We start from the raw sequence: 53,315 nt of genomic DNA on the forward strand, positions 1-53,315 counted from the left end.
GGTGGCTCTCCCTTTGGTGATCACCCCGCGTGGCCCACACCCACCCCGACGCCGCCCCCGGCCCCCGGGGGGGGGGCCCCCCCCTGCCCCGCCCGCCCCCCACTATCCGGGGGGGGGGGCCAGGGCTCGACCCCCCACCCTGCCAGATCCACCAGATCCACCAGTTCCACCAGTTCCACCAGATCCGCCAGGTCCACCCGACGCAGCACCGACGCACAATCTCAGGAGACCCTCGATGCGCAGAATGCGCCTCACGGCAGCCATGGTCGCCGCCGCAGCGGTGTCCGGCACGCTGGCTCTCGCGAGCCCGGCGTCCGCCGACCCCACCCCCGCCGGGACCTTCCGCCAGCTTGTCGGCGTGGGTTCCGACACCACCCAGGACGTGCTCAACGCCCTCGCCGGTGACACCGTCAACGGCAAGAGCTACGCCGACACCGCCGTGAAGGCGGGCGACGCGGGCATCGCCTCGTACGACGCGATCCCCTCCGGCTCCGCCACCACCACCATCCAGACCCGCTCGGGCGGCCCGTCCTTCCTGCGCCCCAACGGCTCCGGCAAGGGCAAGCTCGCCCTCAGCGAGTCGCTGACCGGTGACAAGTTCCCCAGCAGCGACGGCGTCGTCATCAAGGGCCAGGTCGACTTCGCCCGCTCCTCCGGCGGCCCGAGCGTCTCCGGTACCGCCCTCACCTACGTCCCGTTCGCCCGGGACGCGGTCGGCGTCGCGGTCCGCGGCTCGGGTATCGACACGCTGACGGTCGACCAGCTGCACGACATCTACGCCAGCGGCGGGACGCCCACGGTGAACGGCCACGTCGTGCACCCGGTCATCCCGCAGGCCGACTCCGGCACCCGCAAGTTCTTCCTCGCGGCGATCGGCCTCAACGAGCTCACGGTCTCCCCGAACATCCCGACCGTCCAGGAGAACCAGGCGAACGCCGCGCTCACCCAGGACGGCGCGCTGGTGCCCTTCTCCGTGGGCAGCTGGATCGCCCAGAACAACGGCATCGCGCCCGACTACAGCACGACCGCCGTCGCCGCCGGCGCGCACCTGGCCGGCATCCAGCTGCCCGGCGACACGGGCGCCACCAGCCCGGTGACCACGGTGAACGGCAAGCTCACCCCGGTCAGCGGCTACTTCGAGAACGCCACCTTCGGCCGCGACGTCTACAACGTCGTCCCGAGTCGCGCGATCGACCCCACCAGCGTCTTCTTCGACAAGGCGCTGTACGACGTCTTCGTCACCAGCGGCACCCACGAGGCGGCCCTCGCCTCAGACACCGCCGAGAAGGTCATCGCCGACTTCGGCTTCCTGAACGAGTCGTACAACGGCTCGGTCAACCCCGCCAAGCACGCCAAGCTCGGCGGCCTGGAGGAGTCCGGCGTCGACACCGCGACACCGTCTGCACCCGCCCTGAAGGCCACGCCCGGCGACGCGAGCCTCAAGCTGAGCTGGACCGCCCCCACCCCCGCCCCCGCGCTCCCGGTCACCGACTACCGCGTCACGCTGACCGGTTCGGACGGCGCTGTCGTGGCCGTCAAGGACGTCCCGGCCACCACCACGACGTACAGCTTCACCGGCCTGGCCCTCGGCACCTACACCGCCTCGGTCTCCGCCGCCAACCTCAACGGCAGCGGCAACGCGGCCTCCTGGACCGGCGCCGTCAAGTACACCAGCGCCGTGAAGGCCACCGCCGCCACGACCGCGTACGGCAGGACCCCGAAGGTCGCCGTCACCGTCACCGGCTCGCACGGCGTCGTCCCGAGCGGCAAGGTGACCGTCAAGGACGGCACCACCACGCTCGGCACCGGCACCCTGGACAGCTCCGGCAAGGTCACCATCGGCCTGTCCAACCACCTCAAGGTCGCCACGCACACCCTGTCGGTGTCCTACGGCGGCAGCACCAAGCTCAACGCCTCCTCCACGAGCGCCAAGCTGACGATCACCAAGGCGACCCCGTCGGTCGGCTCCACCGCGCCCACGTCGATCAGCCACACCGGCCGCGCCAAGGTCGGCGTGAAGGTCACCGCGACCGGCACCACGCCGACCGGCACGGTCCGTGTCTACGAGGGCTCCCGGGTGATCGCCACCGGCACGCTGAGCGGCGGCAAGGTGACCATCACCCTGCCCAAGCTGAGCCGTGGCAAGCACACCCTGCACGTGTTCTACGCGGGCTCCTCGACGGTGTACTCGAAGAACGGCGTGAGCTTCACCATCAAGTCCACCTGACGCACGACCCGTCGGGGAGGCCGCGACGGCGGTCTCCCCGACGGCCCCACCAGTGAAGCCATACCAGTGAAGCCATGGAAGGAGACGCGTCGCCGTGACGGTCGCCGTACAGACCACGCTCACCACGCCCGTGCCGCGGCTGGGAGTTCGGGGAGTCACCGCCGTCCGGCACCTCGCCCGGGGCGGTCTGCTCACCCTGGCCGCCCTGCTGCTCGGCCTCACCGCGCAGCTGCTGCTCGTCAGCGGCATTCAGGAACGAGCCGCGCAGCACGCCTCGTACGACGCGCTGCGCACCCAACTCGCCCTCGGCACCGCCCCGGTGGCCCAGACCGACCAGCAGGGCAGACTGCTCGCGCCCGGCACCCCGGTCGCCCTCATCGACATCCCAGCCGTCCACGTCCACCAGGTCGTCCTGGAGGGCACCGACTCCGCCGTCCTCACCGACGGCCCCGGCCACCGCCGGGACACCCCGCTGCCCGGACAGTCCGGCACCAGCGTGCTGATGGGCCGCGCGGCCGCCTACGGGGGTCCCTTCGGCCGTCTCGACCAGCTCGCCGCGGGCGACACGTTCACCGTGACCACCGGCCAGGGCAAGGCGAAGTACCAGGTCCTCGGCGTACGACGGGCCGGCGACCCGGCGCCCGCCGCCGTGGCCTCCGGCAAGGGCCGCCTGGTCCTCGTCACGGCCACCGGCCCGCACTTCATGCCCGGCGGAGTGCTGCGCGTCGACGCCGACCTGATCTCCACCCCCGCCCAGACCCCGGCGGCCGTCATCCGCTCCGGCACGCTCCCGGAGTCCGAACAGCCCCTCGCGCACCCCTCCGGCGTGCCGTGGCCGCTGGTCATGTGGCTCCAGGCGCTCGTGGCCGCCGCCGTCGCCGCGGTGTGGACCTGGCACCGCTGGGGCCGGCACCAGACGTGGATCGTGTTCGCCCCGGTCGTCGCGGTGCTCGGCCTCCAGGTCGCCGTCCGCACCACCGAACTGCTGCCGAACCTGATGTGAACCCTGTGAACCTTCCCGAGACCCACGATCACCACGAGGTGCCCGACGTGACCGATGCGACCGCTTCCCTCGATACGACGGCGACCGACACCGTCGTCCTGCCGCCCGTCGCGCCCGTCGCGTCCGTCAGGACCGCGATGGGGGCCGCGATGGGGGCCGTCGCTCCCGCGACTCTCGAAGCCCGCGCCGTCTCGGCCTGGTTCGGCAGCCACCAGGTGCTGCAACAGGTCTCCCTCACGATGCCCGCCGGGCAGGTCACCGCCCTGATCGGCCCCTCCGGCTGCGGCAAGTCGACCTTCCTGCGCACGCTCAACCGGATGCACGAGCTGATCCCCACGGCCGCGATGGGCGGCGAGGTGCTCTTCGACGGCGAGGACATCTACGCCCCCGAGCGCCGCCTGACCGACGCCCGCCGCAGGATCGGCATGGTCTTCCAGAAGCCCAACCCGTTCCCCGCCATGTCGATCTACGACAACGTGGTGGCGGGTCTGCGCCTGACGGGCACTCGCGTCGGCCGTCGCGAGAAGGACGAGCTGGTCGAGGAGAGCCTGACCAGGGCCGGCCTGTGGAAGGAGGTACGGGACCGACTCCGCCAGCCCGGCGGCGCGCTCTCCGGCGGCCAGCAGCAACGCCTGTGCATCGCCCGCGCCCTGGCCGTACGTCCCCAGGTGCTGCTGATGGACGAACCGTGCTCGGCGCTCGACCCCACGTCCACCCGCCGGGTCGAGGAGACCATCCACGAACTCGCGGGCGAGGTGACCGTCGTGATCGTCACTCACAACATGCAGCAGGCGGCCCGCGTCTCCCAGCAGTGCGCGTTCTTCCTCGCCGAGCAGGGCACCCCCGGCGGCATCGTCGAACACGGTCCCACCGAACACATCTTCGGCACCCCTGAGGATCAGCGCACAGCGGACTATGTGGCGGGCCGCTTCGGCTGACATCCTCGGCTTCCGTGATGATCAGACGACGTACCCTCCTGACCGCGCTCGCGACCACCCCCGTCCTGAGTGGCGTCGCGGTGACCACGACCGCCCCGCCCGCGGCAGCAGCCGAACCCGCCTCGAACACGGCCCTCTACGCGGACCCCACATGGACCGAGGGCGTCCACTGGGGCCGCCGCTCCAGACGCCACCTGATCGACGACCAGAGCACGACCGGCCGCGCCCCCTTCCTCCGCTCCACGGTCATCGCCCCGCACGGCGGCGGCATCGAAGGGGGCACCTCGGAACTCTGCCTGGCGATAGCCGGTTACCACCCCGCCGACCTCGCACCCACCCCGGTGGTCGGCCCGGTGCACGACTTCTGGATGTTCGAGGGCCTGATGAGCGGCGGAAACGGGGCGCTGCACGTCACCTCCACCCACTGCGACGACACGATCGCCCGCTCCCTGTGCGCGGGCAGCCTGAACGCGCTGTCCCTGCACGGGTGCAGCCCCGAGCAGGCGGGCCTGGAGTCCGGCGCCAAGGCGGTCCTGATCGGCGGCCTCAACCCGACCTTCCGGCAGTACTTGCTGGAGGAGTTCACCGCAGTCGGCATCCGCGCGGTGACGGCGTCCGGCGAGGAGGAGATCGCCGGTATCTCCCCGGACAACATCTGCAACCGCACCCTCCTCGGCATGGGCGCCCAGCTGGAGATGACCACGGCCCTGCGTGCCTCGATGTTCGCCGCCGGCAAGAACACGGTCGCCGACCGCGCCACCAACCTCCTCCCGTCCTTCTGGACCTTCACTGCCGCGACCCGCAGGGCGATCGACCGGGTGGAGGCGGGACAGACGGTGTTGTGAGCCAGCCGTGCCGAGCGTGCGTTGTTAGGATCACCAGTGCGAATACGGGAGTTGACGGACTGACGCGACGGGGGTCGGCGTGGGAGACCGTACGGGCCATCAGGGCAGCCCAAGAGATCTGCGAGTCTCCCACGAGGACCTGACGAAGCTAGCTGACGACCTCGACGACATGCAGGACCACTTGGACCAGCAGGTCAAGCGCATGGACTCGATCGTCGACCGCATCGAGGCGGGCTGGCGGGGCCCGGCGGCGACGGCGTACCGCGAGTTCCACCGGGCCGCAGCCGAGGACGCCGTACGCATTCGCGATGTGATGAAGCATCTGGAGCAGGCCGTGCGGCTGAGCCGCGACGGCTTCACGGAGCAGGAACTGGCCGTGGTCGAGCAGATGCGCCAGATTCGGGTGGACGTGGGCAGCGAGGTCGACCGGCTCTCCACGCCGAACCCGGACGCCGTGTCGGCGACCCCAGCCGCGCGCCCGAGCAGCGGCCTCGACGCCCTCTGACCTCCCACAGACCACGAAGCACTTTTCACGTACCGGGGGAAACATGCAGCCTGGAGATGCCGCCGACGACCACATAGCCGTCTCCTTCACCACCCTTCACGACCTCGCCGTCGAACTGGAGGACATCCTCAAGAAGCTCAACGGCAAACTGGAAGACCTGTACGACCGGGCCGTCCCTGTTGTCCTCTCCTGGGAAGGCGAGGCCCGTGAGGTCTTCGTGGAGAAGCTCGACGAGTGGGACCACTCCGCCCAGGACCTCCAGGCCGCACAGAAGTGGCTGCACGAATACGTCACGACGGGCCACGCCAACTATGCGGCAGCGCACCGGGCGGTGCTGCGGGGCTGGGGGGCAGTCTGATGGCCACTCCCACCCCCGAGCCCAGCGCCTCGGCCAGCCCCTCTGCCGGTGACACCCATCCCGCTCCGGAGCCCACCGACCACGAGCCCGAGCCGAGTCCCGGCACATCCCCGGACCCCCATTACAAGCCTCCGCCCCCACCACCGACCGGCCATGACGGCCGCCCCTCGGACGCCCGCCGCGCGTGGGAACGTGAGCAACTCAGACAGCCCGCACCCAAGAGTGGGGGCGGTTTCGACGTGAAGACCACGCACGTCTACTACACGTCCGCGTTGATCCGTGACGAACAGTTCACCTTTCACAAGGCGGCCACGGGGCTCGTGGACGACGTGCACCGTCGGCAGGCGGCTGGAAAGGGCAGCGGTGCCGACGACTTCTCCGACGCGTACGACGAGGTGGCCGAGGCATTCCTGGACGTGTGGGCCAAGGCTGTCGGCAGCATCGGGGGCGTCTCGCTCGGTCTGACCAACACCGCGAACAACTACGCGGCCGCCGACTGGCACTCACGCGGAGTACAGGGGCCGCCCCCTCGCAGGGACGCCCCGATCGGCGTCGGCGAGGTCTTGTACGGTCCGGTGGCCTCTATCAAATGGACGGGCACCGGCGACGGCACGGACACCGCCTTCTGGGCCGGAATCGGTGAAGTGCCCGACCTGCTAGCAGGTTTGATCAAGCCGGCCGTTGAGGACGGGTTGAGGCTCGGCAAGACCCACGAGATCACCCCGGGAGCCGAGACCGGCGATCTGCGCGACATCGGAAACGCCTGGGAAGCCGCGGGGAAGTCGGCGCAGAAGTCCGCCGATCACTTCACCGAATGCATCGAGTATCTGACCGACGGCAGCAACAGTGACTGGCAGAGCGCCATGAACGGCTTCTGCCAGTCGATCTGGGGTACCACGGCGTGGGGCGGGCGCCGGGACACCGACAACAACGCCGTACCCCCGAGCCAGCCAGGGGGCCGGGACTGGCGTACCAACTTCAAGGAGAATCCCTCCGCACGCCGCCCCATCATCGAGGTCCTCAAGAAGACCGGCGACGATATGAAGAAGGCGTTCCACGATGTGGCGGACGCCGCCGACAAGTGCCGGAAGACCACCGAACACCTGGCGACAGAGGCGACGAAGGCGACGGTCAGGGACCTAGTCCCGGATGGCTTCGACTGGGAGGAGTTCACCAAGATGGCGGCCGTGCTCACCGTCGTGGAGATCACCGCCGTCTTCCGCTCCCACATGGACAAGTCAGGAGCCGACGCTGCGGTCGAGGCCTGCCACAAGGCGTTCCATGACGGGGCGGAGCAGCTCCGCAAACTCCTCCCGGAGCTCATGGAGGCCTGCCGCAGTGCTCCCACCTACGAGGCGGAAGAGGCACGCGCGGAAGCCTTCGGCGCGCGGTCCTTGAATGAATTCAAGCCCGAGCACAAGTGGTCCACTCCGGGGGATGCGGACCGCGGGGTCTACAAAGTGGACCTGGCCTCCACAGAGTGGCTGGAGAACTCCCACACCGTCAGCAAGCACGTCGGCCTCGACGACGATCAGTTGGCGCAGCGCCTGCGGGACGATCTGAAGAAGCCACCACGGCCTGGGACGGAGTGGGAGTACGGACAGCCCAAGGTGGCGACGGCCTCTTCATTCAAGGATCTGGAGTCGGCGCAGAAGATGACGCAGTACAACATCGACCAGAACTCGAACACGATCAAGCAGTGGCTTGAGAAGCCTCCGAAGCCCGGGGAGCGCATGGAAATCCGCGTTGACGAGACTCCGTACGGCACGACGGGAAGAAGTATCGCCAAGGAGCACATCAAGACCGATCCGTTCCCCTCGTCACACGCGGAAAACGTCTCAGGGGTGGAGACTCGCCTTATCTACAATGACAAGCTTGATCCGAAGTTCACCGTCATGACGTCCATGCCGGTCAAGAAGAGCCAGGAATCCTGAATGGCAATTACGAGCCAGGATATGATCGAGTATTTTCGCCTCGAAGGAGCAAGAAACCTTCTCAAGCTATACGGGCGCTATCAGGATAATATCCCGGACGACGCTTCAGAGTGGAGGAAGGAGCTCTTTCCAGTCGTTCGTGGAATTTGGAACTCGGAAATGGATGGCGGTAGAAATCGGTACGAGATCGGAGCGCAACTCCGCACCGCTGCCGATTTGTTTGAAATTCATCCAGATGGCTCGCATCACGCCTTGAAGAATTTTCCCACGGGGCACCCCAAGGAGCGTACGGCTGCCATTTTTCGGGAAATCGCCGACTATGTGGAACAGTGGGCTTCCCCGCTGGACAGGGAAGCTATCAGTAATACCCCGATAACCGCTCGAGAACTGATCATGCGCTTCCCGCGTCTGAGTAATATCCTGCCCCTTTATTTCGGGCAGGATGGTGCGGCCGTCAGTGACGACATGCAGGACGCGAGTACGGAGGAAGGTATCCGCATGTACATCGACGAGACACACCCCGGATGCCCGTGGAATCTTCCGGCCGCTGTAGCCGAATGCCACGAAGCTCTGGCGATTTTCCACACGGAGGATCAACTGGACAGATTCTTCTGCGGGGCTGGAATTCATGGCGGTTCGGGTAGCGACGACTTCACCGACTTCCTCCCCCTCTTCGCCCGCCTCTGCAGCGAGCACATGAGAGAGTTCCACTCACCGATGTGGGAACCCAGGTAAATTCACGACGAGGGACAATCGGCACACCATGCGTACCCGTTCCGCCACCTACCCCGACCGCGAGACCGCCCAATGGGCCACCCAGCAGGTCGTCACCGCCAACGAGCAGCTCATCCACCGCTGGCTCGCCCAGGCCACCCGCCCCCGTCTGACGATCGAGGCGTCGTGGCCCTCGCGGACCGAGCCGGTCGGCCGGGTGCTGATTCAGGCGATGATGCTGGCGGGCCGTGAGCCCGTGGACGTACGCGCGGCCCGCGTGGTGCTCAAGCGCGACGCGACGCGCCCCCATGGCTTTGTCGTCCAGGCCACGTTTCCCGTCTATCTGTAGAGCCCGTAGAGCCCGTAGAGACCAGTAGAGGCTGATCACCGTGCCCCTGAGCCCCCTAGAACACGACCGCCGCTACGGCGAACTGGACCAGGTGATCCGCGCCTACGCCGGGCAGTCCGCCGACGACACCGCGGACAAGCCCAGCCAGGCCCTGACCGCCTACCTCCGCCACACCTGGCACACTCGCCCCTGGGCACTGGCCACGGCGGAGGCCGAGCTGAGGGAGTACGCCCGTAATCCGCCGGGCCGGCTCCGCCTTCGCCTCGGGGAGTTCTATGCGATCCCGGACGTCGGGCTTCCCGAGTCGGACATCCAGGAGTGGCTGTTCTGCCTCGCCGACCACATCAAGCACAGCGTCGAGACCGGCGAGGCCCCGCCCCCGGCCACCCCCGCCACCCACTGGGAATGGCACGCCCGCTTCCCCGAACTCGCCCAACTCCTCGGCGGCTGGTTCTCCCAGGACATGCCGGACGAGTTCGACGACCACGACGCCGCCGTCGACGACTACGCGGCCGGCACCCACCCCCAGCTGGTCGCCCGCGTGGTCGGCGAACTGCGCGAACTCCTCGCCCTGGACCTGGACGAGCCCGACTACGCCCTGGCCGTCGCCGAACTGGGCATGGAGGTCGACCCGCCGGCTCCCTACAGCCCCAGTGGCTGGCTAGCCCTCGTCGCCGAACGGCTCGCGGCGCCGCGAGCGGACTACGGGCCGGACGCCGGTCAGTGAGTCGCGCGGCTCGTTCGCTGCCCCACGTGCACCGCGAACGCCGCCCAGGCAGACGGGGCGACCACGACCATGGGCCCGTCCACGTCCTTTGAGTCACGGAGGGCGACGGTGCCGGGTATGTTGCGGGCGACTTCGACGCACTCTTGGCCGGCATCGCCGCCGCTGTAGCTGGACTTGACGAACGCGAAATCGAACTCGGTCACCGGGGCTACATCTCCTTGCGAATGGCTTCGATGAGGTCGAGGGCGTTGCGTTCCGCCAGCCCGATCCGCGCGATGCGGTCGAAGATCCGGCCGTGCCGGGCGGCATCCTCCTCGCTTTCCAACCAGAGCGTAGAAGACGGTACGTCCATATGTACGACGTCCAGCGCGCCAAGCTCGGCAAACGAGACGACGCTGAACGACCCGGTCATGCCCGGGTTCGCCCCTGCCAGCCAGGGGACCACCTGCACCTTCACCGTATTCATGTGCGCGAAGTCGAGTAGTTGCCCCAGTTGCTCCCTCATCACCTCGCGACCGCCCACGAGTTGGCGCAGCGCCCCCTCGTGGAGTACGACCCAGAGTTCTAAGGGTCGTTCCGACCGCAGTCGCGCCTGACGGGCAAGCCTCGCCTCAACGAATGGCTCGATCTCGCTCGGGTCCTCCCACGAACCGGCTCCGACGGCCACCGCCCGCGCATAGTCGGGGGTCTGCAACAGGCCGGGGATGAAGGCGAGTTGCCAGGTTCGGATGCTGGTGGCGATGTCCTCCAGGGCGACGTACTCCACCATGGCGGGAAGCTGTGGGTACTGGTTCCACCAGCCGTGGGCCTTGCGTCTCTCGCGATCCGTGCGGGCCAGGGTCAGCAGCCTCCCGATCGCCGGCTCGCCGGTCTCGCCGTACAGATGGCACAACGCACGGATGTCCGGGTCGCGGATCGGCACCAACCCGCGCTCCATCTTGGCGACCTTGGCCACCGACGCCGACAGCGCCTCGGCCGCGTGCGCCTGACGCAACCCGTGCGCCTCGCGCATACGCAACAGCTCGCCGCCCAGTCGTCGCGCCAGCACGGTCGACACGGACACGCCGCGATCAGGGCTTCTGCCTGCCATCTCGCGCTCCCTCCAGCCGAGTTGGTCACAGTCTGTGCCGTCGGCGCACTGTGAGCAAGGAAGTTCGAGTAGAAATTTATGGCCTCATAGTTGATGGCCCTCAGGAATAGCGCTACCTTCGGTGTTCGGATGATTACTCAAAGGCGCCAGGCGGCGGAAGCGCACCGTGCTCCCAAACGGGCACCGCGCGGCAGAGCCACCCCATCTGGCACCTCCCTCGCGCAAGGAGACGCACCCCGTGACCAACTCCTGCCCTCCCCCTCGCTTCCCCAAGGGCAACGACCGCTACGACTCCGTGGACTACACCCCCTACCCGGGCAACATCCCCCGCGCCCGCAGACGCGTCGCCCAACTCGCTGTCGACTGGGGGCACCCCGACGTCGCCGGCGACGCGGGGCTGCTGGCAAGCGAGTTGTGCACGAACGCCCTGCTCCATGGGTGCTTACGGGACCGCCTGTTCCGCGTCGAGACGTCACTGACCGGCAACGCACTGCGCGTCGCCGTGACCGACCCGAGGGGCGAGCGGCTTCCGTATCCCCGCACGCCCGTCGCGGATGACCAGTTCGGCCGAGGCCTCCTCATCGTCCGCACGCTCGCGAACCGCTGGGCCGTGGAGAAACTCACCGTCGGCAAGACCGTCTGGGCGGAGCTGGAAATGCGCGGGGATCTTGATGCCTGACCCGCTGAGCTGTCGTCGGCAACACCAACCTGCGGTGGCCGTGCGTGGGCGTCTGCAAGGCCACACACAAAGGCCACGTACACAGGGCCACGTACACAGGGCCACGCATACAGGGCCACGTAGGAAACGGCGGAGACACCGTCGCGATCAAGATCCTCATGGTCGGCAGCACGGCTGCCCGACGTCGTCGACCGAGCAGGCGCCCCAAGGCATCCCCGCGCCCCTCCGACGCGGACCCCGGCGGCCCCTCGCGCCCGGGTCGACAGGGAGTGGTGTCCGGGCATCCGTGCGCATGATCTTGGTCAGGTCTGTGGGACCGTAGGGCATGGGAATGGGCTCGGACACCCCGAGCGTTCCCCTATGGGAGTCCGCGGGCAGCCCCGGCGGACCGGATCGAGAGAGGGTCGGCGGCCCGCATCAAGGGCCCGAGTCGCCCCGTGGTCACGGACCGTCACCGCAGTCGGCCGTCGTCGCGGATGCGGCAGTCGGTCATCCTCCCGGACGCAGCAGTCGACCTTCGGCCGGGATGCGGCCCGGGCAGGGCGCGAATACCGTCTGGCTCAAGATCCCATCGTCCGGAAAGACAGGCGAGCATACCCATCCCACCTGAAACCTATGCGGCGTGTGGCCAAGTTTCTTCCCCTGACGGGCTGAAGTTTTGTTGATCGTGGGTCAGTTGGCCACCCCGTCGCCCTACCCTTCAAAGGGTGAACCAATTGATGTCCCGAGAGTACGAGGCCGATGTCCCCGGGGGAGCAGCGCTCCCCGGCGCCCTGTCCGACGCCCTGCGTGCCGAGCTGATCGCGTTCCGGCGCGACATGCACATGCACCCTGAGCTCGGCAACCAGGAGTTCCGCACCACCGCGGCACTCAAGGCACGCCTGGAGCAGGCGGGCCTCAAGCCCCGCGTGCTCGACATCGGGACCGGGCTCATCTGTGACATCGGGATCGACGGCGATGAAGGTGCAGGGGAGGGCGCAGGGGACGGGGAACGAGCCCGCGCACGGGACGGCGCGGTCGACGGCGGACGCGGCATGCTCGCCCTGCGCGCCGACATCGACGCGCTGCCCATCCCGGACACGAAGAGTGACTGCGCGTACCGCTCGACCGTGCCCGACCATGCGCACGCCTGCGGCCACGACGTGCACACGACCGTCGTCCTCGGCGCCGGGCTCGTCCTCGCCGAGCTGCATCGTCAGGGGCTCCTGCCGCATCCCGTACGGCTGATCTTCCAGCCCGCCGAAGAGGTCCTGCCCGGGGGCGCGCCCGACGCCATCGAGTCGGGAGTGCTGGACGGCGTGGGGCGGATCATCGGCGTGCACTGCGACCCGAAGGTCGACGCCGGGCGGATCGGACTGCGCCACGGTCCCATCACCTCCGCCTGCGACCGGCTGGAAGTCTCACTCGACGGCGCCGGAGGCCACACCGCGCGCCCCCACCTCACCACCGACCTCGTCACCGCCGCCGCGCGCGTCGTCACCGACGTGCCGTCCCTCGTCGCCCGGCGCGTGGACGCCCGCAGCGGGCTCGCGGTGACCTGGGGACGGATCGAGTCCGGGCACGCCTGCAACGTGATCCCGCAGCACGCCGAGCTCTCCGGGACCGTACGCTGCCTCGACCTCGAGGCCTGGCGGCAGGCGCCCGACCTGCTGCACGCGGCCATCGACGAGATCGCCAACCTGTACCGCGCCAAGTCCGAGATCAACTACATCCGGGGCGTCCCGCCGGTCGTCAACGACCCGGCGGTCACGGATCTCCTCCACGACGCCATGACCTCGCGGCGCGGCCCGCACTCCGTCGAGGACACCGAGCAGAGCCTCGGCGGCGAGGACTTCTCCTGGTACCTGGAGCACGTGCCCGGCGCCATGGCCCGCCTCGGCGTCCGTACGCCGGGCGAGCGCACCACCCGTGACCTGCACCGCGGCGACTTCGACGTGGACGAGTCGGCCATCACGGCCGGAGTCGAGCTCTTCACCGCGGCGGCCCTGCTGGACGCGATCCGCTAGGTCTTCCAGGGCCTGTAGGTCCCCCAGGTCCTCCAGGGCCTGGTCGGCATGATCCGCCGGACAGGCCCTGGACGCGGTCCCACGAACGCGAGACGCTCACTCGGAGACGGCGCACAAATGACGTAGGGGCACCCGGGCCGCCGGCCCGTCCGATGCCCCGATCGGCACCCCTTTGTCCGCTTGCGTCACCCCGTCGTAACGGGTGGCGCGCAAACGTAACCCGGTGGCGGCACGGTTCGATAACGGCCCGGAGAAACACCGTTCCCCTCCCCTTCTACGCGCGTTACTGTGCGCCGAAATCGCTGCGTCGGCGGCGTGTTGGGGAAGCGGACCGGCGACGGCCGTGGGGATGAAGGGTGCTTGCTGTGCGTCTGATGTCTCGGAGGACCAGGTTCTCCCAAGCAGCGGTGGCCGTCTCGGTCATCGCCCTCGCGGCGGTCGGTTGTGGCAAGTCGAGCACCGACACGAGCAGCGACTCCAAGAAGAGCTCGTCGGGCTACACCGGGAAGGGCATCGGTCTCGCGTACGACATCGGCGGCAAGGGTGACCAGTCCTTCAACGACGCCGCGTTCGCCGGTTTCCAGAAGGCCGAGACCGAGTTCAAGATCGGCGGCCGGGACATCGAGCCGCAGGACGGCGAGTCCGACGCCGACAAGGTGCAGCGCCTGGAGCAGCTCGCCAAGTCCGGCTACAACCCGGTGATCGGCGTCGGCTTCGTGTACGCGCCGGCCGTCAAGGAGGTCGCGGCGAAGTACCCGAAGACCACCTTCGGCATCATCGACGACGAGCAGGACAAGGCCGCGAACATAGCCGACCTGGTCTTCCACGAGGAGCAGTCCTCCTACCTCGCGGGTGTCGCGGCGGCGAAGGCCACCAAGAAGAACCACATCGGTTTCATCGGCGGCGTGGACATTCCGCTCATCCACAAGTTCGAGGCGGGCTTCGACCAGGGCGCGAAGTCGGTCAACCCGAGCATCAAGATCGAGTCGCAGTACCTGACGCAGACGCCCCAGGAGGGTGGCTTCGCCAGCCCCGACAAGGGCAAGGACGCGGCGGCCGGCCAGATCGAGAAGGGCGCCGACGTGGTCTACCACGCGGCCGGCCTGTCCGGTCAGGGCGTGATCTCCGAGGCCGCCTCCAAGAAGGTGTGGGCCATCGGCGTCGACTCCGACCAGTACGCGCAGAGCTCCCTGGCCAAGTACAAGGACTGGATCCTCGGCTCGGCCCTGAAGAACGTCGGCGGCGCGGTGTACGACCTGGCCAAGTCCGTCGTCGACGGCAAGCCGCTGAGCGGTGTCGTGCGCGGCGACCTGAAGTCGGGCGGCGTCGGCTTCGCCGACTCCAACCCGAAGTACAAGGCCATGAAGGACGTCGTCGCTGCGGTCGACAAGGCCAAGCAGGACATCATCGACGGCAAGGTCACCGTCAAGACGACCCAGTGAGTCGTGCCTGTCGCGACTGATCGCCGGTGAGGGAGCCCTCGGCCCGAGGTACGGGCCGGGGGCTCCCTCATGCATGCGGTCGTGCGGGGTCGTCAGTGAACACCTCGACGCCGGACCGCGGTGCCCGACAGCGCAATGCCGATACCCGGTGGGAACTGGTTGAAAAGATCAAACCTGGGCAGAACATCGCAAAGTACCATGGTCTGGTGCATGGCATCGCATACGTCGACGTCGGGTCCGGGGGCCGGGTGGCTTTGCCGAGTGGAAGCCCTAGGTGCGCCCTTGGTGTTCGGAGTTTGTTCTCCGAGGGTTCAAAACGGTCGGATAACACTCTGGCGACGTGGGTTCTCTGCTATGTCTACGCGCGTTACGCTGCGGCGGAATCAGCGCCTGGTTTGGGCGCCTGCACAAAGGAGTCACGTTCATGCGCCGGGTGTCCCGAATCGCGGTTGCGGGCGTTGCGACCGCATCCCTCGCCGTTGCCCTCTCCGCCTGTGGCGGCTCGTCCACCGATGCCTCGAGCGGCGGCTCGGCCAAGACCAAGGGCATAGGCCTTGCGTACGACATCGGCGGCAAGGGTGACCAGTCCTTCAACGACGCCGCGTTCGCCGGTTTCCAGAAGGCCGAGAAAGACCTCAAGGTCGGCGGCCGGGACATCGAGCCGCAGGACGGCGAGTCCGACGCCGACAAGGTGCAGCGCCTGGAGCAGCTCGCCAAGTCCGGCTACAACCCGGTGATCGGCGTCGGCTTCGTGTACGCGCCGGCCGTCAAGGAGGTCGCGGCGAAGTACCCGAAGATCACCTTCGGCATCATCGACGACGAGCAGGACAAGGCCGCGAACGTCGCCGACATGGTCTTCCACGAGGAGCAGGCCTCCTACCTCGCGGGTGTCGCGGCGGCGAAGGCCACCAAGAAGGACCACATCGGCTTCGTCGGCGGCGTGGACATCCCGCTGATCCACAAGTTCGAGGCCGGGTACGTCCAGGGCGCCCAGTCGGTCAACCCGAAGATCAAGATCGAGAAGCAGTACCTGACCCAGACGCCCCAGGAGGGTGGCTTCTCCAGCCCCGACAAGGGCAAGGACGCGGCCGAGGGTCAGATCGAGGCGGGCGCGGACGTGATCTACGCCGCCGCGGGTCTGTCGGGTCAGGGCGTCATCCAGTCCGCCGCCTCGCACAAGGTGTGGGCCATCGGCGTCGACTCCGACCAGTACAAGCAGGACGCGCTGGCCAAGTACAAGGACTACATCCTGACTTCGGCCACCAAGGACGTCGCCGGGGCGGTCTACAACCTCGCGAAGTCCGTGGCGGACGGCAAGCCCGCGACCGGCGTCGTCCGCGCCAGCCTCGCCACCGGCGGTGTCGGCCTCGCCGACTCGAACCCGGTGTTCAAGAACAACGCCGACCTGCAGGCCGCGCTGAAGAAGGCCGAGGCGGGTATCAAGGACGGCTCGATCACGGTCAAGACCTCCTGACCCGAGTCCTGATCCCGGCCCAGGTCACGACGTCATCACCAGACGTCGAAACCATGGCCATGGCAACGCTGTAATGGCAGCGTTACGGCCACGGAACGGGGCGTGGGGAGGATGACCTTCCCGTGCCCCGTTCGCGCGGCAGAATGCTCGGATCGGATCGGACCGAAAGCAGTCCGAAAAGAACACCGGTCCGTCCGAGTGCAATTCAAAGCAGGGGCGCTACGCGCGTAGATAGGCCCCTTTTCCAAGGAGAGTGCGCCATCGACGCGTCCAGCAGCCCTCCGCTCACCGCGCAGTCGACCGCGGTCGAGCTGGCGGGGATCACCAAGCGCTTCCCCGGTGTGGTGGCCAACCATGACATCCACCTGACGGTCCGCAAGGGCACGGTCCACGCCCTCGTCGGCGAGAACGGTGCCGGCAAGTCGACGCTGATGAAGATCCTCTACGGCATGCAGAAGCCGGACGAGGGCACGATCAGCGTCGACGGTGAGCAGGTCACCTTCCACAACCCCGCCGACGCCATCGCGCGCGGCATCGGCATGGTCCACCAGCACTTCATGCTCGCCGACAACCTCACCGTCCTGGAGAACGTGGTCCTGGGCAGCGAGAAGCTGTACGGCATCGGCGGGGGCGCCCGTAAGAAGATCAAGGAGATCTCCGACCGGTACGGGCTGAACGTCCGCCCGGACGTCCTGGTCGAGGGCCTCGGTGTCGCCGAGCGCCAGCGCGTGGAGATTCTCAAGGTCCTCTACCGCGGCGCGCGCACCCTGATCCTGGACGAGCCCACCGCCGTACTGGTGCCGCAGGAGGTGGACGCACTCTTCGACAACCTGCGCGAGCTCAAGTCCGAGGGCCTGGCCGTCATCTTCATCTCGCACAAGCTGGGCGAGGTCCTCTCGGTCGCCGACGAGATCACCGTCATCCGGCGCGGTACGACGGTCGGCACGGCCGTCCCCGCCGAGACGACCCCCCGCCAGCTCGCCGAGATGATGGTCGGCAGCGAGCTGCCGACCCCGGAGACCGCCGAGTCCACCGTCACGGACAAGCCGGTCATCCAGGTGGCGGGCCTCACGGTCTTCGCCAGCGGTGCCCCCTCCCTCGGCGAGCTCGCCGAGCCGACGGGCGCCGGTCTGCTCACCGAGGACACCGCCGAGACCGCCGCCACGGTGCGGCGCGTCCTCGACGACGTCACCTTCACCATCCACGCGGGTGAGGTGATGGGCATCGCCGGTGTCGAGGGCAACGGCCAGACCGAGCTCATCGACGCGCTGATCGGCCTCAAGCACGCGGACTCCGGAGCCATCAGCTTCCTCGGCGAGGAGATCACGGGGTGGGCCACCCGCAAGCGCCGTGAGAAGGGCATCGGGTACATCCCCGAGGACCGCCACCGTCACGGCCTGCTGCTGGAGGCCCCGCTCTGGGAGAACCGCATCCTCGGCCATGTCACCGAGGCCCCGAACGCGAAGGGCTTCTGGCTCGACATCAAGGGCGCCCAGGAGGACACCAAGCGGATCGTCGAGGAGTACGACGTCCGCACCCCCGGCATCGACGTCACCGCCGCCTCGCTCTCCGGCGGCAACCAGCAGAAGCTGATCGTCGGCCGCGAGATGAGCCACAAGCCGCGCTTCCTGATCGCCGCCCACCCCACCCGCGGTGTGGATGTCGGCGCGCAGGCCGCGATCTGGGACCAGATCCGCGAGGCGCGCCGCGAGGGCCTGGCCGTGCTGCTGATCTCGGCCGACCTGGACGAGCTGATCGGCCTGTCGGACACCCTGCGGGTGATCTACAACGGCAGGCTCGTGGCGGACGCCGACCCGGCGACCGTCACCCCGGAGGAACTCGGCTCGGCCATGACCGGCGCCGCCTCCGGACACCTGGAGCACGTAGCGGAAAGCGCCGCCCCGGAGGACGAGGCCCGATGAAGAAGTTCGACAAGGAGCGCGTGCTCCTCGCGGTGGCCGGCCCGGTCATCGCGCTCGTCGCGGCGATCGCGCTGACCTCGGTCGTGCTGCTCGCCTCGGGCAAGAGCCCGTTCGAGCCGTACTCCCTGATGCTCCAGCAGGCGACGTACTCCGACACCCAGGTCCTGATCATCAACCAGGCGTCGCTGTACTACATCGCGGCACTCGGTGTGGCCATCGGCTTCCGCATGAACCTGTTCAACATCGGCGTCGACGGCCAGTACCGCCTCGGCGCGATGATGACCGCGGTGGTCGGCGCGCATCTCGCGCTGCCGTCCTTCCTGCAGATCCCGGTGCTCATGCTCGTCGCGATGCTCACCGGCGCCTTCTGGGCCGGTATCGCGGGCGTCCTGAAGGTCACCCGCGGTGTGAGCGAGGTCGTCGCGACGATCATGCTCAACGCGATCGCCACCAGCCTCATCGGCTACCTCACCGCGGAGAACATCTGGGGTGTGCAGGTCGGCAACAACAACACGACCGGCATCATGAAGAAGTCCGGCTGGTTCCCCGGGATCAACCTCGGCGCGGACGTCGGCGAGATCTACGGCATGGTCTTCATCGCGGTCCTCATGGGCGTTCTGTACTGGCTCGTCCTCAACCGCACCCGCTTCGGCTTCGACCTGCGCGCCACCGGCGCCTCCGAGACCGCTGCCGCGGCCTCCGGCGTCAACGCCAAGAAGATGGTGCTCACCGCGATGCTGATCTCCGGCGCGATTGCGGGCTTCTCCGGTCTGCCGCTGCTGCTGGGTGACGCCCACACCTACAGCCTGAGCTTCCCGGCCGGCCTCGGCTTCACCGCCATCGGCATCGCGCTGCTCGGCCGCAACAACCCGGGCGGCATCGCGCTCGCCGCGCTCCTGTGGGCCTTCCTCGACAAGGCGTCCCCCGCGCTCGACTACGCGACCCCGGTGGCGTACGAGAAGGAGATCGCCACGATCATGCAGGGCCTGATCGTCTTCGCGGTCGTCATCTCGTACGAGGCCGTACGTGTCTGGGGCCTGCGCCGACAGCAGAAGCGGGTCGGTGAGGAACTGGCCGCGGCCGCCGCCAACAACAACTCCCCGAAGGAGGTGGCTGCCCGATGAGCACCGCGACCGTCGCCAAGCCGCAGGCGCAGCAGCCCGGCAAGGGCAGCCGCCGATTCTCGCTCCCCGTGCTCCTGCTGATCATCGCGGGCGTACTCATCCTGACCTCGGTCGTCCGCCTGATCACCGGCGCGGACGGCATCACCTCGACCGGACAGATGTCCACGGCGCTGCGTCTCGCGGTGCCGATCGGCCTCGCGGGCCTCGGCGGCCTGTGGTCCGAGCGCGCGGGCGTCGTCAACATCGGCCTCGAAGGCATGATGATCCTCGGCACCTGGTTCGGTGCCTGGGCCGGCTACCAGTGGGGTCCGTGGACCGGTGTCGCCTTCGGCATCATCGGCGGCTGCCTCGGCGGCATCCTGCACGCCATCGCCACGGTGACCTTCAACGTCAACCACATCGTCTCCGGTGTGGCCATCAACATCCTGGCGCTCGGCACCACTCGCTACCTCTCCAAGTTCACCTTCGAGAACGCGCCGCAGGGCTCCTCCAAGCAGTCCCCGCCGATCGACTCGCTCGGCACCTTCGACATCCCAGGGCTGTCCAGCTGGCTGACCACGCTCAACGGCAAGCACTGGTTCCTGATCTCGGACATCGCAGGTCTGCTCGGCGGACTGGTCACCGACCTGTCGCCGCTCACCGTCGTCGCGGTGGCGCTCGTCCCCGCCACCTGGTGGGTGCTGTGGCGCACGGCCTTCGGCCTGCGCCTGCGCTCCTGCGGTGAGAACCCGGTGGCCGCCGAATCCCTCGGCGTCAACGTCTACAAGTACAAGTACATCGCCGTGATCATCTCGGGCGGCTTCGCCGGCCTCGGCGGTGCCTTCCTGTCGATCGTCGCGTCCAACGTGTACCTGGACGGTCAGACGGCCGGCCGCGGATACATCGGTCTCGCCGCGATGATCTTCGGCAACTGGATGCCGGGCGGCCTCGCCCTCGGCGCGGGCCTGTTCGGCTACACCGACAGCCTCAACCTGCGCGGCGGCGGCACCAACGTGCACGCGCTGATCCTGCTCCTCGCGATCCTGCTGGTGTTCGCCGTGGCCTACCTGGCATGGAAGAAGCGAGCCGTGCCCGCGGTCATCACGGCCGTGGTCTCGGCGCTGATGTTCGTCTGGTATCTCGCCACCGACGAGGTTCCGCAGCAGTTCGTGAGCGCCACGCCGTATGTCGTGACCCTGCTCGTGCTCTCGCTGTCCGCGCAGCACCTGCGGATGCCGAAGGCGGACGGCATGCCGTACCGGAGAGGACAGGGCAAGTGACGTCCGTCGGCGCCGGGTCCACGGCCGTCGACTGGGAGGCCCTGCGGGAGCTCGCGCGGGACGCCATGTCCCGGGCGTACGCCCCCTACTCGGGCTTCCCGGTCGGCGTCGCGGCCCTCGTCGACGACGGCCGGACCGTCACCGGCTGCAACGTCGAGAACGCTTCGTACGGGCTCGGTCTGTGCGCCGAGTGCGGTCTGGTCTCCCAGCTGCTGAACACCGGGGGCGGTCGGCTGACGCACTTCACCTGCGTCGACGGACAGGGCGAGATCCTCGTCCCGTGCGGACGCTGCCGCCAGTTGCTGTACGAGTTCGGCGGGGCCGATCTGCTCCTGGAGACCCCGGCCGGAATCCTGCCGCTCTCCGAGATGCTGCCGCAGGCCTTCGGGCCGGAGAATCTCACCAAGTAACGCCTGCGCGGCCCCTCCCGACCACCGGACGATGAACGGCCGGTCGGGAGGGGCCGCGGATTTTCGGAAGTCTTCGGAAGGAAAGCCATGGCCATGGACGCCGTCTCCGTCATCCGCACCAAGCGGGACCGCGCCGAGCTCAGCGACGCGCAGATCGACTGGGTCATCGACGCGTACACCCGCGGCGAGGTCGCCGACTACCAGATGGCCGCCCTCAACATGGCGATCCTGCTCAACGGCATGAACCGCCGTGAGATCGCCCGCTGGACCGCCGCGATGATCGCCTCCGGCGAGCGCATGGAGTTCTCCTCCCTCTCCCGCCCGACCGCCGACAAGCACTCCACGGGCGGCGTCGGCGACAAGATCACCCTTCCGCTGGCGCCGCTGGTCGCCGCGTGCGGCGCGGCGGTCCCGCAGCTGTCCGGACGCGGCCTCGGCCACACCGGCGGCACGCTGGACAAGCTGGAGTCGATCCCCGGCTGGCGCGCCCTGCTGTCGAACGAGGAGATGCTGAACGTCCTCGACACGACCGGTGCGGTCATCTGCGCCGCGGGCGACGGCCTGGCCCCGGCGGACAAGAAGCTCTACGCGCTCCGTGACGTCACGGGCACGGTGGAGGCGATCCCCCTCATCGCCTCCTCCATCATGTCGAAGAAGATCGCGGAGGGCACGGGCTCGCTGGTCCTGGACGTGAAGGTCGGCACCGGCGCCTTCATGAAGACCATCGAGGACGCCCGCGAACTCGCCTCCACGATGGTCGGGTTGGGCACCGACCACGGAGTGAGGACGGTCGCGCTCCTCACGGACATGTCGACCCCGCTGGGCCTGACGGCGGGCAACGCGCTCGAAGTACGGGAGTCGGTGGAGGTCCTGGCGGGCGGCGGTCCGGCCGACGTCGTCGACCTCACCATCGCCCTGGCGCGCGAGATGCTGGACGCGGCGGGCATCAAGGACGCCGACCCGGCGAAGGCCCTCGCGGACGGCTCGGCGATGGACGTCTGGCGCCGCATGATCGCCGCGCAGGGCGGTGACCCGGACGCCGCGCTGCCCACTTCCCGCGAGCAGCACGTGGTGACGGCCCCGTCCTCCGGCGTCCTGACCCGCCTGGACGCCTACGACATCGGCATCGCCGCCTGGCGCCTGGGCGCGGGCCGCGCCCGCAAGGAGGACCCGGTGCAGGCCGCCGCGGGCGTCGAACTGCACGCCAAGCCCGGCGACACCGTCACCGCGGGCCAGCCCCTGCTGACCCTCCACACCGACACCCCCGAGCGCTTCGAGTACGCCCTGGAGTCGGTCGAGGGTTCCTACGACATCGCGGCCGCGGGCACGGACTTCAAGGCCACCCCGGTCGTGCTGGAACGTATCGCCTGACCTGCGCTTTCCTCGTACGGGTGAACGGGATCGGTGGACGTCCGCCGATCCCGTTCGGCATGCTGGACTCGGTGACGCACCGATTGGAGACCGCCAGTGCGACACGAAGTCGCTCCACCCAAGTGGCTGACCCGCAGGAGGAAAGAAGGTCATCCCGCCAGAAGGGGATCTGCCCGCTGTGCGAACAGCCGCTGATCCCCGATGCCGAGTACACACCGGACAACCCCCGCGAGTGGGCCGCGTGGTTCTCGGCATCGATGAAGCCGCTGCACAAGCACCACTTCATCTACCGGCGCGACGGCGGTCCGGACGAGCGGACGAACCTTCGCCTCGTACACGCCAACTGCCATCGCCAGCACCACGCCGGCGATCACAGAAGGGCCAAGCAAGATGACCGACCCGCGTGACTCCAGGGGCCCGCTTGAGCCGGATGCGGTGAACAGCCGCACGTCCGGTTCTGAGGGGGCCGGGGGGCGGCAACGCCCCCCGGCTACCCGACTGAGCGCACTCACCGTCGACCACACGACGGCCAGCGGCCACGAGTGGGACGGCCTTGTCCGGATCTGGGAGGAAACGGACGCACCCGAGGGCTGCAAGGTGGAGATCATCGAGGGGATCGTCACCGTGGCACCACCGCCGTCCAACGCCCACAACGACATTGCGGACAGCGTGCAGCGCCGTCTGTACCAGGTGATCCCCGAGGACTGGGGTATCTACCAGACGCTGGGCACAGCCGTACCGTCCCGCGACGGCCTCTACATCCCCGACATCTCTGTGGCGCCAAAAGCAGTACTACGGGCGGAGGAGGGCAACTACATTCCCGCGGCCGCGGCAGAACTCGTCGTCGAGATCACCTCGAAGTCGAACGCGAGCAATGACCGGATCAAGAAGACCGCGGGCTACGCCCAGGCTGGCGTCCCGCTCTACCTCCTTATCGACAGTTGGGCTCCCGGTGGCCCCACCGTGACTCTCTATGGCGAGCCGCAGGGCGACATCTACCGCGTCCTGTACGCCGGAAAGTTCGGCGACGCGATCACGCTGCCGGAACCCTTCGGCCTCACCCTCGACACCAGTGTGTTCCCCGTCGACTGACGTTCCCGAGCGGTCGGCGCCCCGTTCTGGTGTGCCGACCGCTCGCGTACGCCGGTTCGTCCACCGTCAGCCGAGCACCGCCGCGATCACCACCAGCGCCGGCACCGACAGGATCGTCGACAGCAGGATCGACTCCCGGGCCAGCGTCTCGCCGACCCGGTAGCGCGAGGCGTAGGTGAAGAGGTTCTGGGCGGCCGGCAGTGCCGAGGTGACCACGACGTCGAGCAGCGGCGCCCCGTGCAGCCCGAACAGGCCCACGGCCAGGGCCCAGGCGGCCAGCGGCTGGCCCACCGACTTCAGGGCGACGGACAGCAGCACCGGGTACCGGTCCGCGCCCCGGCCGGGCGGCGTGCTGCCGCACAGCGAGATGCCGAACGCCAGCAGCACCGCGGGCACCGACATGTTGCCGATCAGCGTGAGCGGGTCCATGACCGGTCCCGGCAGCGTCAGACCGGTCGCCGACACCGCGACCCCGGCGAGGGAGCCGACCGCGATGGGATTGCGCAGCGGTGTGATGAGCCGCTGCCACAGCGGGCCTTTCTCACCCTTCCCCGACAGGTCGAGGACGGTGAGCGCGATGGGCGTGACCATGATCTGCTGGAAGAGCAGCACGGGCGCGACGAGCGAGGCGTCCCCCAGCACGTACACCGCGATCGGGATACCGAGGTTGCCCGAGTTGACGTAACTGGAGCAGAGCGCGCCGATCGTCGTCCGGCCCACGCCCCAGCCGCGTACGACCCCGATCGCGACGAAGACACCGGCCGCCGCGGCCGTGCTCATCGCCGTCACCAGGAGACGGCTGGAGAAGATCACCGACAGGTCGGCCCGGGCGAGCGTGGTGAACAGCAGCGCGGGGGAGGCCACGTGGAAGGCGAGCTTCGTCAGCACCTCCCGCCCGTTCTCCCCGAGATAGCCGCGGCGCCCGATGACGTAACCGACCCCGATGACGACGGCGATGACCGCGAAGCCCGTCAGCACCCCTTGCACGGTGCCTCCTTCGAGCGGAGGAGGCCGTCGGGTATCACGGAAGGCGCTGATTCATGGGGCATACACCCAACCCTCTGTGGCGGGAGGGGCGCAGGTCAATGTGATCCTTTGCGGGCGCGCGTCTCGAACGGGTCCGCTCTCCGCGATGAGTTCCGTGCCCCCGGCCGGTCTACTGACCGTGGACGCCACGACACCCGCCGTACTCGTGCTGCCCGGCCCCGTCACCCGTGACCAGGTGCCGAGGCTCTGTGACGATGTACGAGTGCGGCTTGCGGCGACCGGTGCCGGGGTGGTGGTCTGCGATGTCGCGGGCCTTGGTCCCCCCGGCCTGGCCACCGTCGACGCCCTGGCCAGGATGCAGTTGGCCGCCCGCCGGGCCGGGGGCCGCATCCGCCTGCGCGCCCCGGCCCCACCCCTTCTCCTGCTTCTCGATCTAGTCGGACTCCGCTTCGAGCTGGAGGGGGAGGCCGAAGAGCGGGAACCAGCGCTTGGTGTCCAGGAAGCAGTGGAACCCGGTGATGCGGCCGTCTGAGATCTCCAGCGCCTGGATCGCCCAGGCACTGAAGCCGCCCTCCTCCGGATCCGGCTTGTAGTGCGCGAATCCCGGCAGACCGTTGACCGCGACCGGCAGCAGGCGCGAACCCGCGCAGGAGGCACCGAGGGTCGTCATGAAACCGGTGATGTCGCCCGTGCCGCGCAGCCACAGGTCGAACGGCGGCATCGTCATGATCGCGTCCTCGTGGAGCAGCGCGGTCAGCGCCGTCATGTCGTACCCCTCGAACGCCGCGACATAGCGCTCCAGGAGCTTCTGCTGCTCCTCGTCGAGCGGGTCGGAGACGGCGGCCTCGGCGCTGTCGCTCTCGGCGAGGGTCGCGCGGGCCCGCTGCAACGCGCTGTTGACCGAGGCGACCGTCGTCCCGAGCAGTTCGGCGACCTCGGCCGCCTTCCAGGCCAGGACCTCGCGCAGGATGAGCACGGCGCGCTGCTTGGGCGGCAGTTGCTGCAGGGCGGCCATGAAGGCGAGGCGCACCGACTCCTTGGCCACCGCGGCCTCGGCCGGGTCACTGATCGTGGGCAGCACACGCGCGTCGGGCATCGGCTCCAGCCAGACGTTGTCCGGGCGCGGGGAGAGCGCCGCCTGAGCCAGGGGTGAGGGACCACTCAGATCCATCGGACGAGCCCTCCGGTTGCCCGCGTTCAGCATGTCGAGGCAGACGTTGGTGGCGATCCGGTAGAGCCAGGACCGCATCGACGAACGGCCCTCGAACTTGTCGTAGCTCCGCCAGGCGCGGACCATCGTGTCCTGCACCGCGTCCTCCGCCTCGAAGGAGGAGCCGAGCATCCGATAGCAGTACCCGGTCAGCTCGGCCCGGTGCTTCTCCAGCCGGACGTCCAGATCTGTCGTCGTCGCCGTACCGTCGCTCATGGCCAACCCGCCCCTGTGGCTGTTCCCGTCGTACCGTCGCCTCGTTGCGCCAGCACTTCGGAAGCTACCGCAGCCCACTGACAATGGCCCCCGAAGTGGGAAAAAGCGCAGCTCAGACCAATTGCTTCACGGACATGAGCAGATGCCGGTACGCACCGCCCGCTTCAGCCCCGGCGTCGGCCTCCGCTTCGGCCCCGGCAGCCGATTCGGCCGCGCTCAGCAGCGCCCGCTGCCCCGGCCCCAGCAGCTCAAGCCGTACCCGCGACTCCTCGAAGGAGTTCAGGGCGTCCAGCAGATACGCCGGGTTGAAGGCGACGGTGATCTCCGCCGTACCGGTCAGCGCCGCCGGCAGCCGCTGCGAGGCCACGTCGTCGGCGTATCCGGCGCGCAGCAGAACGGATCCCTCGCCGTCACCGGTGAAGTCCAGCCTCACGGGACTGTTCACCTCGGCGACGACGGCGACGCGCCGTACGGCCTCCGCCAGTGCCTCGCGCTCCACCTCCGCGACCGCGGCGTCGGACACCGAGAACAGTGAGCCGTACCGCGGCAGCCGCCCCTCCATCAGCCGCACCGCCGTCCGCATGGACCCGCCCTCGAAGCCGATCATCCCGCCGCCCGCGGGGTCGAGCCCGATGCGCACGTCGCCGGAGCGGGCCAGCGAACGGGCGATCTCGTGCAGCCGACGCGCGGGCAGCAGCGTCTCCACGACGCCGTCGAGGGGGGCCTCGGGTTTCCAGGCCAGGGTGCGCACGGCGTACCGGTAGCGGTCCGAGGCGCAGAGTGTCATCTCCTCGCCGGACAGCCGCAGTTGTACGCCGGTGAGGACCGGCAGCGTGTCGTCGCGCCCGGCCGCGACGGCGACCTGGGACACGGCGGTCGCGAACGCGGCGGCGTCCACGGTGCCGCGCGGCTCGGGCGGCACCGGCAGCGCCGGGTACTCGTCCTTGGGCAGCGTCGACAGACCGAACCGTGTGCCGCCCGCCTCCACCGTGAACCGTGTCCCCTCCAGCGCGCAGCTCACCCGCCCCCGCGGCAGCACCCGGCAGATGTCCAGCAGTCGGCGCCCCAGCACGAGGATCCGGCCGTCCGCCCCCGTCTCGGCATCGATCTCGATCCTCGCCGCCGCCTCGAAGTCGAACCCCGAGATGTCGAGCCGTCCCGGACCGGCCTTCAGCAGCAGCCCGCCCAGCACCGGTACCGGCGAGCGGGTGGGCAGGGTGCGGGCCGCCCAGGCCACCGCCTCGGCGAGGTCGTCGCGATCGACGCGGAACTCCATGAAAGATCCCCCTGTTCGGGCCAGTTGACCGGGTGGAGGCTAGGTGCCGCCACTGACAACGGGGTCCGACCAGGGGGAACGTAGGAGCTGGGACGCTCAGTGCGCCAGGGCAGGCTCGCGGCGGGCCTGGGTGCGGGCCGCGTGGGAGCCGAGCAGCGTGATCGTGACGACGCCGAGGACCGCGAACAGTCCGAGTGTCACCGTCCCGGCCCACCCGCCCGCGTGGAAGGCGACCGCGCCGAGCGTGCTGCCCGCGCTGGAGCCGATGTAGTACGCGGACTGGTAGAGGGCCGAGGCCTGGGCGCGGCCCTGCTTGGCGGTGTGGCTGACCGAGGAGGACGCCACCGCGTGGCCCGCGAAGAAGCCCGCGGTGATCAGCACCAGGCCGAGCAGGACGAGGGGGAGGGAGTCGACCAGGGAGAGGAGCAGGCCGGCGGTCGTGGTGCCGCCCGCCAGGTACAGGGAGCCGCGCCGGCCCAGGCGGGCGACCAGCCTGCCCGCCGTGGACGCCGACACCGTACCGACCAGATACACCAGGAAGATCGAGCCGATGATGCCCTGGGGGAGGGAGAACGGGGCCTCGGTCAGGCGGTAGCCGATCACCGTGTAGACCCCGCCGAAGACCATCATGAACAGCGCGCCGATCGCGTACAGCCGGCGCAGCAGCGGGTTCGCGAGGTGGTCACGGACCGTACGGGCCAGTACCCCCGGACGCAGCGAGCCGGGCGTGAAGTGCTTCGGCGCGGGCAGCAGCAGACGGAAGGCGACCGCGCAGGCCACCGCGATGATCCCGATCGTGGCGACGGCCACCCGCCAGCCCCACTCCTGCGCGACCCAGCCGGTGATGACCCGGCCGCTCATGCCGCCGACGCTGTTGCCCGCCACGAAGAGGCCGATCGCCGTGATCAGGGCCTTGGGGCGGACCTCCTCGGCCAGATAGGCCGTCGCGGAGGCCGGAAGCCCCGCCAGGGCCGCGCCCTGCACCGCCCGCAGCGCGACCAGCGCGCCGATCGACGGGGCGAAGGGGACCAGGAGCCCGACCGCCACCGCGACCGCCAGCGACGCCGTCATCAACGTACGCCGTCCGAACCGCTCCGACAGCGCGCTCATCGGAAGGACGAACAGCGCCAGGCCGCCCGTCGCCGCCGACACCGTCCAGCTCGCCTCGCTCGCGCTGACCCCGAAGTCCGTGGAGACGAGCGGGAGGAGGGCCTGCGTGGAGTAGAGGAGCGCGAAGGTCGCCACACCCGCGAGGAAGAGCGCGAAGCTCATACGGCGGTAGCCGGGCCCACCCGGGGTGAGACGGGAGTCGACGGCGGCGGTGGAGGACCTGACGGAGGAGGTGGCGCCCACGGTGGTGGACGCCCCGGTACTGGCGGAAGGCATGCTTCGAAACTAAAGAGCCGCCGCTCATCCGTCCAATGCATGGAATCGCCATAATCGTTCCCATGGCGCATCAGCAAAGGTCACAGGCTCACCTGTCACCGTCCAGTGACACAGAAGACAGTGCGGGCATGTCGAGGTTGCTCGCCCCACGCCTCGCGTACTTCGCCGGGGTCGCCCGCACGGAGCACGTCACGCGTGCCGCGCAGGAGATGCAGGTCCCCCAGTCGACCCTTTCGCGCGCCATGGTCCGGCTCGAACAGGATCTCGGCGTCGATCTGTTCGCACGCCGGGGCCGCACGGTCTCCCTCACCCCCGCGGGCCGTACGTTCCTCTCTTCCGTCGAACGGGCCCTCGCCGAGATCGAGCGCGCCGCCGAGGAGGTGCGCGCGGACGCCGACCCGGCCACCGGTAAGGTCGCGTTCGGCTTCCTGCACACGATGGGATGGGAGACGGTCCCCGGCCTGATCCGCGCCTTCCGCGCCGACCACCCCCGGGTCCGCTTCAGCCTCGTCCAGAACTACGGCGAGGCGATGCTGGAGGGGCTGCGCTCGGGCGAGCTGGACCTGTGCCTCACCTCACCGGTGCCGGACGCGCCCGACCTGGTGGGCCGCCGCCTCGACGAGCAGAAGCTCCGGCTCGTCGTCCCGGCCGACCACCGGCTCGCCGCCCGCAAGCGCATCCGCCTCGCCGAGGCCGCCGACGAGACCTTCGTGACCCTCGAACCCGGCTACGGCATGCGCCGCATCACCGACGACCTCTGCCAGGAGGCCGGCTTCAGGCCCCGGATCGCCTTCGAGGGCGAGGAGGCCGAGACCCTACGGGGCCTGGTGGCCGCCGGCCTCGGAGTCGCCCTCCTGCCACCACCGGCCGTGCCCCGCCCGGGGGTGGTCGAACTGACGGTCACGGCCCCGAGAGCGGTCCGCGAGATCGGGGTGGCATGGCTGGACGGCCACCCGGACACGCCACCGGTGGCGGCCTTCAAGAAGTTCCTGCTGTCGAGGAGGGGCCGCCTGCTGCCGGACCAAGGGGCGGACGCGCCCCGCTTTTAGGGGCGCGAGGAACTGCGCGACCAGCCCCCACCGCGCCGCAGACGAAACACAACCTAGCGACGCAGCGCCCGCCCGAAGCCGGAGGCAAGCGGCATCCGCAACCCCAACGGCGGCGGCGCGGCCAACGCGTCCTCCAGAGGGCGCGACACCCCGTGCCCGAACAACGCCCCCATCACGAAGTCCTCCGCCAGCGCGTGCACTTCGGACCGGTACTGGTGCAACCCGTGCCCGTCGGAGTGGACCTCGAACCGGCAGATGTCCCGGTTGGACTTCTTCGCCCGCGCCGCGAGCCGGAAGGACAACTCCGGGTCGGTGCGCTCGTCGTTGGTGCCGTGCACGATCAGCACGCGCCGCCCGGAGAGCTGCTTCACCGGTTCGGGTGGCGCCGCCACGTCGTCCTCGGGCAGCCAGGGGGCGAGCGCCAGAACGGAGTTGACGGCGGTGTGCCCGGCCGCCCGCAGCGCCGCCCGGCCTCCCATGCCCACACCGGCGAGGCACACCGGTACGTCCCCGTAGCGGCGTACGACCTCGTCGGCGGCCCAGGACGCGTCGCTCGCGAGATGCGCCTCGCTGCCGTTCCAGCCGCGGAAGCGGTAGTGCACGACATGGGTCGCCAGGCCTTCCGCGCCTCCCGCGCGCATGAGCCGGCGGCCGAGCGCGCGTACGGAGGCGGTCGCCAACATCGGGGACGGTCTGCGCGCGGAGACCTCGTCGCCGCCCGGGAGCAGCAGAACCACTCCGCTGACGGCCGTCGGCTCCGGGCCGATCGTCCTCCCAAGCCGGGCCCTGCGAACCGGCGTCGCTTGCTGTGCCATGACAGAACAGTGTCAGAAGTGACCGTGTACGCCACCCGTCCGCCTGGTCACCGTTACGTATCGACGGACGGCGTGACAGGAGATCTACGCGCGTAGGGTCTACAGTGCGAAAATGACGAGCCAGATCCAGAACACCCCGAGCTCGGAACAGATCCGCCGGGCACCCAAGGTCCTGCTGCACGATCACCTCGATGGGGGCCTGCGCCCCGGGACGATCGTGGAACTCGCCCAGGAGACGGGCTATTCCGGGCTCCCCGAGACCGACCCCGACAAACTCGGCGTCTGGTTCCGCGAGGCCGCGGACTCCGGGTCCCTGGAGCGGTACCTGGAGACCTTCGCCCACACCTGTGCCGTCATGCAGACGCGCGAGGCGCTGGTGCGGGTCGCCGCCGAGTGCGCCGAGGACCTCGCCGAGGACGGGGTCGTCTACGCCGAGGTGCGGTACGCGCCGGAACAGCACCTGGAGGCCGGGCTCACCCTCGAAGAGGTCGTCGAGGCGGTCAACGAGGGCTTCCGGGAGGGCGAACGGCGTGCCCGGGAGAACGGCCACCGCATCCGGGTCGGCGCCCTGCTCACCGCCATGCGGCACGCGGCCCGCGCCCTGGAGATCGCCGAACTGGCCAACCGCTACCGCGACCTGGGAGTGGTGGGCTTCGACATCGCGGGCGCCGAGGCGGGCTTCCCGCCCACCCGTCACCTCGACGCCTTCGAGTACCTCAAGCGCGAGAACAACCACTTCACCATCCACGCCGGCGAGGCCTTCGGGCTCCCCTCCATCTGGCAGGCGCTCCAGTGGTGCGGCGCGGACCGGCTCGGCCACGGTGTGCGGATCATCGACGACATCCAGGTCGCGGCGGACGGCTCGGTGAAGCTCGGACGGCTGGCCTCGTACGTCCGTGACAAGCGCGTCCCGTTGGAGCTGTGCCCCAGCTCCAACCTCCAGACCGGCGCCGCCGACTCCTACTCGGAGCACCCGATCGGTCTGCTGCGGCGCCTGCACTTCCGGGCGACCGTGAACACGGACAACCGGCTCATGTCAGGGACGAGCATGTCGCGCGAATTCGAGCATCTGGTCGATGCGTTCGGTTATTCGCTCGATGATATGCAGTGGTTCTCTGTCAATGCTATGAAGTCAGCATTCATTCCTTTCGATGAACGACTAGCGATGATCAATGACGTGATCAAGCCTGGATATGCAGAGCTCAAATCCGAATGGCTGTTCCAGCAGACCGCCTCCACCAGCGGTTCCTTGGAGGAACAGGGCTGATCGAAGGAGCGAAAAGCGGCCGGGTCTTCACCTGTTCTCCATAACTCGGCTGCTTTTTGATGTTTGCGGAGCGTGGCTCTGCGTGTTTACGTTTTTGGACCGCTCACATCCCCGTCACACGGATCCAAGGACGCATTCAATATGAAGCAGTCTGCTGCCAAGACCCTAGGCGTCGCCGCTCTCGGTGCCGCATTCGCCGCCGTCGGCGCGGGCGCCGCGAACGCCGCCCCGGCCGTGCCGGACGCCTCCCAGGCGCTGGGCACCGTCACCCAGACGCTGCCCGCGCAGAACGCCGCGGCGGCGCTCCCGGGTGCGGGAGAGGCGCTCACCCACGGGCAGGGCGCGCTCGGCGCGGGGGTGGCCGCGGCCCAGCCCGCCGTCGCGAAGGTCCTCGCCGACGGACCGGCGGCGCCGCTGGCCGGGCTGCTCGGGGGGCTGCCGCTGCAGGGCCTGCCGACGCACGGTCTGCCGGTGAACGGGCTGCCGCTCGGCTGACGCCTTCCGCTTGTTTCGGCCTTTCGCCTGTACGAACGCCGGTGGGGCGCACCCTGATTGGGGTGCGCCCCACCGGCGTGTCGTGCCGTCGGAGCGGCCGGGGGTCACCAGGCCGTGCGGGCCTTGTCCTCGGAGGGGAACAGGATCCACAGCGCTATGTAGAGCAGGAACTGCGGGCCCGGGAGCAGGCACGAGAGAACGAAGATCACGCGCATCGTGGTCGCGGAGGTGCCGAAGCGCCGCGCCAGCGCTGCGCACACTCCGCCGATCATGCGGCCGTTGGTGGGGCGGGCAAGGGCGGTCATGAGGGCTCCTTCGTGAACCGTGGCTGGACGCCGGGATGTCGGGGCATCGAGGTCTTCTTCGATGTCTTCAACGCTACGGTGACGAAGCGGGCGAAGCGTCGCTCTATGGGGCGATGCCGACCCTGGGAATCGTCGGGGTCCGACCCTGAGCCATGTCCTCCCGGGGGAGGGCCGCGCGGCGCCGGGTCTCGGCCCGGCGGCGGAGCCTGAACCTGGCGGCCGGCACGATCGCGAGATGGGCCAGGGCGACGCCGACCGTGTTGAGCAGCAGGGAGTCGACGTCCACGACCTGGCCGGGGACGCCGGTCTGCAGCAGTTCGATACCCAGCGAGATCAGGGCGCCGGCGGCGACCGTGCGGACGAGGGAGCCGAGCGGGGATGCCGTCAGCTTGCCGCCGGCCATGGGGAGCAGGACGCCCAGCGGGGCGAGCAGGCCGAGGCCCTGACCTATCCGGCGGGCGGCTTCCGCGGGGCCCAGCGCGAGGTCGGCCCTGATGCCGGCGAACGGGCGGAGATTGGCGGGGCTCACCCAGGGGACGTCCAGGGGACGCAGGGTGATCCAGGCGACGAGCGCGAGATGTGCGACGAGGAGGAGAGCTCCTGTCGCACGGACGCGGGTCACGGCGCTGCCGCCGCCTTCGCCTTGACGTTGCACGCCTCCCAAGACGCGGGGGTCGGCAGGATCGGTTCCGGGTTGTCGGTGAGCTTGGGTCTGAGGGGTGAGGGATGCGCCACACGTACGGTGCGGAGCGGGCACGGTTCGGCGTCCGCGGGCCGGTGGGGGCGGGTCGCGCAGTTCCCCGCGCCCCTGAGGCCGGGGCTTCGCCCCGGATCCCCGGCCGCGTGTATGTGTTCGGCTGCCGACCGGTGGGGGTTGACCGCGCAGTTCCCCGCGCCCCTGAAAGCCTGCGCCCCTGAAAGCCCGCACTCCGGCCGGCGTCTTCGGCCCGTCCGGCGTTCGAGGACGAGGAAACAGTTGCGCGAACGATTACGCGCCGGAGATCGGCTTGGACGGCGGGGACTTGGTGGTGGGGTTGGCGCGGACGTCGGTGGGGCACTCGTAGCTGCGCAGTGGGGTGGTGTCGGGGCCGCCGAGGATGACCGAACCGTCGTCCTGCGCCGCGGCGGAGTCGGAGAAGGTGCAGATGATCTGGGCGAGGGCGGCGGAGGTCAGGTTCTGGGGCGGGGTGCTGAGGCGGAGCGCGTCCTCGGGGTCCTTGGGCCGAGGCCCGCTCACCGTCATGCCGCCCCGCACGTCTGTCGTGTAGCCGGCCTGCTGCTCGGGCGTGGAGGGCGTCTCCGCGAGCTCGTCGAGGAGCCCCTGCGCCACCAGAACCCGCCGCGCCCCCTCCGCCGTACCGTCGGGAATCCGCACGGACCGGTCGACCGTCACCAGTTGCCCGGAGCAGATCAGGAAGACCTGGACCGGGATGCCACGGGAGGTCTGGGTGGTGATGTCCGGGCCGGACAGCGCGCACGGTACCCGGGACGGCGCCGGGCCGAAGTCCGTAGGGACCTGGGTGGAGCGGATACCGCAGCCCGCGAGCAGGACGGTGAGGAGGGGGAGGGAGAGAAGGGAGAGGGAGGCGAGAGGCGTCCGCCGACGCCCCTCTCGGCCTCGTACCAAGGTCGTCATCCGGCGCTGCCCTCCGTACCGTTCCCGTTCCCTCCGCGCTCGCGCTCGTCGTCGGCGAGCAGCTCCGACGCGTCCTGTGGGAGGCGGAGCGTGAAGACGGCGCCCCCCTTGGGCGCGTTGGCCGCGGTGATCTCGCCGCCGTGGATGTGCGCGTTCTCCAGGGCGATGGAGAGGCCCAGGCCGCTGCCCTCGGAGCGGGGGCGGGAGGCGCTCGCCTTGTAGAAGCGGTCGAAGACGTGCGGGAGGACGTCCTCGGGGATGCCGGGTCCGTGGTCCTGGACCTCGATGAGAAGGTCGTCGGCCTCTTCGCGGACCGAGACACGGACCGGGCTGCCGCCGTGCTTGAGCGCGTTGCCGATGAGGTTCGCGAGGATCACGTCCAGGCGGCGCGGGTCGAGGCGCGCCATGATGCCGCGCTCGGCGTCCAGGTCGACGGCGTCCAGCCAGGCGCGTGCGTCTATGCACGCGGTGATCTGGTCGGCGATGTCCACGTCGTCGAGGACCAGCCGGGCGGTGCCCGCGTCGAAGCGGGTGACCTCCATGAGGTTCTCGACGAGGTCGTTGAGGCGGCGGGTCTCGCTGACGACCAGCCGGACGGCCGGTTCGATCATCGGGTCGACGCTGCCGGTCTCCGCGTCGAGTTCCTCTTCCAGGATCTCCGTCACGGCGGTGATCGCGGTGAGAGGCGTACGGAGTTCGTGGGACATGTCCGCCACGAAGCGGCGGGAGGCCTCTTCGCGGGCGCTCATGTCGTCCACGCGCTTTTCGAGGGACTCAGCGGTGTGGTTGAACGTACGGGAGAGGTCCGCGAGCTCGTCCGTACCCGAGACGCGCAGCCGAGTGTCGAGCTTGCCCTCGCCCAGGCGGCGGGCCGCGATGCCGAGGCGGTGCACCGGCTTGAGGACCGTCGTCGCGGCGGCCTGGGCGAGCAGCGCCGAGCCGATCAGGGCAAGGCCGGTCGCGATGCCCAGTGACCAGGCCAGTGAGTTGAGGTCCTTGGCCTCGGGCTCCAGGGACTTGAGCATGTAGCCGGTCGTCGTCCCGCCGATCACCTTCGCGCCGCCCACCAGGTACGGCTTGTCGTGGTCGGTGATGCGCTGCCAGTACAGGTGGTAGGTCGACTTGTTGTTCGAGGAGAGCGGCTGCTCCTTGTTCACGGCCTTCTGGAGGGACTTGGGTACGTCGTCCAGCGTGAAGGTGTCCAGCGCGGAGTTGCCGATGACCTTCTTGCCGTTGCCGTCCTGGGCGACGAGGAGCACGCTGAAGCGCTGGCTGCTGTTGGCCATCTGGCCCGCCGTGCGCTGCAGTTCGTCCTGCGCCGGGTGCACCGGCAGCATGCTCGCGTGGTTGCGCATCTCCTGCTGGAAGTCGCGCAGCACCGCGTCCTGCGTACGCGTCAGCACGGCCTCGCGGTTGAGCCAGTACGCGATGCCCGACGCCGACACGGCGGCCGTGAGCGCGACGAGTCCGAACACCACGACCAGCCGCAGTCTCAGGCTCGTGAAGCGCAACCCCGCCAGGATCGCCCGGCGCGCCGCGGCCCAGCCGCGGAGCTCGTCGTGCGGTGGGGTCACTGAGGAGTGTCCAGTCGGTAGCCGACTCCGCGGACCGTACGGATCAGGGTGGGCGAGGACGGAACGTCCTCGATCTTCGCGCGCAGCCGCTGGACACACGCGTCCACCAGCCGCGAGTCGCCCAGGTAGTCGTGCTCCCACACCAGTCGCAGCAACTGCTGGCGGGACAGCGCCTGTCCGGGCCGGCGGCTCAGCTCCAGGAGCAGCCGCAGCTCGGTGGGTGTCAGCTGCAGATCCTCGCCGTTCTTGGTGACCGTCATGGCCGCCCGGTCGATGACGAGGGAACCGAACGTCGCCGAGTCGTTGGCCTCGCGCTCCCCGCGCCGCAGCACGGCCCTGATACGGGCGTCGAGCACCCGCCCCTGCACGGGCTTGACGACATAGTCGTCGGCGCCGGACTCGAGCCCGACCACGACGTCGATGTCGTCGCTGCGCGCGGTCAGCAGAATGATCGGCAGCTGGTCCGTGCGCCGGATGCGCCGGCACACCTCGAACCCGTCGATGCCGGGCAGCATCACGTCCAGCACGATCAGATCCGGCCGCTGCTCACGCAACAGTTTCAGACCGTCCTCGCCGGTGGCAGCGGTGGCCACCCGGTGTCCCTGGCGCGTCAAAGAGAGCTCCAGGGCCGTCCGGATGGCGTCGTCGTCCTCGATCAGCAACAGGGAAGGCACGAACGTCATTCTGGCCCATGGCGAGGGACTCTTTCGACAGTTGGAGCGCTCCCACCCATCTCTCGCACAGAAGGGGGCGCCCGAAGGGCGTCCGCGGAGGCGTACCGCTCTCCTCTGTGACCGCGCTGTGATCGTGCCGTGACGCGCCTGGGGAGGGGCCCTGTGACAGGTCTGTGACAGTCGGCGGACACGGCCATGAAGTGGCCCGGGCAAGCTTTTCGACACAAGCAAGAGAGCAAGACGGCAAGACCGCAACACAGCACGACGGAACGAACCGAAGAACCGGAACTCCACGACGGGGGGCGCGAGATGAACACGCTGCACAGCACCAGCACTAGCGCAGTTGTCACGCGGCTCCACGACGTCAGGGGTTCGGAGAAGTCCGGTGCCGTGAGCGGGCGGGGGTGCGCTCGCGGCACCGGGCGTCAGCACACCACGTACATGACGGTGGTTGACGCCTTCACGGGGGAGAGCGGCGGTAACGGGGGAGCTCACGGGGGAGCCGCGTACAGGGAGGCCACGGGGGAACGTCGCTCGGTGTCGGAGGCGGAGTTCACCGCCTACGTCCAGGAGCGCCGCGCCTCCCTGTACGCAACCGCCTACCACCTGACCGGGGACCGCTTCGAGGCCGAGGACCTGCTGCAGAGCGCGCTGTTCTCGACGTACCGGGCCTGGGACCGGATCAGTGACAAGGCCGCGGTCGGGGGCTACCTCCGCCGCACCATGACCAATCTGCACATCAGCGCGTGGCGTCGCCGCAAGCTGAACGAGTACCCGACCGAGGAACTGCCGGAGACCGCCGGTGACACGGACGCGATGCGCGGCACCGAGCTGCGCGCCGTGCTGTGGCAGGCGCTGGCCCGGCTGCCCGAACTCCAGCGCACCATGCTGGTCCTCCGTTACTACGAGGGCCGCACGGACCCGGAGATCGCGGAGATCCTCGACATCAGTGTCGGCACGGTGAAGTCGAGCATCTGGCGGTCGCTGCGCCGGATGCGCGAGGACGAGGTCCTCAGCTTCGGCCGTGACGAGGAGGAGTCCTTCGGGGAGCTCGTCGCCTGAAGGTCTGTGGGGGGAAGCAGGTAACCGGTTGTACCGGTTGGTACGGGGGAGCAGTACCGGGGGGAAAGAAACCAACGGGGTCGGGGGACCCCTGCGGAGCACGGGGGAACACGGGGGAAACGAGAAAAGGTCCGGGCGGACGGGGGGTCCGCCTGGGCCTCTTTTCGTGTGTGGCCTCTTGACGTGTTTCCGCGAAGGGGCTCGTGACTACGCCGGTGTCGTGCAGCGTCCGGCGCCAGCCGCGGTCAGTCGGCCCAGGGCCTCGGCCTTGTCACAGGGGTGGGCGCCCAGCGCGCTCTGCCGGGCCACGATCGAACGTTCGGCGCGCATCAGGCGCCAGCCGCGGCGCAGCAGGAACGGAACCGACTTGCGGCCCTCCCGCAGATCCCGCAGAAAGCGGCGGCGGAACGTGGTCAGCGGGCCGCGGGACAGACACAGCGCGTCGGCCAGCATCCCCAACTCCCGGCAGCGCTCGACGATCTCGGCGGCGAAGATGCCCTCCGCGATGAACAGCGGCGTCCGACCGATGTGCAGCGCCTCAGCGCCGGTACGGGCGCTCAGCGAGATGTCGTAGACGGGAACGGTCGTACGTCCCGTACGGCACAGCTCCTCGATCGCCGCGACCGCGATGTCCGCGTCCCACGACCGCGGATGGTCCCAGTCGATGTCGGAGCTGCCCTCGACCTGGGGAAGCGTCGGGTCGGTGCCCTCTTTGTAGAAGTCGTCGAGGCGGAGCACGGGAAGCCCGGAGTCGGCCGCGAGAAGGGACTTTCCAGAGCCGGAGGGGCCGCAGAGCAGCACCACACGGGTGGGTATCGGAGGATGGGAACCCAATTCTCTGTACCTTCTGTGACTCGGCCGGGCCACGCCGCGCTTCGGCAGGCCTCCGGAACATTATCCCGAAGGATTATCTGGGTTACGTCCGTATGTCTGTTGACCCGCACAGGGGAATCCGCCGCCATCGCCGCCCGGAACGCCATCCGGGTCAACTACTCTGCGTGCGAATCCTGTTGCTCTCCGCTCGCATTCGTTACGTTCACCGAAGAGGACATCCGATGGCGCGACACGCACACCAGCAGACCCCCCTGGCCCGCACCACCGCGCGGGTCGCCGTCGCGCTCGGGGTGGTCGCCGCCGGTGCGGCCGCCGCCGCGAGTCCGGCCGTCGCGGACACCGCCCCCGCCGTGGATCTGATGCGCACCCAGCCCACCTCGATGGGCAACCTCGACCCGCAGGCGGGGCTGGGGGCCCTGACCGGCACGGTGGGATATGTCACCGGTCCGGTCGCGGGCCTCAAGCCCAACCCGCTCGCCGGCACGGGGGTCGATCCGCTCGACAACGGGGTGGGCACCCAGCTCGCGGACTTCAAGCCGCTGACCTCGCAGGCCCTGACGAGGCCGCTGGCGCAGGCGCAGTCGGTGGGGAGCGTGCCGGTGGCGGGGCAGGCGTTGGGGTTGCTGGGGCGTGCGTGAGTTTCCCCGTGCCCCGGGACGGGGCACGGGGCACGGGGAAACACTCAGTAGGACGAACCGGAGGCGCCGAGCGCGCCCGTCGGGTGCCAGACCGTCTTCGTCTCCAGGAAGGCCGTCAGGCGCTCGATGCCGGGTGTCTGTGAATAATCCACAGGCTGTGGACGGACGACCCGCTTCAGGTTGTCGGCCGCGGCGATCTCCAGCTCCTTCGCCAGTACGTCGTCCGCGCCGGCGAGGTCGATCGCGTTGACGTCCTGGTGCGCGGCGAGGGGAGCGGCGATCTCCGCCGTCTTGCCGGAGAGGACGTTGACGACGCCGCCCGGCAGGTCGGACGTGGCCAGCACCTCGCCCAGCGACAGTGCCGGGAGCGGGGACTTCTCGCTCGCGATCACGATCACCGTGTTGCCGGTCGCGATCACCGGGGCGATCACCGAGACCAGGCCCAGGAAGGACGACTCCTGGGGGGCGAGGACGGTGACGACGCCCGTCGGCTCCGGGGTCGAGAGGTTGAAGAAGGGACCCGCGACCGGGTTGCCGCCGCCCACGACCTGGGCGATCTTGTCGGTCCAGCCCGCGTACCAGACCCAGCGGTCGATCGCCGCGTCGACGACCGCGGCAGCCTTGGACTTCGACAGACCCTCCGCGTCCGCGACCTCACGGACGAACTGGTCCTTGCGGCCCTCCAGCATCTCGGCGACGCGGTAGAGGATCTGACCGCGGTTGTACGCCGTCGCGCCGGACCAGCCGCCGAACGCCTTGCGGGCGGCGACCACCGCGTCACGGGCGTCCTTGCGGGAGGAGAGGGGCGCGTTGGCCAGCCACTTGCCCTTGCCCGCCGCGCCAGCGGCTGATTTCCCTGCCGTCACCTCGTACACCCGGCCGCTCTCGGAACGCGGGAACTTCCCGCCCACGTACAGCTTGTAGGTCTTGAAGACGCTCAGTCGCTGCTGCTCGGTCTTGTCGGTCTTCTCAGACATCGAGGTACGCCTCCAGGCCGTGGCGACCGCCCTCGCGGCCGAAGCCCGACTCCTTGTAACCGCCGAACGGCGAGGTCGGGTCGAACTTGTTGAACGTGTTGGACCAGATGACGCCCGCGCGCAGCTTGCTCGCGACGGCGAGGATCCGGGAGCCCTTCTCGGTCCAGATGCCGGCGGAGAGGCCGTACTGGGAGTTGTTGGCCTTGGCCACGGCTTCGTCGGGGGTCCGGAACGTGAGGACGGACAGGACCGGGCCGAAGATCTCGTCGCGCGCGATGGTGTGCGCCTGGGTGACGTTCGTGAAGAGCGTCGGGGCGAACCAGTAGCCGGAGGAGGGGAGTTCACAGGCCGGGGACCAGCGCTCGGCGCCCTGGGCCTCGCCCTGCTCGACGAGCGAGGTGATACGGGACAGCTGCTCGGCGGAGTTGATCGCGCCGATGTCCGTGTTCTTGTCCAGGGGGTCGCCGAGGCGGAGGGTGGACAGGCGGCGCTTGAGCGAGTCCAGCAGCTCGTCCTGGATCGACTCCTGGACGAGGAGACGGGAGCCCGCGCAGCAGACCTGGCCCTGGTTGAAGAAGATGCCGGTGACGACGCCCTCGACGGCCTGGTCGATGGGCGCGTCGTCGAAGACGATGTTCGCGCCCTTGCCGCCGAGTTCGAGGGTGACCTTCTTGTCCGTGCCCGCGACCTGGCGGGCGATCGCCTTGCCGACGGCGGTGGAGCCGGTGAAGGCCACCTTGTTCACGTCGGGGTGCTCGACGAGCGCGGCGCCCGTGTCGCCGTATCCCGGAAGGATGTTGACGACGCCCTTGGGCAGGCCCGCCTGGCGGCAGATGTCCGCGAAGAACAGGGCGGACAGGGGGGTCGTCTCGGCGGGCTTGAGGACGACCGTGTTGCCGGTCGCCAGCGCCGGGGCGATCTTCCACGCCAGCATCAGGAGGGGGAAGTTCCAGGGGATGACCTGGCCCGCGACGCCCAGGGGGCGAGGGTTGGCGCCGAAGCCGGCGTGGTCGAGCTTGTCGGCCCAGCCCGCGTAGTAGAAGAAGTGCGCGGCGACCAGGGGGAGGTCGGCGTCGCGGGTCTCCTTGATCGGTTTGCCGTTGTCGAGGGTCTCCAGGACGGCGAGCTCGCGGGAGCGCTCCTGGATGATCCGGGCGATGCGGAAGAGGTACTTGGCGCGCTCGGAGCCGGGCAGCGCCGACCACTTCTCGAAGGCCCTGCGGGCGGCCTTCACGGCGCGGTCGACGTCCTCCGCGCCCGCCTGGGCGACCTCGGACAGGACCTCTTCGGTGGAGGGGGAGACGGTCTTGAAGACCTTGCCGTCCGCCGCCTCGGTGAACTCGCCGTCGATGAACAGGCCGTAGGAGGGCGCGATGTCGACGACGGAGCGGGACTCGGGCGCCGGTGCGTACTCGAAAGCGGATGCGGATGCGGATGCCATGGTGATCAGTCCACCGTCACGTAGTCGGGGCCGGAGTAGCGGCCGGTGGCCAGCTTCTGACGCTGCATCAGCAGGTCGTTCAGGAGCGAGGACGCACCGAAGCGGAACCAGTGGTTGTCCAGCCAGTCCGCGCCCGCGGTCTCGTTCACCAGGACCAGGAACTTGATGGCGTCCTTGGTGGTGCGGATGCCGCCGGCGGGCTTCACGCCGACCTGGACGCCGGTCTGGGCGCGGAAGTCGCGGACCGCCTCCAGCATGAGAAGCGTGTTCGCCGGGGTCGCGTTGACGGCGACCTTGCCGGTCGAGGTCTTGATGAAGTCCGCGCCGGCCAGCATGCCGAGCCAGCTCGCGCGGCGGATGTTGTCGTACGTCGAGAGCTCGCCGGTCTCGAAGATGACCTTCAGGCGGGCGCTGGTCCCGCAGGCCTCCTTCACGGCGGTGATCTCGTCGTACACCTTCATGTACTTGCCCGCGAGGAACGCCCCGCGGTCGATGACCATGTCGATCTCGTCGGCACCGGCGGCGACCGCGTCGCGTACGTCGGCGAGCTTCACGTCGAGGGCTGCGCGGCCGGCCGGGAAGGCGGTGGCGACCGAGGCGACCTTCACGCCGGAGCCGGCGACGGCGTCCTTGGCGGTGGCCACCATGTCGGGGTACACGCAGACGGCCGCGGTGGTGGGCGTCGTACGGTCCGTGGGGTCGGGGTGGACCGCCTTGGCGCCGAGCGCCCGGACCTTGCCCGGGGTGTCCGCGCCTTCCAGCGTCGTCAGGTCGACCATCGAGATGGCGAGGTCGATGGCGTACGCCTTCGCGGTCGTCTTGATGGAACGGGTGCCGAGCGAGGCGGCGCGAGCCTCCAGGCCGACCGTGTCGACGCCGGGGAGCCCGTGGAGGAAGCGGCGCAGCGTGCTGTCTGACGCGGTTACGTCGCCGAGTGCGGGTGCAGTGGTGGGCATGGTCACGAGCTGAGCATATCTACGCGCGTAGCGGCTGTACAGCCCTGGGGGTGGGTGTGGGGGAGTGCGCACCGGGCGAGTCTCGCCCCGCCGCCCGTGCCCTCCCCCAAGCTCTCGGCTTCGCTCGAGCAGGCGCCGGGCGAGCCGTGGTTCTCGGGGGCACGGGGAACTGCGCGGACGGCCCCCACTCGCCCGCAGCCGAGCGACCAGGAGTGGCCGGGGGATTCGCGGCGGAGCCCCTCGGACGCCTGGCACTAACGAAGCGGCGGCGTGGGGCGGGGGTGACGGAAGTGTTCAGGGGGCGTCGGGCAGAATCGGGGGCATGACGACCCCGGATGACCAGCCACCCGTGCCGGACGCCTCGCGACCCGAGTCGCAGGACCGGATCTACCGGTCACACGCCGGTATCGCGGGCGGCGTACTGCTGCTCGCCATCACGGGCTGGCTCGGCATCGACGCGCTGGTCTCCGGCCACGGCCGCACCCCCTGGCTGGCACTCGCCGCGCTGATCCTCCTGGTTCCGCTGGTGGCCGCCTTCACCCTGCGCCCCGCGGTCTACGCCAACGAGGACCGACTGCGCGTCCGTAACCCGTTCCGTGTCGTCGTGCTGCCCTGGAGCAAGGTCGCCTCACTGCGCTCCGGGTACTCCAACGAGGTGGTCGACACCGAGGGCACCAAGTTCCAGCTCTGGGCGATCCCCGTCTCCCTGCGTGCCCGCAAGTCCGCGGCCCGACGGCAGGCGCGCAGCGCCGCCGCCGACAGCAGCGGCCGCACCTCCTCGGTGGCGAGCGGGCCCACCCGTTCGCAGGCCGACCAGGTCATGGACGACCTGCGCGAACTCGCCGAGGCCCGGGCGGCCACGGAGGGCGCGCAGGGCGAGGTGAGCGTGCGGTGGGCGTACGAGGTCATGGGTCCCGCGCTCGCGGGGGCCGTGGTCCTGGTGATCCTGCTGGCGGTGGGGTAGCCACCCCGGCTGCCGCACGCAGGCCCCGTATCAGCCCTCGGCTCGTCATGGCTCGGCTCGGCTCGGCTCGGCTCGTCCCGGCCTGTCACGGCGCGCTCGGCCACACCAGCGCCATGTACGCGCTCCAGTACGCCGAACCCAGCAGCGCCGCGGTCAGGGTGAGGGCCCGGAAGCGGGGTGAGGCGCGGGACAGGTGGAGGGCCAGCGGGAGCAGGAGCGGGAAGCCGGGCAGGAGGAAGCGGGCGCGGGGGAAGTAGACGCCGCCGCTGCCCAGCACGATCAGCAGCAGGACGCCGGTGAAGACCAGCAGGGGGAGCGGCTGCCGGTCCCAGGCGCCCAGGGCGAAGAGGACCACGGACACGATCAGTGTGAGCGTCACCATCACCAGGAACAGCTCCGGCGTGGAGTCGTTCGCCAGGACCTCCCGCACACGGCGCAGGGTCTCCGCGCCGCCGTCCCAGTCGTTGTGCCACAGCCGCTGTACGGCGAAGTAGCCGTCCCATCGGCCCAGGCGCACGCCCACCCAGCCGACGTACGCGAGCCAGCCCGCCGGGGCGAGGGCCGCGGCCGCGAGGACGCGCGGCGAGAAGCGGTCCCGCAGGGAGAGCAGGGCTGTGACGGTGACCGCGGCCGCCGCCGCGATCCCCGTCGGGCGGGTCAGGCCCGACAGCGACGCCAGGGTGCCCGCCCAGAGCCAGCGGCCGGTGAGCACCGCGTACAGCGACCAGGCCGCGAACGCCGTGAAGAGGGACTCCGTGTAGCCCATCCACTGGACCAGGCCGACCGGGAGAGCCGCCCACAGGAAGGTCAGCAGCAGGGCCACGCGCCGGCCGTGGAGATGGTGGCCGACGGCGAAGACTCCCCACGCGGCGACGAAGGAGGCGGCGATCGAGATCGCCACGCCCGTCGTGGCGCGCGTACCCGGGGTCAGGACCGCGGCCGCCTTGACCAGGAACGGGTACATCGGGAAGAACGCGAGGTTGTTCGCGTCGTACCGGGTGCCCAGGTGATGGGTGTAACCGTGCTGGGCGATGCCCAGGTACCAGTCCGCGTCCCACTGCGTGGCCAGGATCGGCCACAGGCCGTGGTGTTGATGGTGCGCCCACTGGGCGAGGAACAGCAGACTCACGAGGCGTACGGCCCCGTAGGCGAGGAGGGCGGGGGCCGCCCGGCGCAGATGGGTGCGGAGGGCGCACAGAGTGCCTGTGCTCGCATTCGTGCCCGTACTCGTGCCCGCAACCGTGCCCGTACTTGCGTTCGGGTTCGCGGGGAATTCGCCGGGAGCGTTCCGGGGTGGGGAGGATGTCGGCCGGGAAGCGGTCGAGGACACGCGGCAGCTCCTGGGGCTCGGCGGTGCGCTACCGCCAACCGTTCCTCGGTCGGATGGTGGCGCACCGGAGCGCTGCGTCAACTGCCGGGCGGAAATCACCCGTAAGTGGCTGAGTCCTGGACCTGGGCCCTCGCGGAGGCGTGGGATCCGAGGCGCGGGATCCGAGGCGTGGGATCAGATGCCGGCCGCCGCCGACAGGTCCCGCTTGATCCCCGCGAGCAGCTCGGCGGCCTTCGCGTGAGCCGTGGGCAGCCCGGCGTGCGAGCCGACCGGGACCACGACCTCCAGGTAGCACTTCAGCTTCGGCTCGGTGCCGCTGGGGCGGACGATGACGCGGGCGCCGTCCAGCGTGTAGCGCAGCCCGTCGGTCGGCGGAAGCGTGTCCGTGCCCTTCGTCAGGTCCTCGGACCTGGTGATGGGCAGGCCCGCCAGCTCCGTCGGGGGCTGCTGGCGCAGCCGGTCCATCGCGTTCGCGATGACCGACAGGTCCTCCACGCGGACGGAGAGCTGGTCGGTGGCGTGCAGACCGTGCTCCACGGCGATGTCGTCGAGGAGATCGAGGAGGGTGCGGCTCTCCTCCTTCAGCTCGGAGGCGAGTTCCGTGATGAGCAGGGCCGCCGTGATGCCGTCCTTGTCGCGTACGCCGTCCGGGTCGACGCAGTAACCGAGCGCCTCCTCGTAGCCGTAGCGCAGGCCGCCCACCCGGGCGATCCACTTGAAGCCGGTGAGGGTCTCCTCGTAGGGGAGGCCCGCCTTCTCGGCGATCCGGCCGAGGAGGGAGGAGGAGACGATCGACTCCGCGAAGGTGCCGCGCGCGCCGCGGTTCACCAGGTGCTGGGCGAGCAGCGCGCCGACCTCGTCGCCGCGCAGCATCCGCCAGTCGGCACCGTCGCCGACGGCCACCGCGCAACGGTCCGCGTCCGGGTCGTTGGCGATGATCAGGTCGGGGCCGGTCTCGCGGGCCTTCGCGAAGGCCAGGTCCATCGCGCCGGGCTCTTCCGGGTTGGGGAAGGCGACGGTGGGGAAGTCGGGGTCCGGCTCCGCCTGCTCGGCGACGAGCGCGGGCTCCGGGAAGCCGGCCCGGGCGAAGGCGGCGAGCAGGACGTCCTTGCCGACGCCGTGCATCGCCGTGTAGACGGTGCGGGCGGTGCGGGGGGAGCCCTGGGCGAGGACGGCGTCCGTACGGGCCAGGTAGGCGTTCAGGACGCCCTCGTCGAGGGTCTCCCAGCCGGAGTCCGGGCGGGGGACGTCGGCGAGGCTGCTGACAGCGGCGATCTCGGCGGCGATGTCGGCGTCCGCCGGGGGGACGATCTGCGAACCGTCGCCCAGGTAGACCTTGTAGCCGTTGTCGCGGGGCGGGTTGTGGCTGGCGGTGACCTCCACGCCGGCCGCGGCGCCGAGGTGCCGTATGGCGTACGCCAGGACGGGGGTCGGCAGGGGGCGGGGGAGGACGGCGGCGCGCAGGCCCGCGCCCGTCATCACCGCGGCGGTGTCGCGGGCGAAGTCGGCTGACTTGTGGCGGGCGTCGTAGCCGATGACGACGAGGCCGTCCGTCTCGCCCTGCTTCTTGAGGTACGCGGCCAGGCCGGCGGCGGCGCGGATGACCACCGCGCGGTTCATGCGCATCGGGCCCGCGCCGAGTTCGCCCCGGAGGCCGGCGGTGCCGAACTGGAGGGTGCCGCTGAAGCGTGCGGTGAGCTCGGGGACGTCCTTGGCGGCGATGAGCTCGGCGAGTTCCTCGCGGGTTTCCGGGTCGGGGTCCTCGGCGAGCCACGTCTCGGCCCGTGCGATGAGTTCGTCCTGCACGTCGGGTGAACCTCTCTGTTTGTGCTGCCCTTGGTGTGTACCCGGCCAGGGGTGCCTTCTCTCGCCCCCGCCGCCCCTACCCGTCCCATCCCTGGAGGCTGCGCCCCCAGCCCCCGGGTGCGACGGTCGGCTGCGGGTGGGTGGGGGTTGCTCGCGCAGTTCCTCGCGCCCCTGGGGGCGGGGCTGCGCCCCGAATCCCCGGTCTTGTGTGGTGCTTCGGCTGCCGGCCGGTGGGGGCTGGTCGCGCAGTTCCCCGCGCCCCTACAGGGGCGCTGCGCGCACCCTCCAGCCCGTCCGGCGTTTGAGGACGAGGCCCTTCAGGCCGATGGGGGTCTGGGGGCGGAGCCCCCAGGTCGAGGATGGGACGGGTAGGGGCGGCGGGGGCGATGAGCCCCTACAGGCGGTCCAGGACCTGGGTGAGGAGGGCGCCCATGCGGGTTGCGGAGTCGCGGCCCGCCTGGAGCACCTCCTCGTGGTTGAGGGGCTCGCCCGTCATACCGGCGGCGAGGTTGGTGACGAGGGAGATGCCGAGAACCTCCGCACCGGCCTCACGCGCGGCGATCGCTTCGAGAACCGTCGACATGCCGACAAGGTCCGCGCCGAGGACACGGGCCATCCGGATCTCGGCCGGCGTCTCGTAGTGCGGCCCGGTGAACTGCGCGTAGACGCCCTCCTCCAGGGTGGGGTCGACCTCCTTGCAGAGGGCGCGCAGCCGCGGCGAGTACAGGTCGGTGAGGTCGACGAAGTTCGCCCCGACGATCGGGGACGTCGCCGTCAGGTTGATGTGGTCGCTGATCAGCACCGGCTGGCCGGGGCGCATGTCCGCACGCAGACCACCGCAGCCGTTGGTGAGCACGATGGTCTTGCAGCCCGCGGCGACGGCGGTACGCACGCCGTGCGCGACGGCGGCGACCCCGCGGCCCTCGTAGTAGTGGGTGCGGCCGAGGAAGACCAGGGCCCGCTTGTCACCGACCTTGTACGAGCGGATCTTGCCGCCGTGCCCCTCGACCGCCGGCGGGGGGAACCCGGGCAGCTCGGTGACCTGGAACTCGGCCTCGGGGGTGCCGAGGGCGTCCACGGCCGGAGCCCAGCCGGAGCCCATCACGAGCGCGACGTCGTGGGTCTCGGCGCCCGTGAGCTCCCGCAGGCGGGTGGCGGCGGCGTCGGCGGCGGCGTGGGGGTCGCCCTGGATGTCGTCCGGAAGAAGAGATGCGTTCACGCGCATGAGGGTAGCCGGTCCAGGCCTACGCGCGTAGATGACAGAGGTCACGGTCTTGCGATCGTTGTCTTGTTGTTTCCGACGAAGGGGTGGGAACGGGGTGGACCGGCGTTTCCCACGAGGGGTGTCGTCGGCAGGGGCGCTCGGGGCGCGGGCAGGGCCCCTCAGCAGGGACGCTTGCGCAGCTCCATCACATAGTCGTGGGGCGCGCCCGCAGACTCCGCCGCGTCGGCGATCTCACCGAGGTAGCGCGCGGAGGGGAGTCCGCCCTCGTACCCGTTCAGTACGTACACCCACGCGGGTTCCTCGCCCTCCAGCGTGTGCACCCGTACGCGCATCCGGCGATATATGTCGAGGCCCACGCCCTCCCAGCGGTCCATGGAGTCCTCGTCCAGGGGGGCGATGTCGTACAGCGCCACGAAGACCTGCGAGCGGGGGGCCTCGACGAGGGTCGCCAGCGCGCCTTCCCAGCCCATGTGCTCGCCCCCGAACGTCAGCCGCCAGCCGTTCAGCCAGCCCGTGGCGCGCAGCGGCGAGTGCGGGGCGCGGCGCGTCATGAGCCGCGGGTCGAGATTGCCGGCGTACGCGGCGTAGAGCGACATGAGGTCGAGGGTACGGCAGGGAACACAGGAGCCTCTTGCGTAACAGAACGCATAAGCGCATAACGGATGAGCGCATAACGGAAGGGGCTCGGATACGGGCGGGCGCGGCCCCCGGGCGGAAGCATCTTGAAGCGTGCGGGACAATGGAGTACGTGACTCGGATCGTGATCATCGGTGGCGGACCCGGCGGATATGAGGCGGCGCTGGTTGCCGCCCAGCTCGGCGCGGAGGTGACCGTCGTCGACTGCGACGGTCTGGGCGGGGCGTCGGTGCTCACCGACTGCGTGCCGTCGAAGACCCTTATCGCGACGGCCGAGGTGATGACCACCTTCGACTCGTCGTACGAGGAGCTGGGGATCATCGTCGCCGACGACACCCCACCTATGGAGCAGGCGGCCCGGGTCGTCGGTGTCGACCTCGGGAAGGTCAACCGGCGTGTGAAGCGGCTCGCGCTCGCGCAGTCGCACGACATCACGGCCTCCGTGACGCGGGCCGGCGCGCGCGTGCTGCGCGGGCGTGGACGACTGGAGGGCATGCAGGCCCTGGACGGTTCGCGCAAGGTCGTCGTACGGGCCGTGGACGGGACCGAGGAGACGCTTGTCGCCGACGCGGTGCTGATCGCCACCGGCGGGCATCCGCGTGAGCTGCCCGACGCGCAGCCGGACGGCGAGCGGATTCTGAACTGGACCCAGGTCTACGACCTCGACGAGCTCCCGGAGGAGCTCATCGTCGTCGGTTCCGGTGTCACCGGTGCCGAGTTCGCCGGCGCCTACCAGGCGCTCGGGTCGCGCGTCACGCTCGTCTCCAGCCGCGACCGCGTGCTGCCGGGCGAGGACCCGGACGCCGCCGCCGTGCTGGAGGACGTGTTCCGGCGCCGTGGCATGAACGTCATGGCCCGCTCCCGCGCCGAGTCCGCCAAGCGGGTCGGCGACCGGGTCGAGGTCACGCTCTCCGACGGCCGGGTCATCAGCGGCTCGCACTGTCTGATGGCCGTCGGCGCCATCCCGAACAGCAGCGGAATGGGTCTGGAGGAGGCCGGGGTCCGGGTCAGGGACTCCGGGCACATCTGGACCGACAAGGTCTCCAGGACCACCGCCCCGGGCGTGTACGCCGCCGGTGACGTGACCGGCGTCTTCGCCCTCGCCTCCGTCGCGGCGATGCAGGGACGTATCGCCATGTACCACTTCCTGGGCGACGCGGTCGCTCCGCTGAACCTGAAGACGGTCTCGTCCAACGTCTTCACCGACCCCGAGATCGCCACTGTCGGCTACACGCAGGCCGACGTGGACGCGGGCAAGATCGACGCCCGGGTCGTCAAGCTGCCCCTGCTGCGCAACCCGCGCGCCAAGATGCAGGGCATCAGGGACGGCTTCGTCAAGATCTTCTGCCGCCCCGGCACCGGGATCATCGTCGGTGGCGTGGTCGTCGCGCCACGCGCCTCGGAACTGATCCATCCCATCTCGATCGCGGTCGACAACAATCTGACGGTCGAACAGATCGCGAACGCGTTCACCGTGTACCCCTCCCTTTCGGGCTCGATCGCCGAGGTCGCACGGCAGTTGCACACCCGCAAGGCGGGTGACGGAGGCTGACGTCCCACCCCGACTTCCCGCTGGTCACGGGGAGTTGTCGACCATTCGTACGGCATAGGCGGAGCGGGTAGGCGCGTATACCACTTCACGTACTGCCATGCGAACAACTTCTGTTATTCGGCGCAAACTGCTGAAAGCAGACGGTCGTTGGGGTTACTGTCAGTTTCGTGTTCGCTGCAGAACGTCGCCAATTGATCCTCGAAATGGTGCGAGCGAACGGGGCCGTGTCGCTCCGTGAGCTCGCCCGCGTCGTCCAGACCTCCGAAGTGACCGTACGGCGGGACGTGCGCGCACTGGAGGCAGAAGGACTCCTCGACCGCCGGCATGGCGGTGCGGTATTGCCGGGCGGGTTCACGCGGGAGTCCGGCTTTCCGCAGAAATCGCATCTCGCGACCGCCGAGAAGACGGCTATCGCCGATCTCGCCGCGGGTCTCGTCGAAGAGGGCGAGGCCATCGTGGTGGGCGCGGGCACCACGACGCAGGAGCTGGCTCGCCGGCTCGCGCGGGTCCCCGGGCTGACCGTCGTCACCAACTCCCTGCTGGTGGCGCAGGCGCTGGCCCATGCCAACCGCGTCGAGGTCGTGATGACCGGCGGCACCCTGCGCGGTTCCAACTACGCCCTGGTCGGCAGCGGTGCCGAGCAGTCCCTCCAGGGGCTGCGGGTCTCGCGGGCCTTCCTCTCCGGCAGTGGGCTCACCGCCGAGCGCGGCCTGTCCACCTCCAACATGCTGTCGGCGTCCGTCGACCGCGCGCTGGTGCAGGCCGCCGGGGAGGTCGTCGTCCTCGCCGACCACACCAAGCTCGGCACCGACACCATGTTCCAGACCGTGCCGACCGATCTGATCACCCGCCTGGTCACGGACGAGCCGCCCACGCACGACGACCGCGCGGTCACCGAACTGCAGGCCCTGGCCGACCAGGGCGTACAGATCGCGGTGGCCGGGCAGGCGGGCGGCGGTGCGGGAGGGGATACGGTCCCGACGGGGCGCCAGCCGCGCCGGGACATGCCCCTCCCCGGTCCGCGCCGCGGCCAGGTGCCGGGTGCGGGACCGCAGTTGCGCAGCGCCACCGTCCTGGGGGAGCAGTCCCCGGGAGAGCGGGCGCGAGTGGCGGATTTGCGCCGCCGCTGACCGACTCGACCGGCGTGCACCCCCATGGGCCGTATGGCGTACGCCGGGCGCCCTCCACTCGGCCGTCCCCCGGCCGCGATACGGGGAAGCGGCGCAGCTCACGGCACACGAGTACGGTTTGTCCGTATGTGCCCCGGCTTGCGACGGCTCCTTGTCCACCCGCAACCTGTCCCTGACACGGCGACGGGAGGCGGTGACGTACAGGTGAACGACGGATCGCGCCGTTCGCACCAGCGACGGATGCGGTACGTCGTCCTGGGGAGCCGGCCCGCCCGCGGAGCGGGGGCGGTCGCACGGGCCCGTACGGCGGGGACGGCGATCCGGCGTGCCGCGGAGCGCGACGACGTGCCGGTGAACCAGGGGCTGCGGGTGGCCGCGGCGTACGCATGGCGGCTGCTGGTGCTCGGGGTGGCCGTGTACGCGGCCTTCAAGGTTCTGGGCCGGTTGCAGCTCGTCGCCGTGGCGCTGTTCCTCGCACTGGTGGTCACCTCGGTGCTGCGTCCCCTGGCCGATCTGCTGGCGCGGCGCATGCCCCGGCCCCTGGCCGTCGTGGTGAGCGTGATGGGCAGCCTGGTGCTGATACTCGGGCTGCTGGCGCTGGTCGGCAGCCTGGTCGCGGGCGAGTCGGACCAGTTGGGGCAGGAGTTCGCCGGGGGTATCGGGCGGATCCAGCGGTGGCTGGAGGGCCCTCCCTTCCGTGTCCGCCACACCGTGCTGTCGAACCTTCAGGGCAAGGTGACGACGTACGTCAAGGAGCACCGCTCCACACTGATCAGCAGCGCGCTCAGCGGTGCCGGGCGGGCGGTGGAGGTGCTGACCGGAGCGGTGCTCGCGCTGTTCTGCTCGCTGTTCTTCATCCACTCCGGGGACAGGTTCTGGCACTGGTTCCAGGGCCTGCTGCCCGAGAGCGCCCGGGATCCCTGGAGCCGCGCGGGACGGGTCGCGTGGCGGACCTTCGCCGGGTACACCCGCGGCATCATCATCGTGGCCGCCACCAACGCCGTACTGGTCGGGATCGCCCTGTTCGCGCTGCGCGTGCCGCTGGCCCTGCCGCTGACCCTGCTGGAGTTCTTCGCCGCCTTCATCCCGCTGTTGGGCTCGCCCATCGCGCTGGCCGTGGCCACGGTCGTCGCGCTGGCCTCACGGGGGCCGGTCATCGCGCTCGTGGTGCTCGCCCTGATCGTGGTCGTCGGCCAGATCGAGGGCCATGTCCTGCACCCGCTCGTGCTGAGCTGGGCGGTCCGGCTGCACCCGGTGGTCGTGGCCCTGTCCGTCATCTCGGGCGGCATCCTCGCCGGTGTGATCGGCGCGGTCGTGGCCGTCCCGATGGTGTCGGTGGCCTGGTCCGTGATCAGCGAGATGCGGGCCCGGCCCGAGCCGGACCATCCCGGCCGCTCACCCGGCTGAGGCGACGAATTCCGCGGCCCGCCACCGGGAGGGACGGTCCGCGGGTCGCCGCCGGGGAAGAGGATCCCCGGCCCGTCACCAAAAACGCCGAAGCGCCCGTCGGACCGATTGCTCGGTCCGACGGGCGCTTTGGATGTCGTACGACGGTGTCGTCAGTCCTTGATCTCGCAGATCGCGGCGCCGGAGGTGATGGACGCGCCGACCTCCGCGCTCAGGCCCTTGATGGTGCCGGAGCGGTGGGCGTTGAGGGGCTGTTCCATCTTCATGGCCTCCAGGACGACGACGAGGTCGCCCTCCTTGACCTCCTGGCCCTCCTCGACCGCGACCTTGACGATCGTGCCCTGCATGGGCGAGGCGAGCGTGTCGCCGGAGGCGACCGGGCCGGACTTCTTGGCGGCGCGGCGCTTGGGCTTGGCGCCGGCGGCGAGGCCGGTGCGGGCCAGTGACATGCCCAGCGAGGACGGCAGCGAGACCTCCAGGCGCTTGCCACCGACCTCGACGACCACCGTCTCGCGGCCCGGCTCCTCGTCGGTCTCGGTGTCCGCGGGAGCCGTGAACGCGGGGATCTCGTTGGCGAACTCGGTCTCGATCCAGCGGGTGTGGACCGTGAACGGGTCGGCGGAGCCGGTCAGTTCGGGGGCGAACGCCGGGTCCTGGACCACCGCGCGGTGGAACGGGATGGCGGTCGCCATGCCCTCGACCTGGAACTCCTCCAGGGCGCGGGCGGCGCGCTGGAGCGCCTGCTCGCGGGTGGCGCCGGTGACGATCAGCTTGGCGAGCAGGGAGTCCCAGGCCGGGCCGATGACACTGCCGGACTCGACGCCCGCGTCCAGGCGCACGCCCGGACCCGACGGCGGGGCGAACAGCGTCACCGTGCCGGGGGCGGGCAGGAAGTTGCGTCCCGGGTCTTCGCCGTTGATGCGGAACTCGAAGGAGTGGCCGCGCAGGACGGGGTCGCCGTAGCCGAGTGCTTCGCCGTCGGCGATGCGGAACATCTC

General features: G+C 69.9%; 51 protein-coding genes and 1 pseudogene. 31 read left to right on the plus strand and 21 right to left on the minus strand.

Going from position 1 to position 53,315, the window contains the following annotated elements:
- The first annotated feature begins 235 nt into the window (after positions 1 to 235).
- From ACFVWD_RS41160 to ACFVWD_RS41205, 10 genes and pseudogenes are all read left to right on the plus strand, one after another.
- Positions 236 to 2,227 (plus strand): Ig-like domain repeat protein, encoded by a 1,992-nt coding sequence (locus ACFVWD_RS41160; RefSeq protein WP_389603073.1) that lies wholly within the window; start codon positions 236 to 238, stop codon positions 2,225 to 2,227.
- A 94-nt stretch (positions 2,228 to 2,321) separates the two neighbouring features.
- Positions 2,322 to 3,230 carry a sortase gene (locus ACFVWD_RS41165; protein ID WP_382125346.1) on the plus strand — a complete coding sequence of 303 codons (909 nt, stop codon included), beginning with the start codon at positions 2,322 to 2,324 and terminating at the stop codon, positions 3,228 to 3,230.
- A 149-nt stretch (positions 3,231 to 3,379) separates the two neighbouring features.
- A complete protein-coding gene (pstB, locus tag ACFVWD_RS41170) occupies positions 3,380 to 4,168 on the plus strand; it encodes a phosphate ABC transporter ATP-binding protein PstB (protein WP_389603110.1) in 789 nt (262 codons plus the stop codon).
- Between the two features lie 17 nt (positions 4,169 to 4,185).
- Positions 4,186 to 5,013 (plus strand): poly-gamma-glutamate hydrolase family protein, encoded by an 828-nt coding sequence (locus ACFVWD_RS41175; RefSeq protein ID WP_389603074.1) that lies wholly within the window; start codon positions 4,186 to 4,188, stop codon positions 5,011 to 5,013.
- 79 nt (positions 5,014 to 5,092) lie between these two features.
- The gene (locus tag ACFVWD_RS41180) at positions 5,093 to 5,518 is read left to right on the plus strand and encodes a WXG100 family type VII secretion target (protein WP_389603075.1); all 426 of its coding nucleotides are present in this window, start codon (positions 5,093 to 5,095) and stop codon (positions 5,516 to 5,518) included.
- Positions 5,519 to 5,561: 43 nt separating this feature from the next.
- Positions 5,562 to 5,876: a WXG100 family type VII secretion target gene (locus ACFVWD_RS41185; protein WP_389603076.1), complete on the plus strand. Its 315-nt coding sequence runs from the start codon at positions 5,562 to 5,564 to the stop codon at positions 5,874 to 5,876.
- On the plus strand, positions 5,876 to 7,810 hold the full coding sequence (locus tag ACFVWD_RS41190; RefSeq protein WP_389603077.1) for an RNase A-like domain-containing protein: 1,935 nt from the start codon (positions 5,876 to 5,878) through the stop codon (positions 7,808 to 7,810). The genes ACFVWD_RS41185 and ACFVWD_RS41190 overlap by 1 nt, the downstream gene beginning before the upstream one ends.
- A complete protein-coding gene (locus ACFVWD_RS41195) occupies positions 7,811 to 8,545 on the plus strand; it encodes a hypothetical protein (protein ID WP_389603078.1) in 735 nt (244 codons plus the stop codon). It abuts the gene before it with no gap.
- A 22-nt stretch (positions 8,546 to 8,567) separates the two neighbouring features.
- A pseudogene (locus ACFVWD_RS41200) lies at positions 8,568 to 8,873 on the plus strand (RNase A-like domain-containing protein); the annotation flags it as partial.
- A 40-nt stretch (positions 8,874 to 8,913) separates the two neighbouring features.
- Entirely contained in the window at positions 8,914 to 9,600 is a 687-nt protein-coding gene (locus tag ACFVWD_RS41205) for a contact-dependent growth inhibition system immunity protein (RefSeq protein WP_389603079.1), read from the plus strand.
- Here ACFVWD_RS41205 and ACFVWD_RS41210 read toward each other — a convergent pair.
- Positions 9,594 to 9,803 carry a DUF397 domain-containing protein gene (locus ACFVWD_RS41210; protein WP_389603080.1) on the minus strand — a complete coding sequence of 70 codons (210 nt, stop codon included), beginning with the start codon at positions 9,801 to 9,803 and terminating at the stop codon, positions 9,594 to 9,596. The genes ACFVWD_RS41205 and ACFVWD_RS41210 overlap by 7 nt on opposite strands.
- A gap of 5 nt (positions 9,804 to 9,808) precedes the next feature.
- Positions 9,809 to 10,690 carry a helix-turn-helix domain-containing protein gene (locus ACFVWD_RS41215; protein ID WP_389603081.1) on the minus strand — a complete coding sequence of 294 codons (882 nt, stop codon included), beginning with the start codon at positions 10,688 to 10,690 and terminating at the stop codon, positions 9,809 to 9,811.
- A 238-nt stretch (positions 10,691 to 10,928) separates the two neighbouring features.
- On the opposite strand from ACFVWD_RS41215, the gene ACFVWD_RS41220 reads away from it, so the two are divergent.
- From ACFVWD_RS41220 to ACFVWD_RS41270, 11 genes are all read left to right on the plus strand, one after another.
- Positions 10,929 to 11,369 (plus strand): ATP-binding protein, encoded by a 441-nt coding sequence (locus ACFVWD_RS41220; RefSeq protein ID WP_389603082.1) that lies wholly within the window; start codon positions 10,929 to 10,931, stop codon positions 11,367 to 11,369.
- Positions 11,370 to 12,088: 719 nt separating this feature from the next.
- Complete coding sequence (locus ACFVWD_RS41225) at positions 12,089 to 13,375, plus strand: amidohydrolase (RefSeq protein ID WP_389603083.1); 1,287 nt, start codon at positions 12,089 to 12,091, stop codon at positions 13,373 to 13,375.
- 374 nt (positions 13,376 to 13,749) lie between these two features.
- Positions 13,750 to 14,817, plus strand: coding sequence for a BMP family protein (locus tag ACFVWD_RS41230; protein ID WP_389603084.1), 1,068 nt, complete (start codon positions 13,750 to 13,752; stop codon positions 14,815 to 14,817).
- 424 nt (positions 14,818 to 15,241) lie between these two features.
- Entirely contained in the window at positions 15,242 to 16,291 is a 1,050-nt protein-coding gene (locus ACFVWD_RS41235; protein WP_389603085.1) for a BMP family protein, read from the plus strand.
- Between the two features lie 143 nt (positions 16,292 to 16,434).
- On the plus strand, positions 16,435 to 18,213 hold the full coding sequence (locus tag ACFVWD_RS41240; protein WP_389603111.1) for an ABC transporter ATP-binding protein: 1,779 nt from the start codon (positions 16,435 to 16,437) through the stop codon (positions 18,211 to 18,213).
- Positions 18,210 to 19,337: an ABC transporter permease gene (locus tag ACFVWD_RS41245; protein ID WP_385385885.1), complete on the plus strand. Its 1,128-nt coding sequence runs from the start codon at positions 18,210 to 18,212 to the stop codon at positions 19,335 to 19,337. Before ACFVWD_RS41240 ends, ACFVWD_RS41245 begins: the two co-directional genes overlap by 4 nt.
- A complete protein-coding gene (locus tag ACFVWD_RS41250; protein WP_389603086.1) occupies positions 19,334 to 20,596 on the plus strand; it encodes an ABC transporter permease in 1,263 nt (420 codons plus the stop codon). Before ACFVWD_RS41245 ends, ACFVWD_RS41250 begins: the two co-directional genes overlap by 4 nt.
- The gene (locus ACFVWD_RS41255) at positions 20,593 to 21,006 is read left to right on the plus strand and encodes a cytidine deaminase (protein WP_101400289.1); all 414 of its coding nucleotides are present in this window, start codon (positions 20,593 to 20,595) and stop codon (positions 21,004 to 21,006) included. Before ACFVWD_RS41250 ends, ACFVWD_RS41255 begins: the two co-directional genes overlap by 4 nt.
- 87 nt (positions 21,007 to 21,093) lie before the next feature.
- On the plus strand, positions 21,094 to 22,377 hold the full coding sequence (locus tag ACFVWD_RS41260) for a thymidine phosphorylase (protein WP_101400290.1): 1,284 nt from the start codon (positions 21,094 to 21,096) through the stop codon (positions 22,375 to 22,377).
- 20 nt (positions 22,378 to 22,397) lie between these two features.
- Positions 22,398 to 22,784, plus strand: coding sequence for an HNH endonuclease signature motif containing protein (locus ACFVWD_RS41265; RefSeq protein ID WP_389603087.1), 387 nt, complete (start codon positions 22,398 to 22,400; stop codon positions 22,782 to 22,784).
- Between the two features lie 91 nt (positions 22,785 to 22,875).
- Entirely contained in the window at positions 22,876 to 23,469 is a 594-nt protein-coding gene (locus ACFVWD_RS41270) for a Uma2 family endonuclease (protein ID WP_389603112.1), read from the plus strand.
- A gap of 66 nt (positions 23,470 to 23,535) precedes the next feature.
- Here ACFVWD_RS41270 and ACFVWD_RS41275 read toward each other — a convergent pair whose 3' ends face one another.
- Entirely contained in the window at positions 23,536 to 24,456 is a 921-nt protein-coding gene (locus ACFVWD_RS41275) for an AEC family transporter (RefSeq protein WP_389603088.1), read from the minus strand.
- A gap of 145 nt (positions 24,457 to 24,601) precedes the next feature.
- Here ACFVWD_RS41275 and ACFVWD_RS41280 point away from each other — a divergent pair, with 145 nt between their 5' ends.
- Positions 24,602 to 24,988, plus strand: coding sequence for an STAS domain-containing protein (locus tag ACFVWD_RS41280; RefSeq protein WP_389603089.1), 387 nt, complete (start codon positions 24,602 to 24,604; stop codon positions 24,986 to 24,988).
- On the opposite strand, the gene ACFVWD_RS41285 is transcribed toward ACFVWD_RS41280, so the two are convergent.
- The 3 genes from ACFVWD_RS41285 to ACFVWD_RS41295 form a co-directional block, all read right to left on the minus strand.
- On the minus strand, positions 24,890 to 25,882 hold the full coding sequence (locus ACFVWD_RS41285; protein ID WP_389603090.1) for a sigma-70 family RNA polymerase sigma factor: 993 nt from the start codon (positions 25,880 to 25,882) through the stop codon (positions 24,890 to 24,892). The two genes, ACFVWD_RS41280 and ACFVWD_RS41285, sit on opposite strands and share 99 nt — an antisense overlap.
- A 112-nt stretch (positions 25,883 to 25,994) precedes the next feature.
- Positions 25,995 to 27,158 carry a DNA polymerase III subunit beta gene (gene dnaN, locus ACFVWD_RS41290; protein ID WP_389603091.1) on the minus strand — a complete coding sequence of 388 codons (1,164 nt, stop codon included), beginning with the start codon at positions 27,156 to 27,158 and terminating at the stop codon, positions 25,995 to 25,997.
- Between the two features lie 96 nt (positions 27,159 to 27,254).
- A complete protein-coding gene (locus ACFVWD_RS41295; RefSeq protein WP_389603092.1) occupies positions 27,255 to 28,544 on the minus strand; it encodes an MFS transporter in 1,290 nt (429 codons plus the stop codon).
- Between the two features lie 62 nt (positions 28,545 to 28,606).
- On the opposite strand from ACFVWD_RS41295, the gene ACFVWD_RS41300 reads away from it, so the two are divergent.
- Positions 28,607 to 29,593, plus strand: a complete 987-nt coding sequence (locus ACFVWD_RS41300; RefSeq protein ID WP_389603093.1) for a LysR substrate-binding domain-containing protein — start codon at positions 28,607 to 28,609, stop codon at positions 29,591 to 29,593.
- Positions 29,594 to 29,646: 53 nt separating this feature from the next.
- On the opposite strand, the gene ACFVWD_RS41305 is transcribed toward ACFVWD_RS41300, so the two are convergent.
- Positions 29,647 to 30,408 carry an alpha/beta hydrolase gene (locus tag ACFVWD_RS41305; protein ID WP_389603094.1) on the minus strand — a complete coding sequence of 254 codons (762 nt, stop codon included), beginning with the start codon at positions 30,406 to 30,408 and terminating at the stop codon, positions 29,647 to 29,649.
- Positions 30,409 to 30,520: 112 nt separating this feature from the next.
- On the opposite strand from ACFVWD_RS41305, the gene ACFVWD_RS41310 reads away from it, so the two are divergent.
- Positions 30,521 to 31,675, plus strand: coding sequence for an adenosine deaminase (locus ACFVWD_RS41310; RefSeq protein WP_168510628.1), 1,155 nt, complete (start codon positions 30,521 to 30,523; stop codon positions 31,673 to 31,675).
- Between the two features lie 141 nt (positions 31,676 to 31,816).
- Entirely contained in the window at positions 31,817 to 32,170 is a 354-nt protein-coding gene (locus ACFVWD_RS41315; RefSeq protein WP_389603095.1) for an ATP-binding protein, read from the plus strand.
- 104 nt (positions 32,171 to 32,274) lie between these two features.
- On the opposite strand, the gene ACFVWD_RS41320 is transcribed toward ACFVWD_RS41315, so the two are convergent.
- The 5 genes from ACFVWD_RS41320 to afsQ1 all read right to left on the minus strand — a co-directional run bounded on the left by ACFVWD_RS41320 (position 32,275) and on the right by afsQ1 (position 36,359).
- A complete protein-coding gene (locus tag ACFVWD_RS41320) occupies positions 32,275 to 32,475 on the minus strand; it encodes a PspC domain-containing protein (RefSeq protein ID WP_054233643.1) in 201 nt (66 codons plus the stop codon).
- A gap of 103 nt (positions 32,476 to 32,578) precedes the next feature.
- Positions 32,579 to 33,130: a VanZ family protein gene (locus tag ACFVWD_RS41325; RefSeq protein WP_389603096.1), complete on the minus strand. Its 552-nt coding sequence runs from the start codon at positions 33,128 to 33,130 to the stop codon at positions 32,579 to 32,581.
- Positions 33,131 to 33,463: 333 nt separating this feature from the next.
- On the minus strand, positions 33,464 to 34,111 hold the full coding sequence (locus ACFVWD_RS41330; protein ID WP_389603097.1) for a hypothetical protein: 648 nt from the start codon (positions 34,109 to 34,111) through the stop codon (positions 33,464 to 33,466).
- Positions 34,108 to 35,784, minus strand: a complete 1,677-nt coding sequence (locus tag ACFVWD_RS41335) for an ATP-binding protein (RefSeq protein ID WP_389603098.1) — start codon at positions 35,782 to 35,784, stop codon at positions 34,108 to 34,110. The genes ACFVWD_RS41330 and ACFVWD_RS41335 overlap by 4 nt, the downstream gene beginning before the upstream one ends.
- Positions 35,682 to 36,359 carry a two-component system response regulator AfsQ1 gene (afsQ1, locus tag ACFVWD_RS41340; RefSeq protein ID WP_054233761.1) on the minus strand — a complete coding sequence of 226 codons (678 nt, stop codon included), beginning with the start codon at positions 36,357 to 36,359 and terminating at the stop codon, positions 35,682 to 35,684. Before afsQ1 ends, ACFVWD_RS41335 begins: the two co-directional genes overlap by 103 nt.
- 309 nt (positions 36,360 to 36,668) lie before the next feature.
- On the opposite strand from afsQ1, the gene ACFVWD_RS41345 reads away from it, so the two are divergent.
- On the plus strand, positions 36,669 to 37,421 hold the full coding sequence (locus ACFVWD_RS41345) for a SigE family RNA polymerase sigma factor (RefSeq protein WP_101400302.1): 753 nt from the start codon (positions 36,669 to 36,671) through the stop codon (positions 37,419 to 37,421).
- A gap of 207 nt (positions 37,422 to 37,628) precedes the next feature.
- Here ACFVWD_RS41345 and ACFVWD_RS41350 read toward each other — a convergent pair whose 3' ends face one another.
- Entirely contained in the window at positions 37,629 to 38,255 is a 627-nt protein-coding gene (locus ACFVWD_RS41350; protein WP_389603099.1) for a uridine kinase, read from the minus strand.
- Between the two features lie 221 nt (positions 38,256 to 38,476).
- On the opposite strand from ACFVWD_RS41350, the gene ACFVWD_RS41355 reads away from it, so the two are divergent.
- The gene (locus tag ACFVWD_RS41355; protein WP_389603100.1) at positions 38,477 to 38,893 is read left to right on the plus strand and encodes a hypothetical protein; all 417 of its coding nucleotides are present in this window, start codon (positions 38,477 to 38,479) and stop codon (positions 38,891 to 38,893) included.
- Positions 38,894 to 38,937: 44 nt separating this feature from the next.
- Here the strand turns inward: ACFVWD_RS41355 and ACFVWD_RS41360 are convergent, their stop codons facing one another.
- The 3 genes from ACFVWD_RS41360 to deoC are packed head-to-tail and all read right to left on the minus strand — an operon-like array spanning position 38,938 to position 42,267.
- A complete protein-coding gene (locus tag ACFVWD_RS41360; RefSeq protein ID WP_389603101.1) occupies positions 38,938 to 39,870 on the minus strand; it encodes an aldehyde dehydrogenase family protein in 933 nt (310 codons plus the stop codon).
- Positions 39,863 to 41,311, minus strand: a complete 1,449-nt coding sequence (locus ACFVWD_RS41365; protein ID WP_389603102.1) for an aldehyde dehydrogenase family protein — start codon at positions 41,309 to 41,311, stop codon at positions 39,863 to 39,865. Before ACFVWD_RS41365 ends, ACFVWD_RS41360 begins: the two co-directional genes overlap by 8 nt.
- A gap of 5 nt (positions 41,312 to 41,316) precedes the next feature.
- Positions 41,317 to 42,267 (minus strand): deoxyribose-phosphate aldolase, encoded by a 951-nt coding sequence (gene deoC / locus ACFVWD_RS41370; protein WP_054233759.1) that lies wholly within the window; start codon positions 42,265 to 42,267, stop codon positions 41,317 to 41,319.
- A gap of 322 nt (positions 42,268 to 42,589) precedes the next feature.
- On the opposite strand from deoC, the gene ACFVWD_RS41375 reads away from it, so the two are divergent.
- Positions 42,590 to 43,231 (plus strand): PH domain-containing protein, encoded by a 642-nt coding sequence (locus ACFVWD_RS41375; protein ID WP_389603103.1) that lies wholly within the window; start codon positions 42,590 to 42,592, stop codon positions 43,229 to 43,231.
- An 85-nt stretch (positions 43,232 to 43,316) separates the two neighbouring features.
- On the opposite strand, the gene ACFVWD_RS41380 is transcribed toward ACFVWD_RS41375, so the two are convergent.
- From ACFVWD_RS41380 to ACFVWD_RS41395, 4 genes are all read right to left on the minus strand, one after another.
- Positions 43,317 to 44,561, minus strand: coding sequence for a hypothetical protein (locus tag ACFVWD_RS41380; protein ID WP_389603104.1), 1,245 nt, complete (start codon positions 44,559 to 44,561; stop codon positions 43,317 to 43,319).
- Positions 44,562 to 44,735: 174 nt separating this feature from the next.
- Positions 44,736 to 46,367: a phospho-sugar mutase gene (locus tag ACFVWD_RS41385; RefSeq protein ID WP_389603105.1), complete on the minus strand. Its 1,632-nt coding sequence runs from the start codon at positions 46,365 to 46,367 to the stop codon at positions 44,736 to 44,738.
- 394 nt (positions 46,368 to 46,761) lie between these two features.
- A complete protein-coding gene (locus ACFVWD_RS41390) occupies positions 46,762 to 47,586 on the minus strand; it encodes a purine-nucleoside phosphorylase (protein ID WP_060896436.1) in 825 nt (274 codons plus the stop codon).
- Between the two features lie 164 nt (positions 47,587 to 47,750).
- Entirely contained in the window at positions 47,751 to 48,188 is a 438-nt protein-coding gene (locus tag ACFVWD_RS41395) for a gamma-glutamylcyclotransferase (protein WP_075028313.1), read from the minus strand.
- A 143-nt stretch (positions 48,189 to 48,331) separates the two neighbouring features.
- Here ACFVWD_RS41395 and ACFVWD_RS41400 point away from each other — a divergent pair, with 143 nt between their 5' ends.
- The 3 genes from ACFVWD_RS41400 to ACFVWD_RS41410 all read left to right on the plus strand — a co-directional run bounded on the left by ACFVWD_RS41400 (position 48,332) and on the right by ACFVWD_RS41410 (position 52,317).
- Positions 48,332 to 49,780: an NAD(P)H-quinone dehydrogenase gene (locus ACFVWD_RS41400; RefSeq protein WP_389603106.1), complete on the plus strand. Its 1,449-nt coding sequence runs from the start codon at positions 48,332 to 48,334 to the stop codon at positions 49,778 to 49,780.
- A 167-nt stretch (positions 49,781 to 49,947) separates the two neighbouring features.
- Entirely contained in the window at positions 49,948 to 50,910 is a 963-nt protein-coding gene (locus tag ACFVWD_RS41405) for a DeoR/GlpR family DNA-binding transcription regulator (RefSeq protein WP_389603107.1), read from the plus strand.
- A gap of 240 nt (positions 50,911 to 51,150) precedes the next feature.
- A complete protein-coding gene (locus tag ACFVWD_RS41410) occupies positions 51,151 to 52,317 on the plus strand; it encodes an AI-2E family transporter (RefSeq protein ID WP_389603108.1) in 1,167 nt (388 codons plus the stop codon).
- Between the two features lie 152 nt (positions 52,318 to 52,469).
- On the opposite strand, the gene ACFVWD_RS41415 is transcribed toward ACFVWD_RS41410, so the two are convergent.
- Positions 52,470 to 53,315 (minus strand): biotin/lipoyl-containing protein (locus ACFVWD_RS41415; RefSeq protein WP_389603109.1); only part of this gene is annotated, 846 nt, incomplete at its 5' end.

It is taken from the genome of Streptomyces sp. NPDC058086 (genome assembly GCF_042885015.1).
Lineage (GTDB): Bacteria > Actinomycetota > Actinomycetes > Streptomycetales > Streptomycetaceae > Streptomyces.

Coding starts and splice junctions, on each gene's coding strand:
- ACFVWD_RS41160 (WP_389603073.1), top strand. CDS start 236: ATGCGCAGAATGCGCCTCACGGCAGCCATGGTCGCCGCCGCAGCGGTG.
- pstB (WP_389603110.1), top strand. CDS start 3,380: ATGGGGGCCGTCGCTCCCGCGACTCTCGAAGCCCGCGCCGTCTCGGCC.
- ACFVWD_RS41175 (WP_389603074.1), top strand. CDS start 4,186: ATGATCAGACGACGTACCCTCCTGACCGCGCTCGCGACCACCCCCGTC.
- ACFVWD_RS41185 (WP_389603076.1), top strand. CDS start 5,562: ATGCAGCCTGGAGATGCCGCCGACGACCACATAGCCGTCTCCTTCACC.
- ACFVWD_RS41190 (WP_389603077.1), top strand. CDS start 5,876: ATGGCCACTCCCACCCCCGAGCCCAGCGCCTCGGCCAGCCCCTCTGCC.
- ACFVWD_RS41195 (WP_389603078.1), top strand. CDS start 7,811: ATGGCAATTACGAGCCAGGATATGATCGAGTATTTTCGCCTCGAAGGA.
- ACFVWD_RS41215 (WP_389603081.1), bottom strand. CDS start 10,690: ATGGCAGGCAGAAGCCCTGATCGCGGCGTGTCCGTGTCGACCGTGCTG.
- ACFVWD_RS41225 (WP_389603083.1), top strand. CDS start 12,089: ATGTCCCGAGAGTACGAGGCCGATGTCCCCGGGGGAGCAGCGCTCCCC.
- ACFVWD_RS41230 (WP_389603084.1), top strand. CDS start 13,750: ATGTCTCGGAGGACCAGGTTCTCCCAAGCAGCGGTGGCCGTCTCGGTC.
- ACFVWD_RS41235 (WP_389603085.1), top strand. CDS start 15,242: ATGCGCCGGGTGTCCCGAATCGCGGTTGCGGGCGTTGCGACCGCATCC.
- ACFVWD_RS41240 (WP_389603111.1), top strand. CDS start 16,435: ATGCTCGGATCGGATCGGACCGAAAGCAGTCCGAAAAGAACACCGGTC.
- ACFVWD_RS41245 (WP_385385885.1), top strand. CDS start 18,210: ATGAAGAAGTTCGACAAGGAGCGCGTGCTCCTCGCGGTGGCCGGCCCG.
- ACFVWD_RS41250 (WP_389603086.1), top strand. CDS start 19,334: ATGAGCACCGCGACCGTCGCCAAGCCGCAGGCGCAGCAGCCCGGCAAG.
- ACFVWD_RS41260 (WP_101400290.1), top strand. CDS start 21,094: ATGGCCATGGACGCCGTCTCCGTCATCCGCACCAAGCGGGACCGCGCC.
- ACFVWD_RS41280 (WP_389603089.1), top strand. CDS start 24,602: ATGAGTTCCGTGCCCCCGGCCGGTCTACTGACCGTGGACGCCACGACA.
- ACFVWD_RS41285 (WP_389603090.1), bottom strand. CDS start 25,882: ATGAGCGACGGTACGGCGACGACGACAGATCTGGACGTCCGGCTGGAG.
- dnaN (WP_389603091.1), bottom strand. CDS start 27,158: ATGGAGTTCCGCGTCGATCGCGACGACCTCGCCGAGGCGGTGGCCTGG.
- ACFVWD_RS41295 (WP_389603092.1), bottom strand. CDS start 28,544: ATGCCTTCCGCCAGTACCGGGGCGTCCACCACCGTGGGCGCCACCTCC.
- ACFVWD_RS41300 (WP_389603093.1), top strand. CDS start 28,607: ATGGCGCATCAGCAAAGGTCACAGGCTCACCTGTCACCGTCCAGTGAC.
- ACFVWD_RS41305 (WP_389603094.1), bottom strand. CDS start 30,408: ATGGCACAGCAAGCGACGCCGGTTCGCAGGGCCCGGCTTGGGAGGACG.
- ACFVWD_RS41310 (WP_168510628.1), top strand. CDS start 30,521: ATGACGAGCCAGATCCAGAACACCCCGAGCTCGGAACAGATCCGCCGG.
- ACFVWD_RS41315 (WP_389603095.1), top strand. CDS start 31,817: ATGAAGCAGTCTGCTGCCAAGACCCTAGGCGTCGCCGCTCTCGGTGCC.
- ACFVWD_RS41320 (WP_054233643.1), bottom strand. CDS start 32,475: ATGACCGCCCTTGCCCGCCCCACCAACGGCCGCATGATCGGCGGAGTG.
- ACFVWD_RS41330 (WP_389603097.1), bottom strand. CDS start 34,111: ATGACGACCTTGGTACGAGGCCGAGAGGGGCGTCGGCGGACGCCTCTC.
- ACFVWD_RS41345 (WP_101400302.1), top strand. CDS start 36,669: ATGAACACGCTGCACAGCACCAGCACTAGCGCAGTTGTCACGCGGCTC.
- ACFVWD_RS41355 (WP_389603100.1), top strand. CDS start 38,477: ATGGCGCGACACGCACACCAGCAGACCCCCCTGGCCCGCACCACCGCG.
- ACFVWD_RS41360 (WP_389603101.1), bottom strand. CDS start 39,870: ATGTCTGAGAAGACCGACAAGACCGAGCAGCAGCGACTGAGCGTCTTC.
- ACFVWD_RS41365 (WP_389603102.1), bottom strand. CDS start 41,311: ATGGCATCCGCATCCGCATCCGCTTTCGAGTACGCACCGGCGCCCGAG.
- deoC (WP_054233759.1), bottom strand. CDS start 42,267: ATGCCCACCACTGCACCCGCACTCGGCGACGTAACCGCGTCAGACAGC.
- ACFVWD_RS41375 (WP_389603103.1), top strand. CDS start 42,590: ATGACGACCCCGGATGACCAGCCACCCGTGCCGGACGCCTCGCGACCC.
- ACFVWD_RS41395 (WP_075028313.1), bottom strand. CDS start 48,188: ATGTCGCTCTACGCCGCGTACGCCGGCAATCTCGACCCGCGGCTCATG.
- ACFVWD_RS41400 (WP_389603106.1), top strand. CDS start 48,332: ATGGAGTACGTGACTCGGATCGTGATCATCGGTGGCGGACCCGGCGGA.
- ACFVWD_RS41410 (WP_389603108.1), top strand. CDS start 51,151: ATGCGGTACGTCGTCCTGGGGAGCCGGCCCGCCCGCGGAGCGGGGGCG.